Here is a 57,671-nt window from a genome sequence, read left to right as displayed (position 1 = left end):
ACTATAGCTCACAGCCAATAAAATAGAGCATAGAAATGCAGTTATTACTCTAATAAGTAAAATACTATTTTTTCCAAGTTGCATATTTTTCAAACTCGCTTCTTGTAATTGGTTGTCCAAGTGATACTGGGTCTACCTCTTTAGAGACCTCCTCAACCCTCACTGCCGGATATGTATTCCCACCTTGAGAAGTATGATATTGAAATTTTTTGCTTGCATACAGAGTACCTCTTAAAACAAAGAAGTTATCGTACTCGTTAGAGCTATCTTCTTTTCCTAATAATGCATCAGTTGGAATACCAGTAGCCCAAGTTATCCCCGTCCTCACAGTTGCTGGTATATTATGAAACAAACGAAACGTATCTATAGCAAACGGTATCTGACCCACTGCGTCAGTCCAATATGGCACCCCTTCAATCATAACAAGTAAATACCCAGCACCAGCTATTGGGTTCCCTTTCCAATCACCACTTTGCCCTTTTCGGTATGACAACGAAGGTCTAGCAACCAACGAAAACGAAACAATATCGCCCCACGTAAAATGTTTATATGCGTCCTTCACATCTTCGGACTCATTTACATAAATAAGTTCCCTATAACCATCAGCCAAAGGCTCGAACCATTGGTATTTAAACTGTTCGTAAAGCTCTTGGGCTGTCACTATCTTAAATGAATCCTGCTCTCCTCCTCGCAAAACAAATAAAACATCTGCATTTTTACGGGTTACTATTAAAATATTAGGAGCTTCGACTTCATGTTCTGCCTCATCCTTTTCTGGCGTTGTTTTCCCTTTTATCCCCAACTCTGTCTTTTCATCTTTAGTTACAATCAAGTATGACTCACCATCTACTTCCAGTTTTATTTCCTTCATTAAACCCTCACTTAACTAATAAAGACCCAATATTCAGACTCATTATCGGTCTTACCGATATAAGCATTATTCCCATTGCCAGAAATAATCTCTTTTCCATCCATATTCTCAATACGATAATTGACGGTTGATGAAAAACGAATTTTACGGTCAAAGTACTGAGTGATCATTTTCATCTGTTTTAATGATTCCATTGGCATATCCGCCTTGCCCATCTTCGCCGTGCGTTTCACCTTGCGCACATACTGCGCCGTGGTGCCGTATTCAATCTTACCCATCTCGATTTTCACGTAGCTGCCGCCGCCTATCAGCGTGATGCGCTTCTTACCGGCGAACGAGATATCGTCGGCGGAGCTTAGGGTAAGTTTCTTCTCCGCAAACAGCCGCAGGTTGCCGTTCTGCGCCTGCATCTCTATCGGCCCTTCACCCGCTTTCAGGCTCAGTTGGCCGCTGCGGGCAAACAGACCCATTTTCTCACCGGCCAGCGCCGTCATATTACCCATGACACCAACGCTGATATCGCCCCCGGCGTTGATGGCCACATTTTTACTGGCGGCAAGCTGTAAGTGCTCACCGCTGGTCACCGCTATCCCCTGCGGCGCAGCGAAATGCAGGGTGTCATTCAGCGGCTTCAGCCGCTGCTCAAACATTGCTATCTGGCTGTCGATATCCGCTTTCAGCGCCTCAGCCTGTTCGGCGGCAGCGTTGAGTTGCTGTATCTGGCGTAAGCAGATGTCGATTTCCTTCAGCGCGGTCGCCATGTCCAGCACCTCTCCCTGCGCCTTGGCCTGCCCGTCGGCGCTGATAAACACCCCCTTCGCCACACGTATCACACCGTACTCATCGGTACGCAGTTCAAAGCCCGTTCCACGCGGTTTATCCTGCGCATCCACCAGGTGGCCGCTGTTTAGCTGACTCTTGCCAAATTCCGTGGCGAGCTTGATATGCTCCTCATTGCGCTTGTCCTCCATCCGCAGTTTGCTGTTGGCAGGGGTGCGCAGGACGTTGCAGGTGTGGTTGTCGCGAGTGACGTGGTCCGGGTGTGCCGAGTCGTGCAGCGCATGGGCGATGTAGGGTAAATCAATATCGCCGTTATGATAGGCGATGGCCACTTCCGTGCCATCGATAAGCGGGGTGTGCCAGCCATAAGCCTCTCCGGCATAGGGCTTTGCCTGCCGTAACCACAGATAGGCATAGCCCTGTTCGCGGTCATCATGGTCAAAATCCAGCTTCACCCGATAACGCCCCTGCTCGTCCAGCCAGGCGTAGGTGTCGCGCTGCTCGCGGCTTTCGATGCGCGCAGGCAGCGTGCCGTGGATGTACGGGCGCGGGCATTCAGGGGGACGGTAACCAAAGCGCTCGGTATAGGGCATGCCCCACAGCGACACATGCAGGCGCGAATCGCGCGCGGCGCGGAAGGTGGCCTGTGTAATCAGCATCCCCTCTTTCAGGGCTGTAATGCGATTGCCCTGCGGCTCCAGCACCTGACCGGGTGCAAGATGGGCGGCGTTGCTGAACAGATGCAGGCGGCTGGCGTTATTCAGCTCACGTTCATGAGAAAGGCGGGCGTAGAACGCCCCGCTCTCGGTTTCCGGCTCCAGAGCACCGTCATCACCGGCTTCCCGGTACGGGGCCGCATAGCGGTAATGCTCACCGCTGGTCACCGCTTCGCTGCGTACGCGCACTTGCGCATCCAGCGGGGTGCTGGCGGTGCGGTAGTTGTAATCACGCGTTTTGACCCCGCCCGTGACCGCACGGTGCCAGGTGCGCACGCCCCACACTGACTCTTCTGCGCCATCGTACAGGCCGGCAGGTTCACGGTAGGGCAGTTGGACATCAAACTGATACTGGAGCGGGTGGTCGGCAAACAACAGCTTTTCCTGCTCCGTCGCTGCCTGCATCTCGGAGCGGTACCAGATACCCACCTCCGCGAGAATACGCTGGATAAACTGCAAATCCGTTTCACGCCACTGGGTAATCAGTTCACGCGACGGATAAGTGCATTCCAGTCGAAACTCAAAGTCCGGGCCTTCAAGGCCGTGCGCACGTAATACCTGCTCCACCACCTCCGGTACCGACTGGTTCTGGTAAATGGCACAGCGACGCGTGCGGGAAAGCAAGGCCAGACGGGACTCCAGCGCCACCCGGTAGTGGGACTGGTCGGCAGAAGTGGAAAGCCACTCGAACCCGGTGATGTAATCCATCACTTATTAGGCATTGACTTTTAAACAGGAATAACATGAAACGACAAAACCATGGCCATTACTCTCTGGTTTAGCAAAATAATCGAGCAGAAAACCAAAACCCAGGTTGTTACGGAAGTAATTTTCATTGAAACAACCACCAAACAAAAACATCACCAGGGCAAGATATGCCTTATGGTTACTTTTCTTTACTCCATTTTGTTTACCATACTCATCGGAAAGAAGAATCAGATCATTAACAGCAGTATATCCTAAGAAATCATAGCGCTGTGGGTAAATATAATTTAATAATTTATGTACATCCTCATGATAAGAGTCTTGACTGGTAAAAATGCTCTGCACATTAGTATGATTGAATCGTTCTAAACTTTGATCAAAAAGAACCCCCTTATCACCATAAACCTCATTAAGATAATTGCTAAGCTTAACGTACATAGCCATACTTTTTTCTAACTGAGTCGAAAGGCCATTTAATTGTTCTAACTTCAGCCATTGATGCTGAGGATCATCTCCAAACCCTAAACCCAGTATGATCATCAAATCAATATAAAGCTGTACCGGGCCTCTTTGTGTAAACCCGGATTTCTTCGCTAACGTAATAGACTGTTCAATATAAGAGCAAAACTTCTCTCTACTTTGTGAGGATACCAATGTTGGATACATTGCCTCGCAGTGTGCAAAAACCTCACTAACATAGTTTTTAAAAGACAATGAATTAAGTAATTCGACCTGCTTTTCTCCAAACTCCATCATAAATAGTGCCTTTTAAAAGGTAACGAATTTTCATAGAGGACCGGGTTAATGCTGTACCAATTTCTCTTTATTTCCTTCCCAGCCAGATAAGATAATCCCTGTAAGAATACTCATTATGAGACGAGTACCAAGTTCCTTCTTTATCAACCGTGACACCATCAGTTGAAAAAATAAATCTCCCATTATAAATCTTCCGTAACAACTCCACTTCATATTTTATGTTGTTATGGGTAAATTAAATAAGGAAATAGTCTTTAGTAGATTTTAATGTTTCTTTATCAAACTTCATCTGGAGGCATTCATAATAGAGTTTGCCTTTCATATACTGATTGAACCCCTGACCATTCATACGATTAAGGCCTGATAATTCTAGTAAAAAACCAACCGAATAACTTATCGTATCCTGTAAGGTCAGCGTTACTCCAAAGTCATTTAAATTATCAATAGGAGTATAATATAAATTTAAAATATAGAAGCCATCGAACTTAATATATTGCGATGATTTAAGCCACTCACTGGCATCAAACCACTTACGTTTAGTTGGCCACTCAAAGTCCGTCTCATGCTCTGGTGTTACAAGAATAGCCATTTGATATTGTTGCATATAGCTATAATATGTTCCACCACCAATAACCATCGTAATAAGTATGATGACTATGTAGTAACGTTTCTTTAAACGTAACAGCCTACCCAACTTAACACCCCCACGATAAATAATCGTCTGTAATTAAAAGTTAGAAAAGCCTCTACACCTCAGTACAAAATCACTTTTCCTTTATTGCTTTCCCTGCCAGATAATCTTTATAAGAATATCTATTGAGAGACGAATACCAAGCCCCTGCTTTATCAACCGTGGAACCATTAGTCAAAAACAAGAACTTTCCATTGTAAATTGTTCGCAATAGCTGCACCTCATATTTTACATCTTTATAGGAGAAGTAAATCAGAAAATAGTCCTCAGTAGGTATTAATGTCTCTTTATTGAATTTAGTTCTCAAATATTCATAAGATAGTTTTCCTTTCATATATTGATGAAACTCCTGAGCCTCCATACGATGCAGACCTGACAATTTTGGTGTAAAACTCACTGAATCATTTATCGCGTCCTGTAATGCTAGTGTTATTCCAAAACCATTGATATCATCGATAGGGATATATTTAAGATTTAATACATTAAAATCACTTACTTTAATATATTGAGGTGTTTTAAGCCATTTACTAGCATCAAACCACTTGCGCTTGCTTGGCCACTCTGGATCACTTTCACTATCCGGGGTTACAAAAACAGCCATTTGATATGGTTGCATAGACATATAATACCCTCCACTTAATAAAATAATTAAAAAAAACACAATGGCAATATAGTGCCATTTTTTATTTAACTTAATCACTTTGCCACTCCATAGGTTGGTATGATTGCAACCCTTTTTTCAACCCAGCAGGAGTATCCCCTGTGGTTGGAAATCGCCAGGCACCATTAGGGGCTATTGGACCACCAAGTTCTTGATTTTCTTCTCTAGTTTTAATATCCTTACTCCTCCTTACATTCTCTTCATAATTCTCAGGCTTCTGCGGCATTTTAATATCTTTATTTCCTTTAGCTACCTCCTCTCGATATTGCATCATTTCAGCTTCGTATCTTTTAATGGTTTTATCGTATCCCGTAGCCGCTTTTATTTCCTTATCCGTACCATAAATACCAACATAACTGGAACGCATTTCAAAGGCTTTCACCTTCACATCCCAGGTATTCGCCATCTTCTGGGCCGGGCTTTGCGCTTGCCCTGCGTCTTTGCCAGTCAGATCGCTGCTATCCACTGATATGCCAGCACGACAGGCATAGGTGACAATTTCTGCATCATAATCAAAAGTCGACTCATGCACTTTATCAATATCACTAATGTTAAACTCGCCAGCCTCTTCGTTATCGCCAGCATAGTGGTACGTGGCTATATTGATTATACCGTGGCAAAATATAATCAACTTTTTAATAAGTCGCTTCTTCTCCTTGCGTTTGTTAAGGAAGTCAATTAGTTCATTTTTGTTTCTGACATAAACAACACGAGAGTTCAAATTTTTAGCATATTTGTTAATGATTTCAATATCGTTTTGAGTGTAACCCCGCTGGAAAACCACCATGATCCGTTGTAACGCATAATCCCCCAGGCTTGGCGCAGGGAACTCTCTCAACTGCCGAATGCCACAGTTGATAAAGCGGTATTGATTACCTTTACTTTCTTCCGTAAGGCCATACCCACCTTGCCAGCGCCAGTCCCTTGGAGCAGTCCTGGCTGCGACCACGGTGATATAATCATAACCGTTGCAATAGGGCACCTCTTTTTTAGGAGAGCCTGGTGCTGTCACAAGGTGGACTTCTCTTTCTTCTCTTTCTTTTAATGAGCCAAATTTATTACCACGCCGCCGGTATCCTTCGGCTAACTTGCCGACCAGTGCAGTCACTTTCTCAGGCTTTGCGGTAGCAATGCGTTGTGTCTCACCCAGCGCATCCGTCTTGCCTTGAGTGTTTTGTTTTTCATCTTTAAAAATAAAATGCCAAGGTACAGCGCTTAATTTGACCTTACTTCCGTCAACGGGTATTAATTTAATCTGGTGTGTGAATTGCTGATTACATTTCACACCAGCCTCACGGATCTCCCCAGTACAGTTAGGCATCTTTGTCGGATCTAATGATTCGTATCCCGCCATTATCATTCCTTTATCTGCTAACAGAATTATTCCATAACACGTTTTACATTAAAGCCTTCGAGTCATGCTGGTAACTCTCCACTTTACCGTCATGAAGAAACATCCACTCTCTTGTATATTTCATTAACATCATCATTTGATCGGGTGATAAAAGCGCCGGGATCTCCTTCAACACACGGCAATCATAGAAACGAAAAATACCGGTCTGCTTGCCTGGAAGCGTAACCATCATGCAGGTGCCAAGGTGTCGGGCAAGCGATACAAAAGGGTGTTCACTGATAATCCAGGATACTGCAGGAAGTTTTTTCTCAAGTTCACCGAGCCTCAGGAACCAGGTCTCTGGTAACTCCACCATATCCAGCAACCAGGGGCCCGCAAAGGCGAGTTCTTTATCTTCAGGCAAACTGAATAATGAGCATATCCCTGTTTCTTCGTTTAATTCTTCATCGTTTTTACGGTCATACTGGATACCATCCACTAGGGCATACAACTTCACTCCCTTTGGCTCCATTCTCAGTTTTATCAGTTCCCGAAGAGCAAAATGCTGTTCTTCCATGATCAGTTTCCTCTCAGAACAATAGGTGTACCGTTGGTTGCGGCATCCATTAAACAGCGCAAGCAGAGGCCTTTGTTTCTGAAGGGGAGAGGTAACACTGCCGCCCCCATCTTCGCCGTGCGTTTCACCTTGCGCACATACTGCGCCGTGGTGCCGTATTCAATCTTCCCCATCTCGATTTTCACGTAGCTGCCGCCGCCTATCAGCGTGATGCGCTTCTTCCCAGCAAACGAGATATCATCGGCCGAGTTGAGCGTCAGCTTTTTCTCCGCAAACAGCCGCAGGTTGCCGTTCTGCGCCTGCATCTCTATCGGCCCTTCACCCGCTTTCAGGCTCAGTTGCCCACTGCGGGCAAACAGCCCCAGCTTCTCACCGGCCAGCGCCGTCATATTGCCCATGACGCCAACGCTGATATCGCCTCCGGCGTTGATGGCCACGTTTTTGCTGGCAGCCAGTTGCAGGTGTTCACCGCTGGTCACGGCTATCCCCTGCGGTGCCGAGAAATGCAGGGTGTCATTCAATGGTTTCAGCCGCTGCTCAAACATCGCCAACTGGCTGTCGATATCCGCTTTCAGCGCTTCGGCCTGTTCGGCGGCGGCGTTGAGCTGCTGTATCTGGCGTAAGCAGATGTCGATTTCCTTCAGCGCGGTTGCCATGTCCAGCACCTCGCCCTGTGCCTTGGCCTGCCCGTCGGCGCTGATAAACAGCCCCTTGGCAACGCGTATCACCCCGTACTCATCGGTGCGCAGTTCAAAGCCCGTTCCACGCGGTTTATCCTGTGCATCCACCAGGTGGCCGCTGTTTAGCTGGCTCTTGCCAAATTCCGTGGCGAGCTTGATATGCTCCTCATTGCGCTTATCCTCCATCCACAGTTTGCTGTTGGCTGGGGTGCGCAGGACGTTGCGGGTGTGGTTGTCGCGGGTGACGTGGTCTGGGTGTGCCGAGTCGTGCAGCGCATGGGCGATATAGGGTAAATCGATATCGCCGTTATGATAGGCGATGGCCACTTCCGTGCCATCGATAAGCGGGGTGTGCCAGCCGTAAACCTCTCCGGCATAGGGCTTTGCCTGCCGTAACCACAGGTAGGCATAACCCTGTTCGGTGCTGTTGCGGTCAAAATCCAGCCTGACCCGATAACGGCCCTGCTCGTCCAGCCAGGCGTAGGTATCGTGCTTCTCCCTGCTCTCGATGCGCGCAGGCAGGGTGCCGTGGATGTGTGGGCGCGGCAATTCAGAGGGGCGGTAGCCAAAGCGTTCTGTATAAGGCATGCCCCACAGCGACACATGCAGGCGGGAGTCGCGCGCGGCGCGGAAGGTGGCCTGTGTAATCAGCATGCCCTCTTTCAGCGCCTTAATGCTGTTGCCCTGCGGCTCCAGCACCTGACCGGGGGCCAGGTGGGCGGCGTTGCTGAACAGATGCAGGCGGCTGGCGTTATTCAGCTCACGTTCATGAGAAAGGCGGGCGTAGAACGCCCCGCTCTCGGTTTCCGGCTCCAGAGCACCGTCATCACCGGCTTCCCGGTACGGGGCCGCATAGCGGTAATGCTCACCGCTGGTCACCGCTTCGCTGCGTACGCGCACTTGCGCATCCAGCGGGGTGCTGGCGGTGCGGTAGTTGTAATCACGCGTTTTGACCCCGCCCGTGACCGCACGGTGCCAGGTGCGCACGCCCCACACTGACTCTTCTGCGCCATCGTACAGGCCGGCAGGTTCACGGTAGGGCAGTTGGACATCAAACTGATACTGGAGCGGGTGGTCGGCAAACAACAGCTTTTCCTGCTCCGTCGCTGCCTGCATCTCGGAGCGGTACCAGATACCCACCTCCGCGAGAATACGCTGGATAAACTGCAAATCCGTTTCACGCCACTGGGTGATCAGTTCACGCGGTGGATAGGTGCATTCCAGACGAAACTCAAAGTCCGGGCCTTCAAGGCCGTGGGCACGTAACACCTGCACCACCACCTCCGGCACCGACTGATTCTGGTAAATGGCGCAACGGCGAGTGCGGGAAAGCAAGGCCAGGCGCGACTCCAGCGCCACCCGATAGTGTGACTGGTCGGCAGAGGTGGAAAGCCACTCAAACCCGGTGATGATGCCGTGCACTAGCTTGCCGCTGCGCATCCGCAGGCTGGCGTACTTCATCAGCACCTGCTCAGGCGCAATATCGGCCTGCGGGGTGGTGAATTCAATCTGCCAGCTAAACGGCGTGCTCAGTGCCTCCCGGCCACGCAAGCGCAACACATCAGGCTGAACCGGGCTGTCGCTTATTTCAAGCATATAGCGTGACTGACTGTCGAAACCTTGCCATCCATTGTCCATTACCCTACTCCTTTACCGGCACCAGACTGAGGAAGCCATCCGCCAGTTCGATAGTCCGTGGTTTATCCGGATCAAGCTCGTCACGGCGCAACACCAAGCGCCAGCCGTTTTTCTTGAGATCCGGACGGTTGAACAACCCCACCACTGCCACATACTGGGCGTTCTCGTCCATCGGCATGTTCAACGTCACACTGCCCTGCGGCATCACCAACAGGGATTTGGACACCAACAGGTCATCCTTCAGGATCTTGTCGGCATTGCGCAACAGCATTGGATAACTCGCCTCATCCACCGCCTTGCAGTCCTTCAACTGATACACCCACACCATGGTGGCCAGCGGCGTTTGCGCCCCATCGGCGTTGATGGCCGTGCGTGGGGCAAAATCCAGATGCAGCGTTTTGATCTGCTTATAAAAAATGGCCTTCGTCGCATTGACGGTGCCGTCCTTGACGGTCTGGGTCAGACCACAGCCTGCCAGCAGGGTGCACGCCATCAGCGTCAACGCCCGCCACCCGATTTGTGTTGCCATTCAGGAGTTCCTTTCGATTGTTCGTTTATTCAAAGCGGTAATGGCCGTCTTCTGCCGGGGATAATGCGCTGCATTGCAGCCCTTCGTAGCAGCCCAGACTGACGGTCAGGGTTTCACGGTGATTGCTGAGCTTGCCGTCTTTCAACCCCAGCAGGCCGGTGCGCCCCAGTTGAACACGGCGGCTTTTTGTCAGCCGTGGCTCCGGCAACAGCCGTACCGGAATGGTCAGGCGCAGCCGCACATCGCTGCGATAACCCAGGTAGACGCGCATCAGCACCAGCAGATCGGTATGCAACTGCCCCCCTGGGAGCCAACCTGCCGCCTCGGTCGGGTTCTCGGTGAAGAGCGTGACCAACACGCGGCTATTAGCCTCTTTCCCGGTTTTGCCGAGCGACGCCCGTTGGGCCAGTGCGACCCGATTACCCTGCCCCAGACCACTGCGATTGGCTATCGCTATCTTTACCGGATCGTGCTCTGCAACCCTGGCGTCGGTCTCCGGGGCCAGCAGGCTGACCAGCGCGCGGATCCCTTCAGCATTACGGGTGGGTAAACGCATGGTGCCCAACAGCGCCAGAAAGCGCGATACCGGCGTGGCAACCTGCTCTGCCGTACCCGGGATCCCCAACCCCACCAGCCCCAACAGGCACTGCGAAGTGGCGTCGGTACCGCCCGCCTCGAACGTGGCCGGATAGGCATATTTGCGCCAGATGCGGTAATACTGGGTGGTGATCCGGTGGCTGAAGATATCCAGAAAGGCAGTGACGGCCTCGTGCCCTTCCTGCTGCTGGGCAATATCATCCAGATAGCTACTGGGCAGCGGGGAGTCAACGCCGTACATCCCAAGAAAGGTGGTCCGCACGGTGGGCGGCAACGCCGGATTATCGGGGTCCGTCTCCACTGCTTTTAATTCACGGACCGGAAACCCCATACCCCGCCAGGGGCGGAAACGCACCGGATCGCTACCGGGATGACTGGTTGCTCCCAGCTTGGGCCCCTCGGGGTTTTCCTGCTCCAGCAACTGGCAGAAACGGTAAAAATTGGCCCGCCAGATCTCCTTGTTGAGGTAGAGCGTCAGCCCGGTACGTGCTGACTGTGGTTCTCGCGCCATCTCAGTCGTTTCCCTGTAGGTTGCAGCACCAGCGTGAGCTGGTTGAAAAGATGAATATCCGCATACAGCGCAAAGAAACGGTGCAGCATTTCACCAAACAGATTCACATCGCCTTCGCCCGCAAAGTCATCACTGTTAAGCGTGATTTCGATGTCCACGCCCCGCAGCATAAAGCCCTTTTCAAAGCGGCGGATAAGGGTGTGTTTTACCGCCACAATCGCGGCCAGGCGACGGCGGTTCATCTCGTCATCGGTCCAGTCATACAGCGCCAGGGTACCCCGCAACACTTCGGGGTTATCCATCATGCTGAGGAAGTTCGATCCCAGATGGCTCATCACCCGCCAGTGAAAGCGATCGTTGGCCGGGGGATACAGTGGCAGTGTCGGCGCTGACAGGTTCAGTACCTTGACGGGAACCTTTCCGGCTTTAACCACCCGGCTTAACAGGGTGCTTTCCAGCGCCTTGCGCGGAAGCTGGCCGTTGGTGCCGGTGAGCTGTAGGGAGAGCGATTCCGGTTTTGCCGCCAACTGCTCCAGCTCGAAGGAGCGCCCGCCGAGGATCAGCCAGGTATCGTACAGGCCGGAAGGCCCGCGTTTAACCCGGGTGTGGTAGTAACGCTCCGGTGCATCGTGGCGCATCATGCCGCCCCGGTGACGGAAGCTGGTGAAGGGAACATAGGGGTGTTTGCCGTTTTTCACCGCGCCATGGATCTGATCCACGCTGTAGATTTCGGTATGGCCGTCCTGCAAACGCAGGGGGCGTAGCAGGTACTCATTTTCCAGCGGATCGGGCGTTAGCGGATCGGCCTCCAGCGGGAACAGGTTGATCACCGGTGCGCAATGCAGGCGGAAGTTTTCTGTTTCAAACGGCAGGTCAGACGACCAGGCCTCGCTGAGAACGATATCGATTTCAAACCAGCGGCTGTCGGGGTTAAGACCGAGGGTTTCCAGCCCGCGCAGCTCCACAAACATAAACTTCGGGCGGAAGCTGAAATATTCCAGCAGCAGTTGATAACCACTGAAAGCGCTATCACCTTTCGGCCACAGGCGATCCTTATCATCAAAGCCCATCGGTTTGCACCAACCGTCAAACTGCTGGCGATCCGCACGTGTTCCAGCATGGCGGGCATACATGGCATGCACGCGGCGGGTCATCGCCAGATGCAGCGCCGCGCTGACCGGGCTTTCCGCGTTGAGGTAGATAGCAACCTTGTCGATCCCGGCTTTAGACCAGTCTACCTTTTCACTGCATTCAAAACGCAGCCGAATAGCAGAACGCCCGTCGTTTTCGGTCTGTAGACGAGCATCGGCAAGGTGCAGTGGCTGCAATGTGAGTTCGCGCGTCGTGCGGTACTGGCATTGGGTTTGATGGGGCCCGACCGGATGGGACAGCACAGAGAACCCTTCCGGCAGAGACTCTGCCTGGCGCAGGTGCTGCCATTCAGGGGCAAACTCGACAATCGCCAGTGACGGGATAGTACGCATGTAATGCGGCCAGAGCAGGCTAACCAGCCCTTCGGTCAGTTCTGGCAGATCGTCATCAAGCTTTTCACGCAGGCGGCCCATCAGGAAGGCAAAGCCCTCGAACAGGCGCTCCACGTAAGGATCGCGGGCACCCGGTTTATCCAGATTGAGCATGGCAGCCCGATCGGGGTGGGCACGGGTAAATTCTTTACCGGCCTCGCGCAGGTAACGCATTTCGGCTTCATAGTAGCGCAGGGTCAAATCATCCATGCACAGGATCCCTAAACGTTGTCAAAAAAGGAGGAAATACAAACCGGTGCAAGGATGCACCGGCGGTTTATAGATTCATTTCAGGGCTCGGGTTGCTCGCTCGGTGCGCCAGGCTCAACGGCAAAAATCGTCTCTGGCAGGCGGAAACCCTGGAGCTTGCGTAGCACCAGCGGCCCGTCACCCAGTTCGCTGCGCAGGATGAACTTGAGCTGCTCGCCATCCGGGGTGACCCACACCAGTTGGCTGCGGCCACTGTCGAGCGGCGTGACCTGCGCTTTATCCAGCAGGCGGATCAGCCCCCAGTTCCCCTGCTGGTCGGCATACAGTTGCATATCGGCTTTCACACTGCGCCAACTCAGCTGTACCCCTGGGTAATAGCTCTCGCCCGGCCAGGTGAAACTCTGCCAGCTTTCCATCTGGTTGAAATAATCCAGATTCTGCTCGTCTATCGTCAGTTGCATCCGGGCAACATCGCGCGAAGGCCGGGCCATCAGTTCAAACCGCACACCGGCATCCCCCTGGGCAAAGACGATATCCGCAATCTCTGCCAGTTGGTTGATGGCACTGAGGAACGCCGGATCCACGGTCATTCCCTGACTGGCTGACGGATCCACCACCCAACGGTTACCTTCCTGCTGCAGAATACCGCCTAAGTTGGCTTTCAGGAACGCGGTGATACGGCCGGAATCGCCACGTAGGAACTGCGCCAGCAGCGGCAGAGAAGCATCGCTGCCGGTGGCTTTAAAAGGGTAACGCCCGGCAAAGGCGGTATTCCACTGCTCGACAATCGTACTCTGCCAGCGGGCATTCAGGCTGCGCGCGGCAGGGGCCAGCACCTGCCGCCAGGCCAGGTCCAGCGGCTGCACAAACAGCGACTGACCAAAACCGCTCCACTCCTGCCCGAGGCTGGCGGCCGCCAGCCTGCCATAGTCACGGGTATCGGTCAGATCGACAGCTTTACCCTGAAAAACGGTCTGGGCTAACATTTGTGACATCGCCTGCGGATCCGGTGCACTGGTCACCTGTTGCAGTTTGAGGCGCACCTGCGTAACGCGAGCCAGCCACGACTGGAAGCTCAGGTTACCGTTATTGCCGGTACCATCTTTGCCCTCCATCAGCCCCATCAGCGGCCCAAACACCGCGTCCAATGGCCCTTTCGGCCCCTGAGCCTGCGCAATAAACTGCTGGGGATCCTTTTCGCGGCCTATCAGCTTTTTCGCCGAATCCACCAACGAATCCGCCAGTGCCTCGCCCTTCTGACCCGTCTTGCCCTGCCAGGCCAGCGTATTCATCAGTGCCACCAGCGGCGACTGGCGCACATCGGCTAACAGGTTAAGCTGGGCGATGACTTCCGACAGGGAATTTACCTCCTGCCACTGGATGGTGTTCACCATATTCAGCCAGGCATTACCGAAGTCGGTAAAATAACGCTCGGTCAGGCGCGCTTTCAGGGCTTCCGACGAGACTTCGCTTCCCGCTGGATGCGTTTTGTCTGTCAGCACCCAGTCGATTTCATCACGGCGGGTTTTCACCACCTCATCAATGGCACGCTGAACCTGCTCTTCCCAGGCTTGGCGGGTGAACATCCCCGGTACCACCTCATCGGTATAAAACAGCGTGTCGGGATCCGTATCGCCAGTCATGTCCGCCAGCGTCAAGTCCGGCCAGTTGCTGGCGACGCGTTTCAGCATATCCTGATACAACCCAGACTCCGCATTGCGCTGGCCAATCTGCTTAAGCAGGATCTGGCGCACGGTGCCGACCAGGTTAACGTCAGGCTTGGTTTTCCACTGCGGATGATCGGGCAGATGCTGGGTATAAAATCCCAGCAGTTTCGGAGCCAGCTCCTGCCAAGTGCCCGTCGGTACCCCCTCACGCTGTGGCCACAAGGTCAGCACGTTTTTCGCCATCCACTCGGCATCCGCTTTTTCCGGGTGACCCAGCATCAGATAGCCTTTCAACAAGGTGTAGGTCTGCTGTGTGCCCTGGGCTCTGGCATCGCTGGCCGGAGGCAGTTGTACAAAAGCATTCAGTTGCGTTTTGAGATGCTCTGCTGTGGCATCACGCATCAGTTGCACGTTATTGCGGGCATACAACGGCCAGAGGGCCGCCAGGGTATCGTGGTCCTGATTAAGGCCAAAGCGGGTATACCAAGGCGCACCAGTAGTTTCGCGATGTTGCAGACGCGCGATGGCCTGCTGGAGCATAAGCTGGTTACGCAGGCGTTCAGCCAATGGCTGTTGGGTATCCGCCGCCAGGCGAGCCGTCTCCTGCGCCTGATAAATCTGCGCCCGGTTGACGCTGAGTGATAACGCTGTACCAGCCCCCCAAAGGACGATCAGGGCAAACAGCGCTAAACGGAGCACTTTTAGCCCGTCGACGGTGATTTTTTTCGCCCCAACCTCTCGGCTATCCTCCTCCAGCGCCTGCCAGGTAGGGTGGCCCAGGCGAACGTGCGGGGCCGTATCCGCGTCTGCCAGCTCAGGGCTCAGCATGATCCCCCGCAGCCGGTAAGGGTTGGCTCCCTGCATTAACCCGGTCAATAGCACCGACAAACGGGCTTTCAGTTCGCCCTGCAACTGGGAAGAAAGGCGTAAAAACCAGTCATGACGCGGATCACGCAGCACCTGCGCCATCCCAATCTGGCGCAAGCGCGGCACCAAGGTATCAAGAGATGACACCGCCTCTTCCGCTGTCGCCCCCAAGCCGAACAATGCGCCGGTAGCAGCACCTTCACGCTCCTCCTGGGGCCAGAGTGCTTTATCGGTCAGCCACAGCCAAACCGGTGCTTGCCAGCCCAGTATTCTGTCGGCTTTCTGACGATGGCGTAAATAGGCATCGCGTTCAGCAACAGAAGGAAGATAAGTGGTATTGAACACCTGAACGATGCCATCCAGCGGGCGACGTGGTCGCACCTGTTTCAGTTCCGCCAGGAAGGCTTCATTCGGTTGCATCTGCGCATCACCGGCGTGGATCAGCACCATACCGTCACCCTCCTGCCAGCGATCGCGGCAAAGACCCGGTACGGCGAGTTCAATATCGCTATCGTCGCCCTGCACCAGCAGGATACGCACCTTGCGCTTCCAACGACGACCGTAGCGCTGGGTGAGGTGTTCGATGAGTGATTCTGGGGCAAACTGAGCTTTTGTTACATCAGAATGAGAGTGGTCCGTTGTCTCTACGCTGTCTGCCTGTTGATTGGCATGCCATTTGACGTGCAGACCAGCTTTACCTGCACGTTCAAACATACGCTCCAAAGCCCAGGCAATACTTCCTACCGTTATAACGAGTAACGCGCAATACAGGGCAATTCCCATACCGTCGTAAGGCCCAAACCCCGTGCTTCTGGCAACTGCCTCCGGCCAGAACCAGAACATACCGGCGGTAGCCAGAACCAGGCAGATTAACAACAGAGCGATAGAGCCAATAATGGATGAGAGTTTCATGACTTATTTACACAATCCCTGATAATTATTCTGGCGTCACAGCACATAACTGGTGACAGGAAGGCGCGAATTCTACAGCAACCATTTGCGGTTCGTGATCGGCCTGGCACTGCCGGGCAGCCAGTATCATGGATTGCCATGGCGCAGCAGTACCCGCATAGCCGACTACGTTATCAATATTTACAGTGCGTTGCACCGTGAGCTCTGGGGCAAAAGCGGCACAGGCATTACTCCAAAGCTCATCACTGGCTAAATTCCCACCAGTGAGCCACCCGCGAAGCGGGGCTGTATTTTCCAGTTTCCCCCAGAGCATCGCACGACTCAGAGCATGGTTGAGTGTGTCCTGTTTACTGACCTGTGGGCGATGGATCCGAACGCAAGGTGTAGGCATTCCAGAAAAACGTTGGTTACTCAACAACATTATGGTAATAGCTTCGCCACTATCCTGCGGTGGAGTATCATAAATCTGAGCACTCACAATGAGTAATGCAGCAGGAATATCGTAGTGCCGGTCAAGCCAGTAATCCATAATACTGAAGCCCGATAGATTGCGTATTCTTCGCAGTGGGAAATTAATATTTGAAAATAACGTATCTGCTAAATCAGCGATATTATCGCTACCATCAAATGCCAGATAACAAGGCATATTTCTCGGAAGTACGGCAAGCATATCATTGGCATGACCACAGATATCAGTTGCATATCCGCCAAGAATCTCTTGTGATTTTCCCTGCTCCGGCAATGCAGAATGCCGTATAGAGCAGCCCCCGTTTCTTGCCATGACATGTTCAAGAATAAAAGATTTATTCATTGCAGTCTGATGGGTTTTCACCTCACCGGGTTCGCCTGTTTCTAGCGCATTAACCAGATACTCCCCCACTAGCCAGGCAAAACGCTGCCCTCTGGCTATTTCAGATACAATCAGCTGTTCTCGTTCTTTATTCCATGAGGCTGTACCAACGCACTCTAGCTTGTATGCCGCCCGGCGCAATGTAAAAAGGCAGCCCCAGATGAGGGCTGGCAGACATGTCGCTGCGAACCAGAACTTTAGCCCCGTACGTTCCCCCTGCCAAAACCAGAGCGTAGCACCCATACCGAGCAGAAATATCACAACACCAAACATAACCCAGCGAATAGTAACGGGTCTGCGGATATCCAGTGCTTTAGCCGGGATTACATCAAGATTAACAGGCATAATTAACCGACCAGTGCATCCGGCAGCGACGTCACAAGCGTACAACCACAACCACATTTATGGCCGTGGAAGGCGACAGGAATACCATTATCAAGATAATCTGGATTGCCTTCCACAATCATCGTCGGCCCATGACCGATTATGGGGCAAGATACTTTATCGCCTTTACGGGCAACACCAATACCGCCAAAAATCATGGTATCAGAACCGGCCTGAACCACTCCGCCATGAGTAGTTTTATCGCCGATGCGAATAATTCCTTGCATTATACCTCCTATTTTATAAGAATTTTAGACATTGCAAATACGTTTACGTCCCCACGTAGAACCATCAAAAAATTTATTCACCTCGTATATTTGATGCTTTATCTCACATTAATAATTGCATTTATGCAACGATATGGCTTCTTTTTTTCCATTATTAAAAACCACAAAGTCAGAATTATCTACAACATCAAACGAAGATCGTTCTTTGTCATAAAATCCATTCCAATTCATGATTGCATTACTATTAATAAACTTAATATTTGCTATTGGTTTGCTTTTATCTATTACACTTTCATCAAAGATAGACCCTGACAAGTCAAGTGTCCTAACAAAATATACATCGTAGCTTTCTTTATTTTTTTAATCCCCCCTTGCACAATGATATTGTTACTACTAACTTCAATCTCTACATGATTTATATTTTTTATCAGAATAGACCCTCCAAAACCACCGCAGTTTGGAGACCATATTCCATTTAATGCCTGCTTCGCATTTACTCCACCTGAAAAACAAGCCATGTATATAGAGATTAAAAATGGAATTGATTTATTCATAACCAAACTCCTTGAGGAAATGGCAATGACACAAATTTTTTATTTTAATGTACAACAGGGAGTTTTTAAGTCTGCTCATGGTCAGCATTAATATTCATTACTCCCGCTGTGAATCTACTCGGGTTCATAGCCTGGAAGTGCTGAAGGATAAGCATTTTACCAAAAGATTCTACATTAACTTCTACTGGATAGTTTAAAGCTTGTGGAATATTACGCTCTCTCACAGAGACTGCTAATGTTATAAAGGCTATTAAAAACAGATGATTTATTTTCTTTCGTTATTTTACCCCACCCCAAATTTGATCACATCATCATCTTTAACATGAGCTTTATTTACACCATTTCCGGAGTAATAAGCAACCCTGTCTTTACTGATTTTTATAGTTAGGGTCATCACCATGATCAACTTCGCACTCTCCTGTGAAAACTTTCACAAATGAATTCTCTTTAAAAAGATACGCATTATTCGAACATTTCTTATCCCCATAAGAGATATTCCCAACTTTTGATTTTGGAATATTCTCCCCATTCACCCAAATTAAATTACTATTTGGATAAAACTCAGAGAAAAATGGGTCTGGAGAGTGAGTTCCATTATCTACAGTCGCATAATAGTTAGTGTTTTCATTAAATAATGGTAGCTCTGAAACTATTTCACCATTTTCTTTATCTATGACCCATCCACAAACCCATCCAATACTTCCACATTCTTTGGGGAACTCGCCATTCTTGCTAATATAAATACGGTAGTGACCAGCAAAGTTTACTTTTTCAGCAAGCTCTTGTTGCATTTTACTTTTCCATGCACTTGATCTCTCCTGCTGTTTTTGTGTCAGCATTATTTTTTTGTAAAGACTCCATGGTTAATGGTGACTTTATTATCTTTAAATAGTGGAGCATCATTTTCATTTGCAAAAACAGAAAGTGAAAATGGAATATACACTAGCAGAAAAGATAATTTATTTACCTTCATTTTTTATTCCTCTAGAACACGAACCATATCGTCCGGCTATACTAATTACTCTCTGATATAATGAGTGCGGTAGCCTGTAGATGTTAGTTCTGCATTATCATCACTATATTTAATGTCTTTAGTTACATACTACATAATTCCCCTTTAAACTAAGATATTATTGGTCAGAATTGACTGATTTTATTTTCCAGCAAGCTTCATCGCTAAGATCAATAGTATAATCATTCAATTCATTATCTATACCAAGAGAAAGTCTAACCCTAGAATGAGCACCACGCTGAAAAACACGTTTTGCATTTATATGCTCCAGCCAGCTATCAAAAAAAACCTGAGCATAAGTGAAATAATCAAAATCAATTTCACCCTGCGATTGCGGATCTTGGAGATCTTTTAGCAAGGATGCAGAAACCCACTTTTTGAGTTTACTTTTATCACCCATATATCTTGGGGTTTAAGGGTATTCTCCATTTTTTATCTCATCAAGATACCAATGATAAAATTGAGTTACAGTCTCCTCAGGAGAAATACACTTACTTTCAGAAGCATTAGCACTAGAACTGTTCAATGAAAGCACAAAAAAATATCATTGATAATATAATGGTTATTGGGTAACGAAATTTCATATAGCCATCCTTAGCGTGATATATTGCCATCTGTAGCAGGAGGCAGAAGTTCAAGAGAGGTTTTATCATAGACCGCTTGAGTATCCAGTGACGCACCACTCATCGGCACCTGATAACGAGCAACTTTAACGATGTTGTATTGTGAGTTATAAAAAACCTGAACGATATCACTTGTGTATTTTTTTTAGTTTATTCCACCCCCCCTCCGCCCATGGAAATAATTCACTCTTAATTAATAACGAACCGTTTGACGCCTGTTTTATAAAGAATTGAGGTGGTGGTGTATCGCAATCAATGCCTATATTATCATTTTCTATCCATATTAAATTAAGTTCATTATTAGCCTTGGTGATTTTGTACTTTCCGTTACAAGTGAAAGGCGCATGCCAAGATGAAATACCAACGATTACTTCACTTTTTTCATTAACATTAAAAACCCATGTAATACTTGCTTTTTTACCATCGATAAGTTCCTCACCCTCCTCAGAATAAACTTACTTACCGGTCTTAATATCGGGAATATCTGACGCCAGTGATGTCACACTAAAGGAAATATAAAAAATCGTCAGAAAAAAAACAATAACCTTTGATATATTTGACATTATTGATATACCTTATCAGGACAGGTTGGAATAACTTCGTATCCTAAGCTTAAATATAGATGCATACTATCCTTGTACTGCAGAGAATAAACATGCACTCCTTCAGCACTAGTACAGAGATTAACATTTAGAATTTCATTTTTCGAGAGGAAGAGCCTGTCCATAATTCTGTGTAACTGCCCACCTATTAAAGGTGACCGTCTAAGCGGTCACCGAATTCGATAATAAAACGACTCATCGCCAACCGCCAGTTCTTGATAGGCATACTCCATTTTTTCGACGCAGCCTGAATGGCCAGATAAATCACTTTTCTCACCGAGTCATCTGTCGGGAACACTTTACGCTTTTTAATCGCCTGCCGGATCACGCTGTTCAGCGACTCGATAGCGTTGGTCGTGTAGATCGCCTTGCGGATATCCGCTGGATAGCCGAAGAACGTGTTGAGATTTTCCCAGTGAGTACGCCAGCTTTTGCTGATTTGCGGGTATTTCTCATCCCAGACGCCTGCGAACTTGTCCAGCGCCATCAGGGCCGCCTCCTCTGTCGGGGCCTGGTACACTGTTTTCAACCCGCTGGTGACCGCTTTGTAGTCTTTCCACGACACGTACTTCAGGCTGTTGCGTACCATGTGGATAATGCACAGCTGGATGTGGGTTTGCGGATAGACGCTGTTTATCGCATCGGGGAAGCCTTTCAGGCCATCGACGCAGGCAATCAGGATATCCTGAAGACCCCGATTTTTCAGCTCAGTCAATACGTTGAGCCAAAACTTCGCCCCTTCATTTTCTGCCAGCCACATGCCCAGAAGTTCTTTCTGACCCTCGGTGTTGATGCCCAGGGCAAGGAACACGGCCTTGTTGATGACGCTGCCATTTTGACGCACCTTCACCACGATACAGTCAAGGTAAACAATGGGATACAGTGAGTCCAGTGGCCGGTTTTGCCACTCGGTAACCTGCTCTTTAACGGCATCGGTGACTTTGGATATCAGCGTGGGTGACACGTCGGCATCGTACATCTCCTTGAACGTGGCGACGATTTCCCTCGTCGTCATCCCTTTGGCATATAAGGATAAAATCTGGCTGTCCATCTGCGTGATACGCGTCTGGTTTTTCTTTATCAACTGGGGTTCAAAGGAGCCTTCACGGTCACGGGGTGTATTCAGCTCGAACTCACCATCATCAGTGAGCAGCGTTTTAGACGAGTAACCGTTACGGGCATTCGAGCCTTTTTTAGGGGTGTTTTTTTCATGGCCGAGGTGGTCAGTCAGCTCGGCATTCAAGGCGGTTTCGACGGTGAGCTTGGTCAACAAACGAGAAAACGCATTGAGATCGGCTTCGGTTTTAATGCCTTTGGCCAGCTCAGCAGCGAGTGCCTTAAGTTTCTTTTCGTCCATAATTTGCCTGTCTCCATTGTCAGGAAGAACATATCAAAAACAGGCAATTACACAAATTAAATTACAGTCTCGAGAGGAACGATAGTTCCCTTGAAGCATTTTTTAAAGTGAATTTATAATTCACCTCTTTTTTTAATGGGTAAATCACTGCAATCCCATAGGAATTGTTTGCCTCCTCCCCTTCATTCATTGGGTATTTAAATGTATGAATTTCTTTCCCTAAAGCCACATCATTAACACTATCATTAGTTGTAGCTATCTTGAAATCCCTACCCAAAAATGAAGAACACCCTCCTGATTTATCTGACACCCCAATACATATTAGTACGCTTTTATCACGCAACGTATCCTTTGTAGTTGAAATGGAAATCACGCCAGCATTGACTGAAGCAATACCAATGGCTATTGTCGTGGGTGAAGCCTGCACAACTTCAACAAGCGAACACATCGTGACCAATGCAAAAAAAATTTTTTTTATCATATTTCACCTATAATTACTGCCCATCATCAGACCAGTGGGGAGGATCAGAAACAAGTTTATGGACGCCATAAGATGCCCCAACAGGATATAAACCTGCATTATTTGTAACTGTGACTCTATCCCCATTAGCTTTAAGAATTACTTTACCTATAACACCTGATATCGTCATATCAATAGCTCGTCGCTGGATATGACGTGATGTTAAAGAGGGTCTATACCCGTGATCATTGAAGATGCTTGATTTTGTTGATGAAGAGGATCATGCTTTCATCCCATGAAGATATTTATCACCGCTGAGCAAAAAATCGAACTCGAACGCCGGCATGATTCCAGCCGGGACAAACACGTTTGCGATCGTATTAAAGCCGTACTTCTCGCCTCCGAAGGTTGGAGTTCGGTCATGATTGCTCAGGCTCTGCGCCTGCATCAGACCACTGTTGACCACCATATCAGCGAATATCTGAATAAAGGGAAGTTGAAACCCGAAAATGGTGGCTCTGATGGCATGCTCAGCACAGAAAAAACCGAACAGCTTATCAGCCACTTAACTCAACATTTATTCCATCATACTGTCCAGATTGTGGCCTACGTGGCACAAAAATGGGGTGTCATATACAGCGTCCCAGGAATGAACAAATGGCTGCACCGGCATGGCTTCAGCTATAAGAAACCCTCAGGCGTACCCCATAAATTCAGTGAAGAGAAACAGCAACAGTTCATTGAATATTATGAAGAATTAAAAGTTGCCACGAGAGGTGAACCGATCCTTTTTCTGGATGCAGTGCATCCGACTCAGGCGACAAAACTGAGCTTCGGCTGGATAAAAAAAGGGGAAAAAAAGACTGTTGAAACAACAGGAAGCCGTACTCGGATGAACATTCTGGGCGCGCTGGATCTGAATGATGCTGCCCATCCAGTCATTCATGATTACGAAACGATTAATGAATACACTATCTGTCAATTTTTCAATGAGATAAGAACATGTTATCCCGACTATAAGCAGCCAATTCATATTATTCTGGATGGCGCGGGGTATAACAAAACAAACCTGGTCAAAGATTGGGCATTTGTCTGCAATATAAAATTGCATTCCCTGCCACCTTACAGCCCCAACTTGAATCCCATAGAACGGTTATGGAAGCTGATGCACGAATGTGCAAGGAACAACCGTTACTTTGCCAGTAAGCCTGATTTCCGAACGGCTATATTTAACTTTTTTACGACAACGCTCCCTGAGATGGCGGGTTCATTATCGTCCCGGCTGAATGACAATTTTCAGGTGCTAAAGCAAGCGTCTTCAAGTTAATCGGGTATATATACTATACTATATTGATTAACCATATCTCTTGCTGCTGATGTTGAATAAATCGAACCTTCAGAAGATTGGCGGCTCTGAGCGCTACAGTCGCTTCAGCATCGGGGTCGTGGCCGACCGCTTCACTACACCGATATGGCTATTACCAGTGTCCTGATGATGAAGCGCGTGTTCGCTGTAAGCTGTGCCTGAAGACCTTTCAGCTCCATTAGCGCTACAACGGTGCTAAACCGGATACCCATCAAATCCTTGTTGATATGGCGATGAACGGCTCTGGATGCCGCGATACGGCAAGCGCACTGCGGATAAGTCTCAACACCGTTCTCCGTCATCTAAAAAACTCGCACCGCATCAGGTAGCGCAACATGTTGAGCCAGAAGCAGAAGTCGTTATTTGCTGTGAAACCGATGAGCAGTGGTCGTATGTCCGCTGTAAAAGCAATCAGCGCGGGCTGTTTTATGCCTATGACCGTATCCGAAAACGCGTCATCGCTCACGTATTTGGTCCGCGCAATGCGCTGACACTCCAGAGTCTTCTGGCCTTGCTGAGCCCGTTTACCATCGCCTTCTACATGACCAATGCCCGGTCGATATACCGGACTTTATTGTCCTCAACCAGCCATGTTATCAGCAAGAAATATACCCAGCGGATAGAACGGCATAATCTGAACTTGCGGACCCATCTTAAGCGGCTTACCCGCAAGACCATTAGCTTCTCAAAGTCAGAAGAGATGCACAACAAGATCATCGACCGGTATCTGACAATCAATCATTACCACTAAATCTGCGTCACGACTTGCACACCCAATTAAATTGCATGATAAAGCCAAAGGAAATAATAATTTCTACTACTTAGAGTCATTACCATCTATCTCACACTTGCCAGAGAACAGCTTAATAAATTTATTTTCTTTGAAGTCATATGTAGAATAAGCACATTTTTTATCCTCAGATGATATATTACCTCGTTTCGATCTCGGTGTATTTTCCCCACCAATAACCAAAAGAGTTTTTCCTGGATAAAACTCAATATAAAAAGGATCTGGCGATGGAGTTCCATTATCAATAACTGAAAAATATGCATTATTCCCATTAAACAAGGGAAGTTCAGAGACTATATATCCAGTTTTTTTATCTATAACCCACCCGCACACCCAGCCGATATCTCCACATTCTTTAGGGAACTCCCCTTTTTCACTTATGTAAAGCCTATAATGTCCTGCAAAGTTGACACTTTTATTAAGCTCCACCAGCATAGTTCTTTGCCAATTGGCTGAGAAATTCCTTTGCGATTGAGTTAGGTTTATTTCCTTGACAAATGGACCAGCACTGACTTTCTCTGGATAATTTTTAAATTGAGGAACAGCGCTACCGTCTGCGTAAGCAGATAGTACAAAAAATACAGGAAAGAGAGAGAAAATTTTATTTGCCTTCATTTTTCGACTCCTCAAGAACTCGAACCATGTCATCCGGCTTGATGTGTGCTTTATTTACACCATCACCAGAGTAGTAAGAAACACCTTCAGCTTGTGCAAAGCGTTTTTTGTGAATTGGCCTATTGTACTTATCTTTTTTTACACTACCATCCAAATTATGCTCAAACTCTGTTTTCGACGGAGCAATTTCTTTGTTTTTACGTACTCCGGCAGAGGCAAATTCTTTAGCCCAAGCATAGATTGCATCTTCAACACTTCCACTCCCCTCAAGATAATTGATAATTGCCGGGCGTTTTATCTTGATAAGATACTCTTCAAAAATTTTATCCTGCATAGTTTCGTCATATACAGCATCAATATCTAAGCTAAGCTCTCTTACAGCCCCTGCCAACGCATCTGGAGTAATCTGAAATCTACCAGTTGCAAACAATCCATTTGACGATGGATCTGCTTGGGAAGCCATTACCTGTTTGATTGTCATATTTGTCAGATCCGTTTTGTAATGAGATGTATAAGTCACATGTACGTTATAAGCTGTATAATCATTTTTAGACTCTACATTCCCAAGGAAATCTGCAAATTTACTATGCGCCCAGCCTCTCTTTCTCGACTCGCGCAAGGCATCGAGAAACATTACCGGATGAAAATGCCACACCGGCTCGCCCTTATTAAAAGGTGATACCTTACTCATCCACTCACAATCATCAATCCATTGCTTCGCATAATCGGCACGCAGCCGGTCATAGTTCTGGAAGAAGACATTCCACCGATGATGGCTGCTACCACCAAACCATTCGCTGTCGTGTTTCACCACCAGACGCGCGGCGATATCTCTTAGCCCCAGTTCAGGATGATGCAGGGCGTTGTAAAGCTCCTTTCCTGAAAGTTCACCGTCGCCGTCAGCATCTATTTTTATGACCATATTCTTATAAAACGCCGAGACCTGCTTTTGCTGTATGCCACGCTCTTTACCAACTTGCTCTGAAAGCCAATCGTAAGCGCCTTTGACCCAGTCTTCACGCAGGGACTTTGATACATCCGGTGAAGGCTTTTCCTCCAGTGTGGAGAATCCCCGTTCAGTCAAATCATACTGATGCACTTGTTTCACATCATCCTGACTCATCCAGCTATGTGGTCTCACTTCGAACCATGTCTTACCTTCTTTATCCACCAGAGGATTGCACTTTTCCCAAGGAAGGAATTTGCCGCCGTCCTTTAAAACAATGCTCGACATCAGCTCAAATGTGCTCTCCTTTCCCTCCCCCGTCTTCTGGTACAACGATTTTCCTGACAGGATCTGGATATATTTCTGCCCTGTCGTGACATTAGCCGGGTTATTCAGAAAATTAGGCATGCGCGGATCCATACTGATGACTTCAATATGCGCATAGTGGCAACAGTCAACATTGCCTCTTCCCGCTGGCGCAATATCTTCCCCCAGAAAACCAATGGCTTCTCCGGCTTCCATTACCAGCGTTGTCGGCGGTTTCACTACCTCATCAAACTCACCATGAGCAACCGCCTTTTGCATCCATACGGGCATCTGCAAATACTGCTCACCATCCGGCTCCATATACTCGGGCATCACCGTAACCCAGAATGCCTCTCCCTCGGCGTACCCCTTACCATTTAGCTTTTTTGCAAGACCGAAGGGTTGAACCTGGTCACCATTACGAAACTGTTTTTCCTGCAACACAATGACTCGCTGGTCTTTCTTGAGCTGCCCAAATTTTGCAGGGGCAGCAGAGACTCCGTCAGATGAAACACTATTCTCAAACTTACCCGCTTTACGCTGTGAAACCGTTGTTTTCGCTTTAAAGCACTTCCCCTTTGGGAACACAGATAGCGGTGCCAGCCCCATATACAGCGAGTAAAATTCTAGCCAGCTTTTCTCTTTTTCCGGGTCTGGCTTAAATAACGATTTCACCAGTACAAACGTGCTGGAGTAGCGTAATGTCTTACCACTATAGTCAGCCGTTTTGTAATCCTGATTCAGACGCCAGGCAACCACCTCCCCATTAGCCATACACTGCAAGGGAACTGCTGTTTCTACGGTATCTGTAGTCAATATAGAACCAGGTGCCGATACCGTACTGATATGAATACCGCCATGCCACAGATGGTTAGTACCTGCAAGCCAGGAACCGTGTGGTTCACGGCCAATCAAGCCCATTATTTCTTCTAGAGTTGTGTAATCTTTCCCATCAGCTTTACGTGCTGGAAAACATATTCTCTTTGAATCTGTTGATCTTGTGCTTCCAGCACCTTCATTTTCACTCACATCTATATAACGATAAAGTGTATAAGCAGGCTTAGCGTTTCTGTATTGTTGACCAGGATAAAATCCTCTAAGCTGTACGAAGTCCGAAACCCAGTTGGTTCCATTAAATAGTGCAATATGTCCGTGTGGATGTCCCTCGATGGGTTGAATGACAACAACATCGCCAGTTTGTTGACCAGGTATAATAGCCGTATCTGTCAGACCAGTTCCTGAATAGACATATACAGGCTTAAAACCAACTGACTCAAAAGAAGGACCGTAATCACACGCTGATGCAGAATTTCCAATTCTTGGTGGTGGAATGCGAATTTTGACCCCACCTGCTTCCACTGCTCTTCTTACATAAGCAGCACATCTGCCAAGACTACCATCGGGCTCAGCATGGCTGTTTATATAACTGACTGACGCATCATTATCCCACATAATTCCAGTCTCTTATTCCGTTACATTGATGATTTTCCAGCTATCATTTTCTTGTTTTAGTGTGACCCTGAGTCTTTTTGTGGGGGTTGTACCGCCACCTAAAACTACGCCAATCAAAGACTCCTTGCCTTTTTGTGAAATGATGTTGGTTTTAACATTTGATTTCCAGGAAGGGTAGACGTCTTGTGATTTTATAAAGTAATTGATGTCAGACTCCACCCAAATACCATACCAATCACAAATGTAATTTCCTTTATATTTTTTACACTTATGTTTCTGAGAACATCTTTTCTCTAAATCAGCAACTGAAACTGAATCATCAGAGTCATAATTACACATCACCGAATCGTTGATGCTTTTCATTAATTTATCTGAAATATATCTTTTGATTAATGCGTCATTACCCACCGAGTCGTCATTTAAATATGCCTTATAAAAATTACTCACTGTGCTTTCAGGACCTATAAGCTCAGTAGCTAAAGATGAATGTGAAAACACAAAAACAAAAATAAAAAAAAACGTATTACGCAAAGTAAAACTGAATGACTTCATGCTATATTCCCACTCATTGAAGGATTTACCGGTGAATTTATTTACCTATGTAATATCAGTCACATTAAAATTTTCAGCCTCACTGGTCAAACTTGCCCCTGTAGTTTGCGAGCAACTCGCCCCATAATCTCTTCCAGAGTGGAGTATTCGCTGTCATTCTGTTTGCGTATAGAAACACTTGTTTTCATTACAACCATCCTTAGCGTGATATATTGCCATCTGTAGCAGGAGGTAGAAGTTCAAGAGAGGTTTTATCATAGACAGGCACTTGAGTATCCAGTGACGCACCACTCATCGGCACCTGATAACGCGCGGTTTTAATGATGTAATCCCCCGCCGAACCATGCTCTATCCCGCCCTGGCTCAGTTTCAGGTACGAGCCCCCACCGTTCAGCGTCAGGGTTTTCGGCGTGCTGATCACTATCTCATCGTCACTGCTGGTGATGGTCACCTGCTGCTGGGCAAACAGGGCCATCTGGTTGTGTTGCGCCTGGATCTCCACATCGCCCTGATTGGCTACCAGCTTTGCCCCGGCCTTATGCACAAACAGCCCCAGTGCCTTTTCAACCACCACTGACAGGTTCTTCATCGCGCCCATATCCAGGTGCTGACCGGCGTTAATCAGGGTATTACGAGTGCTGGTCAGTTGCAGGTGTTCACCCGAGGTCAGCGCTACGCCCTGCGGGGCACTGACCAGCAGCACCGCAGACTGAAGGTCTTTCAGTCGGTCTGTCACCAGGTTTAACTGGCTTTGAATATCCGACACCAGCGCCCCAGCCTGCTCGGCGGCACTGTTCAGCGCCTGCATTTCACTGTTGGCCTGGTTGATCTTGTTGATGGCAGGTGCCATCTCCAGCACCTGACCCTGTGCCTTGAGCTGCTCATCTGCCGTCAGGAACAACCCTTTGGCTGCACGCACCGCGCCGAACTCATCGGTACGCAACTCGAACCCGGTGCCGCGCTGTGCACGCTGTGCGTCGACCAAGTGCCCCAAGTTAAGCTGGCTCTTGCCAAATTCTGTGGCGAGCTTGATATGCTCCTCTCCGCGCTTATCCTCTAGCCGAAGCTTACTGTTCGCGGGAGTGCGCAGGACGTTGCGGGTGTGATTGTCACGGGTGACGTGGTCCGGGTGTTCCGAGTCGTGCAACGCGTAAGCGATGTACGGCAAATCGATATCACCATTGCTGAAGGCGATGGCGACCTCGGTGCCGTCGATCAGCGGTGCATGCCAGCCATAACTCTCACCGGCATAGGGTTTCGCCAGCCGTAGCCACAGGTAGGCATAGCCCTGTTCAGTGTTGCTGCGGTCAAAATCCAGCCTGACCCGATAGCGGCCATGCTCATCCAACCAGGCGTAGGTATCGTGCTTCTCCCGGCTCTCAATGCGCGCAGGCAGCGTGCCGGAAAGAATCGGGCGGTTATACAACGGCGGGCGGTAGCAGACGGTTTCGCTGTAGGGAATACCGTCAAACTCCATCTGGAACGGGCTTTGGCGTGAACCACGACAGCGCACGGTAGTGATGACGATACCGTCTTTCAGGCCGCTCTGCAGACCGTCGCTTTCCAGTACCTGGCCGGGATCCAGCAGCGGGCTGCTGGTGCGGCCACTGACGGTAAATTGCCGATTAAGAATACGCTCATGGCGCGTGCGGGCATAAAATGCACCACTTTCCGGGCTCTCCACCTCTCCTTCGGACAGGAACGGTTCCGCGTAGTGATACACCTCACCGGTGGTGATCCCCTCTGGGCTACTGATGCTCTGCGTGCTGTCCTGCGGGGTCAGTGCCTCACGGTAGTTATAATCCCGGGTAGCCACGCTGCCACTCACCACATGGTGGGCGGTCTGGATATCCCAAATACTCTCCCGGCCGCTGTCGCTCATCCCGGAAGGCGAGCGCAAGGGCAGCGTTACGCCGAACTGATAGTGCGCCTGAGTATCCTGGAATATCACCACATCCTGCTCAAGGCGGTTGTCCATTTCAAAACGCCAGAATATCCCGACTTCTGCCAGCAAACGCTGAATAAACTGCAAGTCGGTTTCCCGCCATTGGGTAATCAGTTCCCGCGCCGGGTATTCACGCGACAGGCGGAACTCAAAGTCCGGGCCTTCAAGCCCATGTTTGCGCAATACCTGCTCGACCACCTCCGTCACCGACTGGTTAAGGTAAATTTCGCAACCTTTGGTGTGCTGCAGCAGGGCAATGCGTGGCACCAAGGTCAGGGAATAACGCGTTTCATCCGCCGAGGTGGCAAGACGACGGAAAGACTGCACCACACCGTAGAGCGTGCGCACCGGTGCCGCAGGGGCACCGGTGAACATCGGGGTCTGATAGGTGAATGACGCCGGTTTCAGCAACAGCGTCTCACAGGCGATATCCGCTTCAGTACAGGTGAGTGAGACCTCATACTGCCAGGGCTGGCTTAAGGAAGCCTGCGCACGAAAGCTCAACACATCCAGAAAGTGCTCGCACTCATGCACATCCATGCGGTAACGGGACTGCCCCAGCAACTGCTGGATTTTTTGTCCCGCCAGATTAATCACGGAATCACTCATCATTTAGATCCTCAGGCAGACATCAGCTCTGTGACACGTTCATCCACTGAACGTACTCCACTATTTAATAACAGTAATTAATTGCTATTCCCGACAAGATAGTTAATTCGCTCATCCGTCATTTTTTTCTGGCACTGATAGGTATTTATTTTTTGTTGCACACTGACAGTGTCTAATTTCGCATCGGACAACTTCCCACACTTTATAGCCTTTTCACCCACCCAGGCTACCTGGCTCTTTTTCAAAGCATCACGTGAGGAATCAGGCAAATCCTTCCATACTCTATTTAACTCTCTATCTGAGTCTTCGTAGTTATATTTCGCTGAGCTTAACTTCCCTTGGGAGTTACTATCGATTATTTTATCTTTATCCGCAGACATCACTACTGCATTGTACATTGATGAGGATGCGTTAATTCCATCAAGATCACTAATAAGAATATCTTTTTTATTATCAGCAAGTTTGATGCTGTAGTTAGCATTACTCCAAACCACGCTCCCATTAACAAGCTTGCCACTATAGCCTTTTATTTCAGACAGTTTTGATGGGATATCGCCAACAACATCAATAACCTCTTGTGGTAATTTAACAGAAACAGTGGCACCACAGTATAATGTTTCACTTCTAGTGCTCAATGTTGACACATTGGCCACATTAACCTCTAATGCATTCAACTTACTCTGATAAACATCAAGCGGCTTGCTATAAAACGCCTTGCCGTTAGTAAGAAAATTACTTTGCAACAGGCCAGAAGCATCACTTTTAATAAAATCTGAAAATGCCTTAACCGCATCTTCCCTGCCACACTTGAAGTCATTGGAATCAAATAACCCAGCATTTGCATTAAAGGAAAGTGCTGCAATAGCGGTCGCTAACAAGTACTTCTTATGCATACTATTTATCTCTTTTATCTATGGAGTGAAAATTTATCAATTACTTTCTGCACAGCTCAAGCAAACTAACTTTTAATATTTTTTTGTAAAGGAAGCTTATTTTCAGCCATTAAATGCAACACCGTCATACTGCAAGTTTCCTATGCATTGGATTCCTTCGCTCTCCGGTGACTTACTTGAGTATTCATTCTGTACTCGGTTCATCAAACGCCAGCATAATGCCCGCGTCCTTATCCCAACTCAGCGTCAGCCGGGTGGGGTGGTGTTTTGCTGCTTTCTGGCTGAGGAGCTGTTGGCTCAATACCGGCAAGACATGCTGGTTCAGCAGGCTGTCGATATGGCGTGCCCCGCTGTCTGGCAGCAGGCAGGCGGCCACCAGGGCGTCGGTCAGACTGTCCTCCATCACACAACGCAGGCCGTAATGCTGCTGCAACCGTTGGGCCAGCTGCGCCAGTTTGATGGCGACGATACGCTTGAGCGCCTCCGCACCCAGTGGGCGGTAAATCAGGGTCTGGAAACGTGCCAGCAGCGCAGGCTGGAAATGGTCACGCAGCAGCGGGCGCAGCCGTTCATGTAATTCGCTCTCGGGCGCATCGGGGTGTTTATCCAGATACGTCGTCAGCGCATCGCTGCCGAGGTTCGAGGTCATCACTATCACGGTGTTGCGAAAATCAATCTCGCGCCCTTCGCCGTCACGCATAAAGCCCCGGTCAAACACCTGATAGAACAGGTTGAGCACGTCGCGGTGGGCCTTTTCCACTTCATCCAGCAACACCACGCTGTAGGGGCGTTGACGCACCGCTTCGGTCAGCATGCCACCCTGACCATAGCCGACGTAGCCCGGTGGTGAGCCTTTGAGCTGGCTGACGGTATGGGCCTCCTGGTATTCGGAGAGGTTGATAGTGACCAGCGATGCTTCACCGCCAAACAGGGTGTCCGCCAGCGCCAACGCGGTTTCGGTCTTGCCTACCCCGCTCGGGCCGACCAGCAGGAATACCCCTTGTGGGCCGTTGTCCGGCGTCAGCCCAGCGCGGGTGGCACGCAGCCGTTGTGCCAAGTCACCCAGCGCCACGTCCTGCCCGATAACCCGTTTCGCCAACTGGCGTTCAAGCTGCAATAACTCGCTCTGTTCGTCTTTCAACAGGCTGCCCAGCGGCACGCCGGTCCAGTCGGCAATCACCGTCGCCACCGTCCGCGCATCTACATCCAGCCACAGCAGCGGGTTACAGCGCTGGATATCGTGCAACTGCGCCCGGAGTGCGTCACACTCCTCACGGCGGTGGCCTTCCTGACGCGCGACCAGCAGTTGTTCGGTCAGCGCCCGCTCTTTCTCGTATTGCACCGCCAGCCGGACCTGATGCTGTTGCAATGCCCGCAGCCGGTCGCTGATGTCCGCCAGCCGGGCCGGGTCAACGGCGGGGTCCAGTACCTTGTCCTGCTCAAGCGCCTGCTGCTCGATGGCCAACGCCGCCAGCTCCGTACTAAGGTGCACGATTTGCTCAGGCTCACTGTCCAGCCCCATGCGCACCCGGGCACTGGCGGTATCCAGCAGGTCGACCGCTTTATCCGGCAACTGTCGGCCGGTCAGGTAACGGCGCGAGAGCGTCACGGCCGCTTTCACCGCTGAATCGCAGATATGCACCCCATGGTAGCTGGCATAACGCGCCTTCAGGCCCCGCAGCATCCGGCAGGCGTTTACATCATCCGGCTCTTCGACTTTAACCAGTTGGAAGCGCCGCTCCAGTGCCGCATCACGCTCAAAATACTGTTTGTACTCTGTCCAGGTGGTGGCCGCGATGGTACGTAACTCACCGCGCGCCAGCGCCGGTTTCAGCAGGTTGGCCGCATCGGCACCGCCCGCCTGATTACCCGCACCAATCAGGGTGTGCGCTTCGTCGATAAACAGCAGTATCGGCGTCGGTGACTGCTGCACCGCCGTAATCACGTTCTTGAGCCGTTGTTCAAATTCACCCCGCACGCCCGCCCCCGCCTGCAACAGGCCCAAATCCAGGGTGCGTATCGCGATGTTTTTCAAACTGGCCGGGACATCCCCCTCGGCCAGGCGCAGCGCCAACCCTTCCACCAGGGCCGTTTTGCCGACGCCGGGTTCACCCACAAGGATCGGGTTGTTCTTGCGACGGCGGGAAAGAATGTCCACCATCTGGCGGATTTCGTTGTCACGCCCCAATACCGGGTCAATCTCGCCCGCCCGCGCTTTGGCGGTCAGGTCCTGAGTAAATTTATCCAGCTCGGCCTGCAAGGCCTCATTCGGTTCGACGGCCGGGGGCAACGTGGCCTCCGCCGGGGCCTCAACCGGCCATTCAAGGCGCGGGGGCTTTTCCGGGCGCTCTTCCGATTGCGCATCCAGCAGCGGCAGCAGGTGGGCCAGCTGTGTGGCACTGAGGCTGAGCAATGGCCAGGGGGCGTTTTGGGTAACAAGATGCGGGGCGGCGACCAGGGCCATCAGCACATGCAGCGAACGCACCGCCTCCGTATTGACCTGTGCCGAGGCCTCCAGCCAGGCCTGTTGTATCAACTGCTGCAACGGGGCCGACAGCTGTGGTTTGCCCTGGATCTGATGGGGTAAACGCTCAAGGTGTGCCAGCAGCCCCTGCCACAGCGCATCCTGATCCCAGTCATAGCGCCGGGCGATCACCGACAGATCGCCATCCCCCTGCTCGACTAATTTGAGCAACCAGTGCTCCACGGTGATCTCCGCATGGCCACGGGTCTGGCAGAGCGTCGCCGCTGCCGCCAGCGCCTGGGCACAGTAAGGATTTAACCGATGTAATAAACGTGCTGCGTGAGTGCTCATGCCTCTTCCCTGTTCTCATTTCCTGCCCGCCATGATGCCGTGCGGGCACGCTACCGCCCATAGCCGTTAACCGAGGCCCATAAGGTCATTGGATGCATTGTGAATGCGTTTGGCTGAGTACCGGCACGGCGAGACTCAGCCAAACACACCAAGAGCAGGCGGTCTCCCGCCTGCTGTCAGGGCTTACGCGGTAGTACGTTCGTTCCAGGAATCGGAATGAATGATGTTGCCGTCTTTGTAGGTCCAGGTGATTTTCTCGTAGCGCAACTCGATCTGCTCCAGATGGTTGTGCTTCTCTTTGGCAGCGTCTTTGATGTCGTGCATCTTCGGCGCCACTTTCACCAGTTTGACGTTCTCCAGTGTGGTGTTGAAATACTCCACTTCCTGGCCAGCGTCATCGATGCGGTACCACTTGAACTCGGCCTTTTTCAGCGTCTGACCGGTGGTCACCGCCTTGTACAGGTACGGGCTGGAGGCGTCGATTTCCTTGGTAAACAGGAACGGCGTATGAATGCGGGTCCCCGTCAGTTTACCGGTGTTGTTATCGGTCGGGATGTACAGGCTGTGATCCTGTGCCACCACTTCGATGCTGCCTTCGCGGTCTTTGACGTCCACAGACCCTTTGATGTCTGCACCACCGTCGTCTTTCAACCAGAGATAGACTGGAATTGCCATGTTTACTTCTCCATTTCAGGGGTTACCGCATCATCCATTGCCGATGATGCGTTTTTTTTGCCAGGTACCTGACAGGCGTCTGCCTGCGGTACCAGACTGATCTCGACACGGCGGTTGGCTGCACGGCCCACCTCCGTCTCGTTGGTTGCCACAGGGCGGCTAGCGCCGTAACCCTGGACGGCAAAACAGGTGGGCGACACGTCGCTGGTGTGTAACATCCAGTCGCGTACCGCTTCCGCACGCTTGAGCGAGAGTTGCTGATTATTCTGCACATCACCGGTGCTGTCGGTATGCCCGGCCACCACAATCAACAGGCCAGGTTTGGCTTTGATATTGATTAACGCTTCGACCAGAACCTTGGTGGAATCTGGCTTGAGCGTCGCCTTGCCGGTGTCAAACAGCGACAGGCTGTCCAAGCGCACGGTTTGCGGGGTGTTTGGAGCCTGTATGACGGAAGGCACAGGCGCCTGTGCGGGCGGCACATAGGTGTCAATCGCCTGTTGCACCGCCAGCCACAGTCGCTGCCCTGGGTATAAACCCAGACCATATCGCAGGGGTTCACCCTGTCGTTGCCAGCGTTCAAGCCACAACGCATCCTGCTTAAGCACCACCAGAGCCTGCGCTTTCGGCACGGCGTGCGTCATCGGGATAGCCTGCCAACGCTGCAAATCTGCGCTGACCTGACCGATAAGCGCACGGTTGTTGGCCACAGAAAACCCCACCGCCATCATGGCGCACAACCCCAGCAGAACCACCACCCGGCGCGCGGTTTGCCCCCCCTGTGCGGGAACGGCAAAAGGAGACAGTAACGGCAGCAGCGGATCGACAAAACGCGAGGCCTGCTCCTCACGCTTCTGGGCATGAGGCACGCGCAGGCACGTCCGGCGAAATAGCCAACGTGACCACAGCGTGTGGTCTTCGCCGCGCGGCGCGCCAATGCGCAACGCCACGGCAAAAGCATGTACCGGTGGACAAAACCGGTCCGCTTTCTCCAGTTCATCCAGCAGAATGTCACGGATAAAGCTGAACGCCTGATTCAGAACCGGCATCCGAGTGAGGTGCTCGGCAGTCTGCAACCAGTCCTGTAACGAAAGCGGCACCGCATCTGTAGGGCAGATAAGCGCGCTGTCACCCCGCACCAACGTCCAGGGGGTTTCAGGGCCGGAAAACTGGCCGTTCAAGACCAGCGGCAGCGGGCATCCCGTCAGGGTACGTAGCTGTATGATCTGCTGGCGCAAGGCTTTCAGCGAAGCCCGCAATACCGCCTCATCCTGATGCGCGTCCGGCAGGCAGTGGTACATCACGGCAAGCTGCCCGAGCTGCTGCGGCTGTTGCAACTGGAATGTGCGGATCACGTCGGCCAACGCACCAACATCACCGACGCGCAGCCAGCAACCTTGTGCGGTTTCTCTCAGGGGCTGTTCGGCAAACAACGCCGCCACCCCATCACCACACACCAACACCACGGGCCCCTGCTGCGTCAGGGGCGGTAAATGGGCAGCAGCAGCCGTACCGGCAGTTGTAGACAGGTGCACCGCACGCTGCCAGCCCAGGCGGCAGGCTACGACGAGCAATATCAGCGTAGCCACACCTTTGACCCAGACCGCCAGCGGAAAGAACGACCACAATAGCCATAGCAGCGCAGTGGCACTGACGAGCATCGGAAACACCACGGACACAAGGACGGATTTACGCATTAACGTGGCAACTCCGGTAATTGCGCCGACAACAAGGCCTGAAGCCAGAGATGCCCCCCCCACCAGAGCGCCCCGGTCACCACCGCAGCAAACGCGACCCAGAACCAGACCGAGCGCAACAGGGTGTAACGCCGCCGGCCCGTTTTACGCACCACCAGTGAGAGATCGGCCACAGGGGGCGCGACCCGCTCGTTCAGCATCTTCAGCGTTTCGTCACGCTGTGTCTGGCTCACCGTTTTCACGCCGTACAGCCCCTGAAAGCCCAGAGAAAGTACCCGGTGATAGCAAGTCAACACCGCCATAACCGGCGCGGGCTGGCGCAGTACCTTGGCAAGCCGATCCCAAAGCGCCTCGCCGGCATGCAGGGAATCAAAATAACGTGCCTGTAACGGGGCCGTACGCCAGGCGATCTGCCCCTCATCGATTTCCCCATTGCTCGGCCTGCGGCTCATCACGGTTTCATCCAGCAGAGCACACTGGGCATAGGAGATGTGTTCGACGCTGTCGTCATCGTAACCCGCCCTGGCCAGCGCCTCCCGGACGTGTTCAACCTGCCTGCAGCAATTCTGGTACAGCGCCTTGCCGTCCGGCGTGGTGGCACCATTGCGCAGCAGGGTGACGGTCAGCCAGGTTTCCGCCATCAGTTGGTCAATATCGATATCCTGTTTCATGATCGCAACACCGCAAAGAGTTCAAGTTCGAGCGCACCCAGCAGCGAAGGCACATAGAACATGCACACCCCCTGCTCCAGCATATCGCGGGCTGCCACACTCTCCATGTCCAGCGCAAAGTACTGGTTCTCCAGACGTACCGGCAGCGCGGCAGGGATACGGTTAACGGCAATCAGCGGTATGCCATTGAGCGCCACGCTGTAAATTTCATTGACGTCATCAGGTGACCCCGCCTTGCAGAGTGAGGGGAAACGCTCGGCGATCTGCCAGGCCGGAATATCGGAACGCACGGAAAGATACAAATCAGCTTCTTCACGCAAACGCATATCGTGCAGAGAAGCCCTCCAGGTCTGCGCATCAGGACGTGACATCTCCAGAGCGATCACCCGTGATGGCAGGCTGGCTTCCAGTAATCCGGTGATCAAATCAAACAGCGGCGAGAAGGCATTGGCTGGTTCGGCATGGTCATACCCTGGGATAGCATCCAGGTCATGCTCGAGCGAGAAGGTCAACATGCTCCCCGCCAGGCGCGCCAGCTCTGCCCACACCTGCTCGGGATGACGGGCAGGAAAACGCTCGTACTCGGTCAGCACGCGGGCATGGGAATTGAGCGCGTTGAGCAACCAGAACAGGGAAACATCGGCCACCGCGAAGTCGGCCAACCGTTCGTTACTCTCACGACGCATCGACATCAAACGCTGGCGGCGGGAACGTAACTGGCGGTTCAGCAGAACCAGGCGCTCGCGCAGCGCAGCGCTGGCAGAGAAGAGCGCCATCGGTGGTATAAAGGCCGGATCCTGTCGCCATCCCCCTTGCCCGTCACGCACCAGACGGGCGATCGGACAGGTTTGCCACGAGGCGTTACTTTCATGCTGAAAACGGATCGACAGGTTGAAGTGAGCCACCGCCATCGACTCTTCTTCCGGGCCGAAGGCATCAGGCACGGTGATCCATTCTTCACGGTAGCGCAGTGGGCGTTCGGCAACCGCGCCCTCCTGCTGAACGTTACTCATCCCCGACTGCATCAGCGGCAGGGCAAGCACCAAGGTGACCACGTCATGCCCGGCGACGTCGGCCGCACTCAGTTCACGAGGCTCAGGAGGCAAGTCGCTCTCAAGCGTGTCAATCAGCGAGCCATCCGCCAGCCACAGCCGCAGATGACGGACCTGGATCACCCCCGAAGAGAGCAACGCGTCGTCAAACTCAACGTTCTCCACCCCCCACGGGAACGGGGAGGTCAGCGCCGCCACGCCGGAACTGCAAAAAGCGCCCCAGGCAGACTGCTGCTGAAACTGCTGAGGGGACAGCAAGGCCCCCTCATTCCATAACGGACGATAGATTTTCATTCCGTCTCCGTTTACGCCTTCGCTTTCGGCATCTGCGACACCAGGGACAGTGCCACATCCAAGCCTTCAACCTGGAAGTGCGGGATGGCATACAGCTTGACGCGGAAGAAGCCCGGGTTGTCTTCGATGTCTTCTACCGTCACCTTCGCATCACGCAGCGGGTGAGAGGCTTGCAGGTCATCGCCCGGATCGGTCATCTCGGTCACCAGGCCGCGCACCCAGGTGTTCAGCTCCAACTCCAGCAGGCGGCGATCTTTGGTGGTGCCGATGTTCTCGCGCTGAATAAGTTTCAGGTAATGTGCAATACGCGACAGCAGGAAGATGTACGGCAGACGTGAGTTGATGCGGCTGTTGGCCGTCGCATCTGCCGTGTCATACAGCGCCGGTTTCTGCGCCGAGTTGGCGGAGAAAAAGCAGGCATAGTCGCGGTTTTTGTAGTACGACAGCGGGATAAAGCCCAGGTTGGCAAACTCAAACTCGCGGGTCTCGGGGATCATCACCTCAGACGGGATCTTCACCTGATTGCCGGTGCCCAGATCGTACAGGTGGATCGGCAGGTCCTGCACCGCGCCACCGGCCTGCGGGCCACGGATCTGCACGCACCAGCCGTTGTCGATAAAGCTTTTCACCATGTTGGCGGCAAAGGCGAACGACGCGTTGGTCCACAGGTACTTATCGTGGTCCGGACCGGTGACTTCTTCCACATAGTTGAAGCTGCGCACCGGGACGGTATCCGGGCCATATGGCAAACGGCCCAGCACGCGTGGCATGGTCAGGCCGATATAGCGCGCATCGTCGGTGTCACGGAAGGATTTCCACTTGATGTATTCGGCACGATCAAAGTAGTTGCCAATGTCTTTGATGGCCGCCACGTCTTCCATGGAATTTTTGAGGAAAAACGCCGGGCCGACGGCACCGATAAACGGCATATGGGCAGCAGCGGCCACTTTGGAGAGGTTGCGCAGCAATGCCACATCTTGCGGGCTGGCATCAAACTCGTAGTTGGAAATCACCGCCCCGATCGGCTCACCGCCGGGGGTGTCGTATTCCTGAATATAAGTGTGATGGTACAGGCCGCTCTGGATGATTTCCGGGCTGTCTTCAAAATCCTGACGCAAATCGTCTTTGGAAACGTCGAGCAGTTCCAGCTTCACGTTCTGGCGAAAATCGGTTTTGTTCACCAGGGATTTCAGGCCACGCCACAGGGACTCGACTTTCTGGAACTCCGGGTGGTGCATCACCGCATCCAGCTGGCGGCTGATTTTTTCATCCAGCGCGGCAATGTGGCTGTCCAGCAGGTTCTTGTCGAGTTTCTCGACTTTTTGCGCCGACTGTTTGAGCAAGTCTAAAAAGACGCTGACGGCGGCGGTAACGCGCTCATCGGCCGAGACGTCCGCCAGGGCATCGCCGTCCTGAAAGGCCTCAATGCCGTTAAGCTGGGAAACCGGGTTAAGGTTGATTTTTTCAAACAATGACGCGTAAACGCTGTGCGGCGCCGGGGCGTTCTTTTCCAGCACGGTAGTGGTATGACTCTGACGTTGTGCCGTTCTTTCTTGTAATGTTTCTTCCTGTCCAGACATGGGTCTTTTCCTTATCCCGGGCGATTAACAGTTTTCGAGTGCCAGTATTTCCAGTTCCATCCGCAGCTCATCGCTCAGTGCCTCATCCTTCAGGATAATTTCGAGCTCGCGGCGGAAAGTGGCGTTGTCCAGCAGGTTGGATTTGAGGTCACGCAGCAGATTGCGCATCGCCAGCATGGCACGCAGTTGCGGGATTTGGCGCGCCACCTGCTCCGGTTCGAAGTCTTTCATGGCGCTGAAGCTGAGGTTGACGGCGGTGTCGCTCGGGTCATCGGACAGGGTATCGGGCACGGAGAGGGCGAGTTGGGGGTTGAATTCCGCGAGCACACTGTCGAAGTTGTTTTTATTGATGTTAACCTTCTCTCTCTCTGATAGCGGACGGTGCTCCTGCCCGTGGCTGTAATCACCCATCGCCAGCAATTTGAGCGGCAGCTCGACACTCTTTTGTGCGCCACCAGTGTGCAGGTCGAGTTTTATGTTAACGCGCGCCTTCGGCAATTCATTTTGGTAGGAATTGGACATGGTTATCCCTGTTCAATTAAGACAATAAAGAACGGTCTGCTCTGGGGAATCAATAAGAATGGCTAACCCTGCCAGACAACAACTTCCTTTTTGCATCATCAGATGCAGACGAAAAAGAGGGTCACAAGCCAGCACATTCCTTGCAGGATAATGGCAGAGCGCTGTGTAAATAAGCTTTATCTGAATAATTAAAAAGTCAGGATAAAACTCACCGACGGCAGTGTAGAAACCTTAATTAGATTAGTGAAATTCAGTAATGTAACAAAATGTTTCATTAAAATAATCCTCTGACCTCTCTCATTGCGATGATTATCAAGAATTTTCCAATAACAACATCGCCAGCGCTCATTTGGCAAGGTGTGGAGCGGAACAGTGAGTCGGCCAGCAACCGATTAACGTGGAGGAAACTCGGTTAAAAAAGGCATTTATTACCTGATATTTTTTATAAGGACGGTCGGGAACAGGGGATGTCATGATTTTAAAAAGCGTCGCTCTCGCACAAATACATTCATACAGCGAATGTATTCTGCTTTTTTAAGCTGAGCATAATTTATTTTTCACGTTAACCATTTGGTGGACGCTCTTCATTTAGCGCTACTCTTCAATCCAGAGCGGGGAAAACAGGCCGCATAAATTAACCTGGGGCGACAACTCCGCACCGTCCAAACGGTCGCAAACGTGCATTGGGCCAGCGGCGGTGTGTTCGCCGTAAATGAATACATGTTTCCATCAACGCCGGTAGGGTCGAAAAAGGCACGCAGAAGACGACAACAATGACAATGCGCACATCAGGCGCAGCGGTAGACCGGTATGGGGCGGAGGGTTGCGGTGAGACTGTCCCATACCTGTACCTCAGAGGTCGCAATACGCATCCCCTTTTTTCTGAGTACCGCCACATCGGCGGCGATCCGCTGCATACCGAACCAAAACAGACCATCCAGCGCCGTCACCGCCAATCCGTTCTCCAGCGCCCGCTTAAGCCGCTCACGCGGCATTTTTATTTCTCTGACAATCTCCCGGTAAGGCGCTGCGGTCTCACCTGACGATCCTTCCCGGCGAATGCGGGTTGACAGACGGTATTGAAATTCATCAGGTACCTTACTCAAATCAGACTTCACGCTGTAAACACAGCCAAAACGCCTGCCGTTAAACACGGCGCTTTTCTGACTGAGTGGCAGTTCATCACGCAGCCCAGCAATCAGTTGCGGGGCACGCACCAACAGCAAACGAAAAGGCAGTTCGAAGCTGGTGACATAATCCACATTCAGCAACGCGATACGCAGGCGCTCGGCACTTCCAGCCCGCACCTGACGGCATTCTTCGATCACTTCAGCCCACTGCTGCGCAATACGCGGCGTTTGGTTGATTTCCGCGAAGCTGTATTTTTCAATCTGATACTCAATACGCTCGGTCATGCCCGTTCTTCCCCCGTTATCCGCTTGTCGGTTACTTTATCAACGGGCAATGCTCAAAGGAAGCGGCTCCGTTAACGCAAACCAAGACCCGATGACAATTCCTTGCTGCAATCCCGTAACTTAACCTCGGTGGTGTAAAGAGGGGCAAGTTTCAACACTACATCGGCCTTGTCGCACAGCACGCAGAAGCAAGAATAGGCATAGGTCAGGGGTTTATGAAGATGAATACTTTTCGATAAAGTACTTTATAAAGGGGAAGTCACCAGTGATCTGGATGTTGATAACGAAGTTCGAATCAATGACTCGATACGTGCGCTGAAGATCAGCCGGATTTTTATCGTCTATCGACCGACAATGATCGCAATGGCAGATAGAGTACCCAGGGTGGGCCCGTGTTTTAGGAACCACCCTGAGTCACATTTAATACCCTCGTAGGAGAAAACAGTATCGAACCTATTCCATTTTCGATGCCAAACCACCCGGAGCCCTATTGGTGGCCCCTTGGGTTATCGAACATAAAAATACCGTTAAATAACAAAGGTTTTATTGGCTTACTTCGCATCCCACTTCGGGAATTCCATTTCGCTGTACTTCACCACGCGGGTGCCGCGCGTCAGCTTGTAACCGAACCAGATGATCAGGAACAGCGGAATACCGATATAGGTCGCAGTCACGCCGTACCAGTCAATTTTGTCTTCCAGGAACGCCTGATAGTTCTGCCCCAGCGTGATGATCAGGCACAAAACAAAAGCAAAGATCGGCCCCAGCGGGAAGAAACCGGAACGGTACGGCAGATCGTTAAGATCCAGCCCCCGCATCATATAACCACGGCGGAAACGATAGTGGCTGATGGCAATCCCCAGCCAGGCGATAAAGCCGGTCATCCCAGACGTGTTTAGCAGCCACAGATAAACCGACTGATTGCCAAACATCGAACTGAGGAAACACAGCCCCGCCACCACGGTAGTGGCATACAGCGCATTACGCGGCACGCCGCCTTTCGACAGCTTGGCGAAAATGCGCGGAGCCTTCCCTTCCGAAGCCAACGTAAACAGCATACGGGTTGAGGCATACATCCCAGAGTTACCGGCAGACAGCACCGCCGTCAGGATCACCGCGTTCATTACCGCCGCGGCAGACAGCAGGCCAGCATGCTGGAATACCAGGGTAAACGGGCTGACGGCGATATCTTTCACATCGTTGCGCAGCAGGCTCGGGTCGGTATAAGGAATGATCAGGCTGATAATCAGAATCGCGAAGATATAGAACAGCAGAATACGCCAGAACACCTGACGTACCGCACGCGGGATGTTCTTGCCCGGATCCTCAGATTCACCGGCCGCGATACCGATCAGTTCGGTGCCTTGGAAGGAGAAGCCGACAATCATCGCCACCCCGATCATCGCCGAGAAGCCGCCAGCAAAGGGCGCATCGCCGATAGTCCAGTTTTGCCAGCCCGCATTTTCACCGCCCTTCAGGATACCAAAAATCATCAGTACGCCGAGGCCGATAAAGATAATCACCGTGGTCACTTTGATCAGCGAGAACCAGTATTCCGCTTCACCGAAGCCTTTAACCGAGATGTAGTTCAGCAAAAACATCAGGCTAAGGAACAGAGCGCTCCAGATCCAACCCGGCGTGTCTGGGAACCAGTAGTTCATCACCAACTGTGCTGCTACCAAATCAACGGCGATGGTGACCGCCCAGTTGTACCAGTAGTTCCAACCCAGCGCGAAACCGAAACCTTCCTCAACGTATTTGGCACCGTAGGTCGAGAACGAACCGGAAACCGGCATAAACGCGGCCAATTCACCCAGGCTGGTCATCAGGAAGTAAACCATCAAACCGATCAGTGCGTAGGAAAGTAGCGCGCCGCCGGGGCCAGCCTGCGAAACTGTCGCGCCAGAGGCGACAAACAGGCCAGTACCAATAGAACCGCCGATGGCAATCATGGTTAAATGCCGCGCTTTCAGTTCGCGGCGCAATCCGGGTGCTTGCTGCCCCGATGTTTTTATATCCTGCTGAGCCATTCTTACCCTATCTGCCCGTCAAAAAATGAGGGCGGATTGTAACAAATACCCGCCCATGCACTAGTGACATTGCGCTGATATAAGATAGCTTCATAATCCGGCAACAATTATTAGCAACGGACCGACTACCTCATCAGGCCTCGACAGGCAGAACGCAGTAACTCAAGAAACGTTGCAGAGCGTTGGAGATGTGTTTCTGGCGGTGATGGATCAGATACAGCGTCCGTATCAACGGCGGCAGCGGGATTTTCAGCGCCACCAGCACGCCGCTGGTCAGTTGTTCCTCCACCACACGCCGAGACAGGCAACTGATACCGATGCCATGACGTACCGCATGCTTAATCGCTTCGGAATTGCCCAACTCCATCACCAGTTGGAAGTTTGGCAAATGCGCCAACAGCAGGTGATCCAGCACTTCTCGCGTACCCGAGCCGCGCTCACGCAGGATCCACGGCGCACTCGCCAGCGCGGCCATGGTCAAGGGTTGCCGGGCCAAAGGATTATCCGGCGCGGCAAACACCACCAACTCATCCTCGAGCCACGGCTGGGTAACCAATTCAGGCATATGGCATGGCCCTTCAATCAGGCCGAGATCGACACGGAAATCCGCCACCGCGCCAATCACATCCTGGCTGTTCCCCACATTCAGCTCCAATGGCGTGGTCGGGAAATCTTTGCGATAACGGGCAATCATCGCGGGCAACATATAGTTGCCGATGGTGCTGCTGGCCGCGATGCGCAACGCACCGTTGTCATGCAGGAATAACTGCTCTATTTCACTGGCCTGCTCCAGCAGTGCCAACGCTTTCGGGTACAACAAGCGGCCATGCTCGTTGATAACCAATCGTTTGCCTACCCGATCAAACAACAGCACATTCAGTTGCCCTTCCAAGTCCGCCAATGCCGCGCTGACCGCCGACTGTGACAAGGCCAAGACCACCGAGGCCTGCGTCGTTGAGCCGCTTTTCAGCACTTCGGTAAAGACTTCCAGTTGACGCAAGGTGATATGCATAGCAGTCTCGGTATAAAAGGGGCCAGCCGGGCGCAGATGCCGAACAAAGCCTTTGAAATTAAAAACAAAAAATCAGGGATGCGCGGTAATAAAACCAGCGGTCATGCCATTAAGATTATCACGTTTACAGAATTCGGCCTGGTGCCCGCAAATCATATCGTACGGCATCGACCACTTATTCAGATAGATTATAAGCATATAATCAATTTCTCTTTTAGGTCACGAAATTTTACTCTTGCTACCAAGAATTAAGAAGAGGATTGAACCATGGCGAGCGAGACCACCCACACTTACCCCGAGCAACATTTCCCACTGTTGGGGCTACCCCGGTTGCTACCTGGCTTGTTACTGACCGGTGGCTTAACCGCACTGGCGATTTGGGCCAGCAACATCCCCTGGATTGCCGGGTTGGGATTAGGAGCACTGACGCTGGCGATCCTGTTTGGTATCGTCGTCGGCAATACGCTGTATCCATGGTTGCAACCCCAATGCCATACCGGCGTTCAGCTTGCCAAGCAACGCCTGCTGCGCCTGGGGATTATCCTTTACGGCTTTCGTTTGACCTTCCAGCAGATTGCCGATGTCGGGGCCAGCGGCATCATCATCGATGCCCTCACCCTGACCAGCACCTTTCTGCTGGCTTGCTGGCTGGGTAAGAAAGTTTTCGGCCTCGACAACCAGACCACCCTGCTGATCGGCGCAGGCAGCAGTATCTGCGGCGCGGCAGCGGTGATGGCCACCGAACCGGTCATAAAAGCAGATTCCAGCAAAGTGGCAGTAGCCGTCTCTACCGTGGTGGTGTTCGGCACGCTGGCCATCTTTGCCTATCCTTGGCTGTATCACCTGAATGAACACTTCCAGTGGATGCCGTTTACCCAGGAAACCTTTGGTATCTATACCGGCTCGACGATCCATGAAGTGGCCCAGGTGGTTGCGGCAGGCCATGCCATCGGCCCGGATGCCGAAAACGCTGCGGTGATCGCCAAGATGATCCGCGTCATGATGCTAGCCCCCTTCCTGCTGCTGTTATCCGGCTATATCAGCCGCGGTGCTGCGGGTAACAAAAGCGAAAAATCGGCCATTACCATCCCCTGGTTTGCCGTGCTTTTTATTGCCGTTGCCGGGCTGAACTCGTTCAACCTGCTCCCGGCAGCACTGGTACAACACTTGATTACCGCCGACACCTGGATGCTGGCGATGGCCATGGCGGCGCTGGGCCTGACCACCCATATCAGCGCGGTACGTCAGGCAGGGGTGAAACCGATTCTGCTGGCCACGCTGCTGTTTATCTGGCTGGTGATCGGCGGTGCCGCGATTAACCAACTGGTTCAGGCTCTGCTGTAATCCCTTCCCCCTCGGGCCCGATATTACGGGCCCGCTTCTTTTGCCCCGCCATTCAATCCTGCCGGTATCAATGCCATAATGACGGCGATAACACAGGAGAATGAAAATGAAGTTTGTCGGTGCTCATGTCAGCGCTTCAGGCGGCGTGGATCAGGCGGTGATCCGCGCGCACGAATTAGAGGCGACCGCATTCGCCCTGTTCACCAAAAATCAGCGTCAATGGAAAGCAGCCCCGCTGCCTGCCGACGTAATTGATAAGTTTAAACGTGCCTGCGCACAATACGGCTTTGGTCCTGGGCAGATCCTGCCACACGACAGCTATCTGATTAACCTTGGCCACCCGGTCACGGATGCGCTGGAAAAATCCCGCGAGGCGTTTCTTGATGAAATGCAGCGTTGTGAACAATTGGGGCTGACGCTGCTGAACTTCCATCCGGGCAGCCATTTGATGCAGATTGATGAGGATAAATGCCTGGCGCGGATCGCAGAATCCATCAACCTGGTGCTGGATAAAACCCAAGGTGTGACAGCAGTGATCGAAAACACCGCCGGTCAGGGCAGCAATCTGGGGTTCAAATTTGAACATTTGGCAGCCATCATCGACGGCGTGGAAGACAAAAGCCGCGTCGGTGTATGTATAGATACCTGCCACACCTTCGCCGCTGGTTATGATTTACGTACGGAAGAGGACTGCGAGAAAACGTTCCAAGAGTTGGGTAACGTAGTGGGCTTCAATTACCTGCGCGGTATGCACCTTAATGATGCCAAAAGCGAGTTTGGCAGCCGCGTTGACCGCCACCACAGCCTCGGTGAAGGTAATATCGGCAAGACGGTGTTCAGCTACATCATGCGCGACGCGCGCTTTGATAATATCCCGCTGATTCTGGAAACGGTGAACCCGGATATCTGGGCCGAAGAAATTGCCTGGCTGAAAGCTCAGCAGTGATCTTCTTCCCATAATGCAAAAACCGGCACCTGAGCGTAATGCTTGTCAGTTAAGGCTAACCAGTTCCCTCTCCCTCGGGGAGAGGGTTAGGGTGAGGGGAATATCACTGAACTAAAGCCCCTCACCCCGGCCCTCTCCCACAGGGAGAGGGAGGCCACACCTTTAGCACCTGCTGCATAATTATGCAGCTTTGCGCTTAACTGACCGGCATTACACCTGAGCGCCGGTTTTTTATTGCTTACAACGCGTTAAGCCACATTCGCCGCCGCAACGTCACTGCGTTTCAGCACCGCGTAACCGACACCCGCCAACAGCGTACCGGCGATAATCGCCACCAGATACAGCAATACCGGAGTGATAGCACCTGGGATCAGCAGCACGAACAGACCACCGTGCGGTGCCATCAGTTTAGCGCCGAAAGCCATCGACAGCGCACCGGTCAACGCACCACCGGCGATACAGCACGGCAGTACGCGCATCGGGTCACGGGCGGCAAACGGAATCGCCCCTTCACTGATAAAACACAGCCCCAGCACCAGTGCCGCTTTGCCGCCTTCCTGTTCGGATTTCTCGAACTTGTTGCGCGCCACAATCGTTGCCAAGCCCATTGCCAGCGGTGGCACCATCCCTGCCGCCATAATCGCTGCCATCGGCGCATACACCGAGGAACTCAACAGCGCCACGCCGAAGGCATAAGCGGCTTTGTTCACCGGGCCACCCATGTCGGTACACATCATCGCACCCAGGATCGCCCCCAACAGCACCGCGTTAGCCGTGCCCATCGATTGCAGCCAGTGGGTCAGACCTTCCATGATTTTCGCCACCGGTGTACCGACCACGTAAATCATTATCAGACCGGTAGTCAGACTTGCCAGCAATGGGATAATCAGGATCGGCTTCAGCGCTTCCATACTCTTTGGAAGATGCAGTTTGCCACTGATCGCTTTGGCGACATAGCCCGCCAGGAAACCGGCAATAATCCCGCCGAGGAAGCCAGCACCGGTGCTCACCGCCAGCATACCGCCGATCAGGCCCGGCGTCAGGCCAGGACGGTCGGCAATGGAGAACGCAATATACCCGGCCAGGACCGGCACCATCAGCGCAAAGGCTGAACCCCCACCGATCTGCATCAGCGCAGCGGCCAGAGTGCCTTTTTCTTCAAATGCCTTGATACCAAATACGAACGACAACGCAATACACAGACCGCCCGCTACCACCATCGGCAGCATGTAGGACACCCCGGTCAGCAAGTGACGGTACGGCCCAGCACTCTCTTTTTTCTTGCCTGCGGTTGGTACACTGCCGCTTTTCTGTGGCTGGAAAATTTCGGCTTCTGCCTGCGCTTTATCCAGCTCCTGCGCGGTTTTCTTCAGAGCCAGCCCGGTAGAAGTGCGATACATCGGCTTACCGGCAAACTTGTCCAGATCCACTTCGATATCCGCCGCGACAATCACCAGATCGGCCGCCGCCACTTCTTCTGGGGTGATCGCATTACCTGCCCCCACGGAACCACGGGTTTCCACCTTCACCCACCAGCCACGTTTTTTAGCTTCGCTCTCAATGGCCTCGGCCGCCATAAAGGTATGTGCCACGCCGGTCGGGCAAGCGGTCACCGCAACAATGCGTTTTGGGCCAGCCGCTTTCACAGGTGCTGTTGCCAGAGCCTGATAAGGCTTGGCCTCGGTTTTGGCCTGCGCCAAAAAGGCATCGGGATCACGCACCGCGTGTTCCACATCACCCACGTAAACCACTTTGCCATTCAGTTCTGCATCCGTAGGCGCGGTTTGACCCGCCACGACCACCAGTTCAGCCTCGTTCAGCACATCCACCAGCACCAGACCGGTTTTGGCCGCAGCGCCTTCGAGCATACGTTTCGCCAGGTGACCACGAGCCTGCCCGAGCGAACTGTCTATCATCAGCAGCGTTTTCATTCTGCTTCCTCCTGTCAGTTAAAAGGTTTCAGATCGACACGCGCCATCATCGCGGCCAACTGCGGGCGATCGGTCACGCCGACGTTACTCTGGCTCACCGCCAGGGCAGCCACGGCGGTGGCCAAACGTAAAGTATGTTCACTGGATTCACGCATCAGCAGGCCGTAGATCAAACCGCCGACCATCGAATCACCGGCACCCACCGTGCTGACCACTTCACAGGAAGGAGGCTTGGCGATCCAGGCACCGGAGGCATTCACCCACAGTGCGCCTTCCGCTCCCAGCGAAATCACCACGTGAGCGATCCCCTGATCGCGCAACGCGTGAGCCGCTGCCACCACATCGTCCAAGGTTGGCAATGGATGACCGGCCCAGATTTCCAGTTCACGGCGGTTCGGTTTCACCAGCCAAGGCGCGGCTTTCAAACCCGCCACCAGCGCCTCACGGCTGCTATCGAAAATAATGCATGGGCACTGCGCACGCAGGCGAACCATCCACTCGGTAAAAGCTTCGGGCGGCACGCCTTCCGGTAAACTGCCGCTCACCGCCACCATATCGAACTGGCCGAGCCAACTCAGAGAATCGCTCACGAAGCGTTCCCAATCCGCTGGCGTGACTTCAAACCCGGAGAAGTTAAAATCGGTCACTTCGCCGTCTTTTTCCGTCAGTTTCACGTTGATACGGGTACGCCCGGATACCACCTGGAAGCGGTTGGCAATGCCCAGATCGCTGAATAGCTGTTGGAAACCATCCTGATTATCTTTCCCCAGGAAACCGCCAACGGTCACATCAATACCTAAATCTTTCAGCACCTTGGCAACGTTGATGCCTTTACCGGCGGCGTGCAGCCCGGCGGTTTTTACCCGATTAACCTCACCCCGTTCGATCTCCGGGCAGAAACCCACCAGATCGTAAGCCGGGTTAAGGGTAATGGTTGCTACTCTTCTGCTCATGCTGCACCCTCACCAAGACCTTCGCTGATGGCTTCGCCGATAGCTTTCAGCGCCGCTTCAGCATCATCACCGCTGGCGGTAAAGCGCAACTGATGACCTTTCTTCACACCCAGCGCCACTACCTTCATCAGGCTGCGGCCGTTAGCCGGTTTACCGCTGCCGTTAAGATTGGTGACGGTAATTTCGCTGGAAAATTGTTTGATCACGTTGACCAACGCGGTGCCCGGGCGGGCATGCAGGCCGTGTTCGTTACGAACGATATATTCTGCGCTCAGCACCGCACTCTCTTCGGCCACCTCACTGGTCAGCAATGCCAGCACGGCAACGGCATCGGCATTCAGCAAGCGTTCAGCTTTATTGCTCAACAGCAGATCGCTGAGGTAGTTCAGCAGCGTCAGCGGTTGCTGATCGGCAATCGCCACGGTCAGCAGCAGTGCAACCTGCTCGCCCTCTTCGTCAAACGCCTGCGCGGGGCGGCTGATGGTTGCCGCACTGAACAGGTTGCCTTCAGCGCTGTCGCTCAACCAGATACCCTGCCCCAGGTTCAGCGGTTTGCGGGTGATCACATCGCTGACAAACCGGGCGTCGACCGCACCGATCTTTTGCAGGCGACCCGCGTTCAAGGCCTGTAGCGTCATCAAGGAGTCAGCCGCCACGTCCAGCGCGATCAGTGAAGCATCGAACTGAAACTCTGCCGTTTGTTTCTCGCCCATCAGCAGGCTGCGCAGCTCTTCTGCTGAAGTGGTGTTTGCCAACTGTGCCGCTACGCTGTCATCACTGAGCACGTGCGTTAGCTGGCGCAGCAGCGCCAGGTGTTCATCTGAACGGGCGGCGATGCCGATCACCACATAGGCGGTCTGGCCTTCGCCCCATTCAATCCCCTGCGGGAACTGGAATACCTGCACGCCGGTATTCAGCACCAGATCGCGGGTGTCGGTAGTGCCATGCGGAATGGCGATACCGTTGCCCAGATAAGTAGAAGTTTGCAGCTCGCGCTGCAACATGCCGTCAACATAGGCGGCACTGACGCATCCGGCGGAGGTGAGCGCTGCCGCGACCTGCCGGATGGCTTCCTGTTTACCGCTGGCGGCGGCGCCCAGGTGAATGTCTTGCTGTGACAACTGGAACATAGTTCTCCTCTCCTGCTGAATTGAATCGTTTCAGCCATATAGGGAAAAAGGAGCGTTACCAGAACCGAACTTGTCTATCTGATAACGCTGAAACGTTTCAATTAGTGTGGAATCAGGTTCTGCTGAAAGCAAGTTTTCTTAATTTCGATATGATAGTTTTTTGACCTCACGCACATTTTTGCCTGCAAACACCCTGTTCACAGAGCAAAATGGCATACTGTGCTGAAACACTGCTGAAGGAGAAATACATGACGGTAGCAACCGGCGTTGGCGTGATCATCGTTAACCCGCAGGGCCAGATTCTATTAGGTAAACGCTGCGGTTCTCACGCCCCTTTCTGGTCGATTCCCGGTGGTCATCTGGACGCGGGTGAAACCTTTGAACAGTGCGCCCAGCGCGAAATTGCTGAAGAAGCCGGGCTGCTGATTGATGTTCCGCAGTTCATTGGCATCAGCAATAATCTGCAAACCTGGCGGACTGAAGGCAAACATACGGTATCCATCTGTATGCTGGTTCAGCATCCTGGCGGCAAAGCCGAACTCAAAGAGCCGGAAAAATGTGCCGAATGGCGCTGGTACTCTCCTGACGCTCTGCCGGAACCGCATTTTGAAGCCAGCCGCGCTGCGATCGCCCTATGGCTGAGTGGTAAAACCTATCTCGCCACAATCTGAAGCCTGTTCTCCGCAGAAAAGACTTTTTACCCCGTTGTTGATTGAAACCGTTTTTTGTTTTTTTTAAAAACGCGTACTCTACGCGCGACTTGTTTCTCTATTGGCTATTTGCTCACCACTATGCGTACTTCAACTGCAATAACTCGACGCTTGCCCGACTTCACTTCGCTGGCATTTATCGTCGTGGCGTTTCTCACCGGTATTGCCGGTGCCTTGCAAACCCCCACGCTGAGCCTGTTTCTTTCCACCGAAGTGAACGTGCGCCCGAGTATGGTCGGTTTGTTCTTTACCGGCAGCGCGGTGATCGGCATTTTGGTCAGCCAGTTTCTTGCCCGCCGCTCAGATAGAAAAGGCGATCGCAAATCACTGATCTTTCTCTGCTGCATGTTGGGTGCATTGGCCTGCGCGCTGTTTGCCTGGAACCGTAACTATTATCTGTTGCTGTTTGTCGGCGTGCTGCTGAGCAGCTTCGGCTCCACCGCCAACCCGCAAATGTTTGCGCTGGCACGCGAACACGCCGAACGCACCGGGCGCGAAGCGGTGATGTTCAGCTCGATCCTGCGCGCACAGGTGTCCTTGGCCTGGGTGATCGGCCCGCCGATTGCCTTTGCTCTGGCATTGGGTTTTGGCTTTCAGGTGATGTATCTGGCGGCGGCAGCCACTTTCATTCTCTGTGGCGCTTTGGTGTGGAAAACGCTGCCCTCGATGCCAAAAACGCCATCAACCAAAGACGCCACGCTGGAAGCGCCACGCCAGAACCGCCGCGACACGCTGCTGCTGTTTGCTGCCTGTACATTGATGTGGACCGCCAACGGCATGTATCTGATCAATATGCCGCTATATATGGTGCAAGAGCTGCATTTGCCAGAAAAACTGGCCGGGATCTTGATGGGCACGGCGGCCGGGCTGGAGATCCCCACCATGCTGCTGGCCGGGATGGTTGCCAAGCGCTTCGGTAAACGCTTCCTGATGCGCAGCGCGGTGATCGCCGGTGTGCTGTTTTACGCCGGGCTGCTGTTTATTACCGGCACCTGGCAGTTAATCGCCCTGCAACTGCTGAATGCGCTGTTTATCGGCGTGCTGGCGGGTATCGGCATGCTCTACTTTCAGGATTTGATGCCTGGACAGGCCGGGGCGGCAACCACCCTGTTTACCAACACCACGCGCGTTGGCTGGATCATTGCCGGTTCGATCGCCGGTTCCGTCGCTGAAATCTGGAGCTACCATGCGGTGTTTTATTCCGCGCTGGCGATGGTGATAGGTGCGGTGCTGTGCCTGTGGCGGCTCAAGGACGCCTGAGCTTAAGGTGCGGTATCCACTTCCAGCTTTGCCAGATAGATTAATGCCTCGTCGCGGCGATCGTGACACATCTCATGGCTGGCCTGCAGGCTGCCGCAGACGCGGGGCCGCAATGGCGAACGAAACAGGCCACAGCGCAGTTGCTGATCCAGATGAATACAGCGGGTATTCGCCGGTTTACCATTGGGCATGCCGGGGATCGGGCTGGAAATTGACGGTGCAATGCAGCAAGCGCCACAATCAGGGCGGCAATCCATCGGCGCTTCTCCTGGCGAGCTGGCAGAATTGAAGCCGGACAATAGCAGCACGCCGTAATTGCCGCCAGCAGAATCCTATTTCGACCAGAATCTTTATCTACCCCGCCTTTTCAACGGTAATGCTTTCTTTGCATAGAAACGCCAACACCTCACCTATTGCGCATGAAAATAGCAAATTAGATTCTTTACATGCACACACTGCGCAATGTACTATTTAGCTAGTACACAAAAACTCAAGGCCCATCTGGCCATTCAGGAGCAATAATGTCCACGGACACCCCCCAGAAACTTTCCCGCCCTTCCGTACTCGGTGGCGCGATGATCATTGCCGGTACTGCCGTCGGGGCCGGTATGTTCTCTATCCCCATTGTCACTTCTGGCGTGTGGTTTGGCGGCTCCGTCGCATTGCTGATTTATACCTGGGCCTGCATGCTGATTTCTGGCCTGATGATCCTCGAAGCAACGCTCAACTATCCGGCCGGTGCCAGCTTTCATACCATCGTCAAAGATCTGCTCGGTAAAGGCTGGAATACCATCAACGGCTTGTCCATCACCTTTGTGCTGTACATTCTAACCTATGCCTACATCTCGGCCGGTGGCTCAATCATCGCCCACACGCTGGAAGGTATTGTCGGCACCAACCAGGCGGTGGCCGGGCTGGTGTTTGCCCTGGTGGTGGCGTTTATCGTCTGGCTGTCGACCCGGGCGGTGGATCGCCTGAGCACCATTCTGATTGGCGGTATGGTGATCACTTTCGTGATGTCGGTTGGCGATATGTTTACCCACGTCCAGCCTGCGGTGCTGTTCAACCGTGGTGACAGCAGCGCCAGTTATCTGCCCTATGCCTTGGCGGCCTTACCTTATCTGCTGACCTCATTCGGTTACCACGGCAACGTGCCGGGGCTGGTGAAGTATTATCACCAAGACAGCCGCGCCGTGGTGCACAGCCTGGTTTATGGCACCCTGCTGGCGTTGGGGATCTACATCCTGTGGCAGTATGTGATTCAGGGCAATATCACGCGTGATGCGTTCAAACAGGTGATCGCCGAGGGTGGCAATATCGGCAGCCTGCTCAAGCAAATGGGCAACGTTTCCAGCAGCCAGGTGGTTGGCCAACTGCTCAGTGCCTTCTCTTATATGGCGCTGGCCAGCTCTTTCCTTGGGGTTTCGCTGGGCCTGTTCGATTATCTGGCTGATTTCTTCAAGTTCAGCGATAACACCGCGGGCCGCACTAAATCGGCACTGGTAACGTTCGTTCCGCCTACCTTGGCAGCGTTGCTGTTCCCGAACGGCTTCCTGTATGCCATCGGTTTTGCGGGCCTGGCGGCCACCATCTGGGCGGTGATCGTCCCTGCCATGATGGCCCGTGCCAGCCGCCGCCGCTTCCCGCAGGCTGCGTATCGCGCTCCCGGCGGCCATGGCATGATCCTGTTTATTATCCTGTTTGGCGTGATCAACGCCGTCGCTCACTTACTCACCCTGCTGAATATGCTGCCGGTGTTTAAATAAAACTGCTTAAAGAGGGTGGCGATTGCCGCCCTCTTTGCACTCTGCAATCCCCCTACTTTGCTCACTCTTTTTGCGCGGGGCTCTTGCCTGAAAAGCGCGGTACGAGTAACTTGTCGCAACTTCTCAAAACTCCTTATCGACAGGTTATTCCAATGGCAAGAGCTAACGAAATCAAGCGTGGCATGGCGATCAACTACAACGGCAAACTGCTGCTGGTGAAGGACATTGATGTCCAAAGCCCAACCGCACGCGGTGCCAACACCCTTTACAAAATGCGTTTCTCTGACGTGCGCACCGGGCTCAAGGTAGAAGAGCGCTTTAAGGGTGACGATATTCTGGACACCATTACCCTGTCGCGCCGCAAGGTGAACTTCTCCTATATCGACGGCGAAGAATACGTGTTCATGGATGATGAAGATTACACCCCGTATATCTTCACAAAGGATCAGATCGAAGACGAACTGCTGTTTATTCCTGAGGCGGGTTTGCCGGGGATGCAGGTATTAACGCTGGAAGGCCAGGTGTTGGCGCTGGAATTGCCGCAAACCGTGGATATGGAAATTGTCGAAACCGCACCGGGCATCAAAGGGGCTTCGGCCAGCGCCCGTAACAAACCGGCCACCATGGCAACCGGTTTGACCATTCTGGTGCCGGAATACCTGAGCCCAGGCGACAAAATCCGCATTCATATTGCCGAACGCCGTTATATGGGCCGTGCCGACTAACTGTGATTCAGGGCGCTGCGGTGCGCCCTGCCTTTCAATAACTCAGAGTAATTCCGGGAAGAAGCGCCGCTTCAGCGCCAACTCCACACCACGAATTTCCGCCAGACCTTTCAAACGGCCAATAGCCGAATAGCCGGGGTTGGTTTTCTTTTTCAGATCGTCCAGCATCTGGTGACCATGATCCGGCCGCATCGGGATTGGCCGCCGATCGCCTGCCTGCAAGCGGCGCTGCTCTTCGCTCAGAATGGCTTCAATCACCGATACCATATCCACATCCCCTTGCAGATGCGCCCCTTCATGGAAGGTTTTCGGGTTCTGCTCGCGGCAGGTGGCGCGCAAATGGGTGAAGTGAATGCGATCGCCAAAGGTTTCGATCATCCGTACCAGATCGTTATCCGCCCGCACGCCGTAGGAACCGGTGCACATGGTAAAACCGTTGTGAATGCTATCAACGGTCTCTTTCAGCCATTGCATATCTTCAATGGTAGAAACAATGCGCGGCAGGCCGAGGATCGGGCGCGGCGGATCGTCCGGGTGTACCGCAAGACGCACTCCCACTTTTTCCGCCACCGGTACAATGGCGCGCAAAAACACCGCCATGTTTTCACGCAGTTGCGCTTTGTCGATATGGTCATATTCGGCCAACCGCGCGCGGAACTGATCGAGCGTATAACCCTCTTCTGCCCCCGGCAGCCCGGCGATGATATTACCGGTCAGCTTGGCAATCTCCGCCGCGCTCATCGCGTTGAAATAAGCCCGCGCCTCGGTTTGCTCTTCGGCGCTGTAATCTTTTTCGGCACCTTTACGTTGCAGGATATGCAGATCAAAAGCGGCAAAGGCGATCTGGTCAAAACGCAGCGCTTTTGAACCGTCTGGCAACAGGTATTCCAGATCGGTGCGCGTCCAGTCGAGGATCGGCATAAAGTTATAGCATACGGTGTCGATACCGCAGGCCGCCAGATTACGCAGCGACTGCTGATAATTGGCGATATGACGTTGATAATTGCCGCTGTGGGTTTTGATCTCCTCGTGCACCGGGATGCTTTCTACCACCGACCACACCAGCCCTTTTTCAGCCAGCAGAGCCTGACGCGTTTTTATTTCCTCAACCGGCCACACTTCACCGTTAGGGATATAATGCAGCGCCGTCACCACACCGGTTGCCCCCGCCTGACGTACATCATCCAGCGAGACCGGATCGTTAGGCCCATACCAACGCCATGTTTGTTCCATAGATTTATCCTTGTGAATAGTCGCTCAGTCATCTGAGGTTTGTTGTCAGTGGTGAGGTAGATCGCAAAATCAAATCAATCTTGTTATACCACATTGAGATAGATATCATTCATCTTTAACCTTACTCTTTAGCAGCATGCTGT

Annotated in this window: 46 protein-coding genes and 1 pseudogene; 8 read left to right on the top strand and 39 right to left on the bottom strand. The window is 52.1% G+C overall.

Annotated features, from left to right (window positions below; genetic code table 11):
* Nucleotides 1-64 precede the first annotated feature (64 nt).
* The 19 genes from ACX9GT_RS09165 to ACX9GT_RS09075 form a co-directional block, all read right to left on the bottom strand.
* Nucleotides 65-871, bottom strand: coding sequence for a hypothetical protein (locus ACX9GT_RS09165; protein WP_473190788.1), 807 nt, complete (start codon nucleotides 869-871; stop codon nucleotides 65-67).
* Between the two features lie 11 nt (nucleotides 872-882).
* Nucleotides 883-3,075 (bottom strand): type VI secretion system Vgr family protein, encoded by a 2,193-nt coding sequence (locus ACX9GT_RS09160; protein ID WP_473191543.1) that lies wholly within the window; start codon nucleotides 3,073-3,075, stop codon nucleotides 883-885.
* A 6-nt stretch (nucleotides 3,076-3,081) separates the two neighbouring features.
* Entirely contained in the window at nucleotides 3,082-3,828 is a 747-nt protein-coding gene (locus tag ACX9GT_RS09155) for a hypothetical protein (protein ID WP_473190787.1), read from the bottom strand.
* Nucleotides 3,829-4,063: 235 nt separating this feature from the next.
* Nucleotides 4,064-4,432 carry a hypothetical protein gene (locus ACX9GT_RS09150; protein ID WP_473190786.1) on the bottom strand — a complete coding sequence of 123 codons (369 nt, stop codon included), beginning with the start codon at nucleotides 4,430-4,432 and terminating at the stop codon, nucleotides 4,064-4,066.
* A gap of 160 nt (nucleotides 4,433-4,592) precedes the next feature.
* Entirely contained in the window at nucleotides 4,593-5,219 is a 627-nt protein-coding gene (locus ACX9GT_RS09145; protein ID WP_473190785.1) for a hypothetical protein, read from the bottom strand.
* Nucleotides 5,212-6,534, bottom strand: coding sequence for a hypothetical protein (locus ACX9GT_RS09140; RefSeq protein WP_473190784.1), 1,323 nt, complete (start codon nucleotides 6,532-6,534; stop codon nucleotides 5,212-5,214). Before ACX9GT_RS09140 ends, ACX9GT_RS09145 begins: the two co-directional genes overlap by 8 nt.
* Before the next feature lie 43 nt (nucleotides 6,535-6,577).
* Nucleotides 6,578-7,090: a DUF4123 domain-containing protein gene (locus tag ACX9GT_RS09135; RefSeq protein WP_473190783.1), complete on the bottom strand. Its 513-nt coding sequence runs from the start codon at nucleotides 7,088-7,090 to the stop codon at nucleotides 6,578-6,580.
* Nucleotides 7,091-7,092: 2 nt separating this feature from the next.
* The gene (locus ACX9GT_RS09130; protein ID WP_473190782.1) at nucleotides 7,093-9,408 is read right to left on the bottom strand and encodes a type VI secretion system Vgr family protein; all 2,316 of its coding nucleotides are present in this window, start codon (nucleotides 9,406-9,408) and stop codon (nucleotides 7,093-7,095) included.
* 4 nt (nucleotides 9,409-9,412) lie between these two features.
* The gene (tssJ, locus tag ACX9GT_RS09125; RefSeq protein ID WP_473190781.1) at nucleotides 9,413-9,937 is read right to left on the bottom strand and encodes a type VI secretion system lipoprotein TssJ; all 525 of its coding nucleotides are present in this window, start codon (nucleotides 9,935-9,937) and stop codon (nucleotides 9,413-9,415) included.
* Between the two features lie 25 nt (nucleotides 9,938-9,962).
* Nucleotides 9,963-11,045, bottom strand: a complete 1,083-nt coding sequence (gene tssG / locus ACX9GT_RS09120) for a type VI secretion system baseplate subunit TssG (RefSeq protein ID WP_473190780.1) — start codon at nucleotides 11,043-11,045, stop codon at nucleotides 9,963-9,965.
* Complete coding sequence (tssF, locus tag ACX9GT_RS09115; RefSeq protein WP_473190779.1) at nucleotides 11,009-12,778, bottom strand: type VI secretion system baseplate subunit TssF; 1,770 nt, start codon at nucleotides 12,776-12,778, stop codon at nucleotides 11,009-11,011. Before tssF ends, tssG begins: the two co-directional genes overlap by 37 nt.
* 80 nt (nucleotides 12,779-12,858) lie before the next feature.
* Nucleotides 12,859-16,224 carry an ImcF-related family protein gene (locus ACX9GT_RS09110; protein WP_473190778.1) on the bottom strand — a complete coding sequence of 1,122 codons (3,366 nt, stop codon included), beginning with the start codon at nucleotides 16,222-16,224 and terminating at the stop codon, nucleotides 12,859-12,861.
* A gap of 25 nt (nucleotides 16,225-16,249) precedes the next feature.
* Entirely contained in the window at nucleotides 16,250-17,419 is a 1,170-nt protein-coding gene (locus tag ACX9GT_RS09105) for a hypothetical protein (protein ID WP_473190777.1), read from the bottom strand.
* A 2-nt stretch (nucleotides 17,420-17,421) separates the two neighbouring features.
* Complete coding sequence (locus ACX9GT_RS09100; RefSeq protein WP_473190776.1) at nucleotides 17,422-17,685, bottom strand: PAAR domain-containing protein; 264 nt, start codon at nucleotides 17,683-17,685, stop codon at nucleotides 17,422-17,424.
* A 284-nt stretch (nucleotides 17,686-17,969) separates the two neighbouring features.
* Entirely contained in the window at nucleotides 17,970-18,239 is a 270-nt protein-coding gene (locus tag ACX9GT_RS09095) for a hypothetical protein (RefSeq protein ID WP_473190775.1), read from the bottom strand.
* 368 nt (nucleotides 18,240-18,607) lie between these two features.
* A complete protein-coding gene (locus tag ACX9GT_RS09090) occupies nucleotides 18,608-19,030 on the bottom strand; it encodes a hypothetical protein (protein WP_473190774.1) in 423 nt (140 codons plus the stop codon).
* 339 nt (nucleotides 19,031-19,369) lie between these two features.
* A complete protein-coding gene (locus ACX9GT_RS09085; protein ID WP_473190773.1) occupies nucleotides 19,370-19,651 on the bottom strand; it encodes a DUF3828 domain-containing protein in 282 nt (93 codons plus the stop codon).
* Nucleotides 19,652-20,624: 973 nt separating this feature from the next.
* Nucleotides 20,625-21,833, bottom strand: coding sequence for an IS256 family transposase (locus ACX9GT_RS09080; protein ID WP_473190772.1), 1,209 nt, complete (start codon nucleotides 21,831-21,833; stop codon nucleotides 20,625-20,627).
* 61 nt (nucleotides 21,834-21,894) lie between these two features.
* Nucleotides 21,895-22,314 (bottom strand): hypothetical protein, encoded by a 420-nt coding sequence (locus tag ACX9GT_RS09075; protein ID WP_473190771.1) that lies wholly within the window; start codon nucleotides 22,312-22,314, stop codon nucleotides 21,895-21,897.
* A 274-nt stretch (nucleotides 22,315-22,588) separates the two neighbouring features.
* On the opposite strand from ACX9GT_RS09075, the gene ACX9GT_RS09070 reads away from it, so the two are divergent.
* Both ACX9GT_RS09070 and ACX9GT_RS09065 read left to right on the top strand, forming a co-directional pair.
* Nucleotides 22,589-23,620 (top strand): IS630 family transposase, encoded by a 1,032-nt coding sequence (locus ACX9GT_RS09070; protein ID WP_473187389.1) that lies wholly within the window; start codon nucleotides 22,589-22,591, stop codon nucleotides 23,618-23,620.
* A 182-nt stretch (nucleotides 23,621-23,802) separates the two neighbouring features.
* Nucleotides 23,803-24,410 (top strand): annotated as a pseudogene (locus ACX9GT_RS09065) (IS1 family transposase); the annotation flags it as partial.
* Between the two features lie 66 nt (nucleotides 24,411-24,476).
* Here ACX9GT_RS09065 and ACX9GT_RS09060 read toward each other — a convergent pair.
* From ACX9GT_RS09060 to yieE, 15 genes are all read right to left on the bottom strand, one after another.
* Nucleotides 24,477-25,064, bottom strand: coding sequence for a hypothetical protein (locus ACX9GT_RS09060; protein WP_473190770.1), 588 nt, complete (start codon nucleotides 25,062-25,064; stop codon nucleotides 24,477-24,479).
* Nucleotides 25,051-27,768 (bottom strand): hypothetical protein, encoded by a 2,718-nt coding sequence (locus tag ACX9GT_RS09055; RefSeq protein WP_473190769.1) that lies wholly within the window; start codon nucleotides 27,766-27,768, stop codon nucleotides 25,051-25,053. Before ACX9GT_RS09055 ends, ACX9GT_RS09060 begins: the two co-directional genes overlap by 14 nt.
* Before the next feature lie 12 nt (nucleotides 27,769-27,780).
* Nucleotides 27,781-28,320, bottom strand: coding sequence for a DUF3828 domain-containing protein (locus ACX9GT_RS09050; RefSeq protein ID WP_473190768.1), 540 nt, complete (start codon nucleotides 28,318-28,320; stop codon nucleotides 27,781-27,783).
* 199 nt (nucleotides 28,321-28,519) lie between these two features.
* The gene (locus ACX9GT_RS09045) at nucleotides 28,520-30,874 is read right to left on the bottom strand and encodes a type VI secretion system Vgr family protein (protein WP_473191542.1); all 2,355 of its coding nucleotides are present in this window, start codon (nucleotides 30,872-30,874) and stop codon (nucleotides 28,520-28,522) included.
* Nucleotides 30,875-30,951: 77 nt separating this feature from the next.
* On the bottom strand, nucleotides 30,952-31,767 hold the full coding sequence (locus tag ACX9GT_RS09040) for a lysozyme inhibitor LprI family protein (protein WP_473190767.1): 816 nt from the start codon (nucleotides 31,765-31,767) through the stop codon (nucleotides 30,952-30,954).
* Nucleotides 31,768-31,951: 184 nt separating this feature from the next.
* A complete protein-coding gene (tssH, locus tag ACX9GT_RS09035; RefSeq protein ID WP_473190766.1) occupies nucleotides 31,952-34,582 on the bottom strand; it encodes a type VI secretion system ATPase TssH in 2,631 nt (876 codons plus the stop codon).
* Between the two features lie 183 nt (nucleotides 34,583-34,765).
* Nucleotides 34,766-35,257, bottom strand: a complete 492-nt coding sequence (locus ACX9GT_RS09030) for an Hcp family type VI secretion system effector (protein WP_473190765.1) — start codon at nucleotides 35,255-35,257, stop codon at nucleotides 34,766-34,768.
* Between the two features lie 2 nt (nucleotides 35,258-35,259).
* On the bottom strand, nucleotides 35,260-36,954 hold the full coding sequence (locus ACX9GT_RS09025; RefSeq protein WP_473190764.1) for an OmpA family protein: 1,695 nt from the start codon (nucleotides 36,952-36,954) through the stop codon (nucleotides 35,260-35,262).
* A complete protein-coding gene (gene tssL, locus ACX9GT_RS09020) occupies nucleotides 36,954-37,625 on the bottom strand; it encodes a type VI secretion system protein TssL, short form (RefSeq protein WP_473190763.1) in 672 nt (223 codons plus the stop codon). Before tssL ends, ACX9GT_RS09025 begins: the two co-directional genes overlap by 1 nt.
* A complete protein-coding gene (gene tssK / locus ACX9GT_RS09015; RefSeq protein WP_473190762.1) occupies nucleotides 37,622-38,971 on the bottom strand; it encodes a type VI secretion system baseplate subunit TssK in 1,350 nt (449 codons plus the stop codon). Before tssK ends, tssL begins: the two co-directional genes overlap by 4 nt.
* 11 nt (nucleotides 38,972-38,982) lie before the next feature.
* A complete protein-coding gene (tssC, locus tag ACX9GT_RS09010; protein WP_473190761.1) occupies nucleotides 38,983-40,551 on the bottom strand; it encodes a type VI secretion system contractile sheath large subunit in 1,569 nt (522 codons plus the stop codon).
* Between the two features lie 24 nt (nucleotides 40,552-40,575).
* Nucleotides 40,576-41,073 carry a type VI secretion system contractile sheath small subunit gene (gene tssB / locus ACX9GT_RS09005; RefSeq protein ID WP_473190760.1) on the bottom strand — a complete coding sequence of 166 codons (498 nt, stop codon included), beginning with the start codon at nucleotides 41,071-41,073 and terminating at the stop codon, nucleotides 40,576-40,578.
* A 788-nt stretch (nucleotides 41,074-41,861) separates the two neighbouring features.
* Nucleotides 41,862-42,488, bottom strand: coding sequence for an ECs1377 family protein (locus tag ACX9GT_RS09000; protein WP_473190759.1), 627 nt, complete (start codon nucleotides 42,486-42,488; stop codon nucleotides 41,862-41,864).
* Between the two features lie 551 nt (nucleotides 42,489-43,039).
* Nucleotides 43,040-44,518, bottom strand: a complete 1,479-nt coding sequence (locus ACX9GT_RS08995; RefSeq protein ID WP_473190758.1) for an amino acid permease — start codon at nucleotides 44,516-44,518, stop codon at nucleotides 43,040-43,042.
* 133 nt (nucleotides 44,519-44,651) lie between these two features.
* Nucleotides 44,652-45,530 (bottom strand): DNA-binding transcriptional regulator YeiE, encoded by an 879-nt coding sequence (gene yieE / locus ACX9GT_RS08990; protein ID WP_473190757.1) that lies wholly within the window; start codon nucleotides 45,528-45,530, stop codon nucleotides 44,652-44,654.
* Nucleotides 45,531-45,797: 267 nt separating this feature from the next.
* On the opposite strand from yieE, the gene ACX9GT_RS08985 reads away from it, so the two are divergent.
* Nucleotides 45,798-46,874 (top strand): YeiH family putative sulfate export transporter, encoded by a 1,077-nt coding sequence (locus ACX9GT_RS08985; protein WP_473190756.1) that lies wholly within the window; start codon nucleotides 45,798-45,800, stop codon nucleotides 46,872-46,874.
* A 106-nt stretch (nucleotides 46,875-46,980) separates the two neighbouring features.
* Entirely contained in the window at nucleotides 46,981-47,820 is an 840-nt protein-coding gene (gene nfo, locus ACX9GT_RS08980; RefSeq protein ID WP_473190755.1) for a deoxyribonuclease IV, read from the top strand.
* Nucleotides 47,821-48,068: 248 nt separating this feature from the next.
* Here the strand turns inward: nfo and fruA are convergent, their stop codons facing one another.
* The 3 genes from fruA to fruB are packed head-to-tail and all read right to left on the bottom strand — an operon-like array spanning nucleotide 48,069 to nucleotide 51,834.
* The gene (gene fruA, locus ACX9GT_RS08975) at nucleotides 48,069-49,751 is read right to left on the bottom strand and encodes a PTS fructose transporter subunit IIBC (protein ID WP_473190754.1); all 1,683 of its coding nucleotides are present in this window, start codon (nucleotides 49,749-49,751) and stop codon (nucleotides 48,069-48,071) included.
* 14 nt (nucleotides 49,752-49,765) lie between these two features.
* Nucleotides 49,766-50,704, bottom strand: a complete 939-nt coding sequence (gene fruK, locus ACX9GT_RS08970) for a 1-phosphofructokinase (RefSeq protein WP_473190753.1) — start codon at nucleotides 50,702-50,704, stop codon at nucleotides 49,766-49,768.
* Nucleotides 50,701-51,834 (bottom strand): fused PTS fructose transporter subunit IIA/HPr protein, encoded by a 1,134-nt coding sequence (gene fruB / locus ACX9GT_RS08965; protein WP_473190752.1) that lies wholly within the window; start codon nucleotides 51,832-51,834, stop codon nucleotides 50,701-50,703. The genes fruK and fruB overlap by 4 nt, the downstream gene beginning before the upstream one ends.
* A 248-nt stretch (nucleotides 51,835-52,082) precedes the next feature.
* Here fruB and ACX9GT_RS08960 point away from each other — a divergent pair, with 248 nt between their 5' ends.
* Both ACX9GT_RS08960 and ACX9GT_RS08955 read left to right on the top strand, forming a co-directional pair.
* On the top strand, nucleotides 52,083-52,505 hold the full coding sequence (locus ACX9GT_RS08960; protein ID WP_473190751.1) for a nucleotide triphosphate diphosphatase NUDT15: 423 nt from the start codon (nucleotides 52,083-52,085) through the stop codon (nucleotides 52,503-52,505).
* A gap of 120 nt (nucleotides 52,506-52,625) precedes the next feature.
* Nucleotides 52,626-53,804 carry a sugar efflux transporter gene (locus ACX9GT_RS08955; RefSeq protein WP_473190750.1) on the top strand — a complete coding sequence of 393 codons (1,179 nt, stop codon included), beginning with the start codon at nucleotides 52,626-52,628 and terminating at the stop codon, nucleotides 53,802-53,804.
* 2 nt (nucleotides 53,805-53,806) lie between these two features.
* Here ACX9GT_RS08955 and ACX9GT_RS08950 read toward each other — a convergent pair whose 3' ends face one another.
* Nucleotides 53,807-54,061, bottom strand: coding sequence for a YkgJ family cysteine cluster protein (locus ACX9GT_RS08950; RefSeq protein ID WP_473190749.1), 255 nt, complete (start codon nucleotides 54,059-54,061; stop codon nucleotides 53,807-53,809).
* A 264-nt stretch (nucleotides 54,062-54,325) separates the two neighbouring features.
* Between ACX9GT_RS08950 and mtr the strand changes: the two genes are divergently transcribed.
* Nucleotides 54,326-55,570, top strand: a complete 1,245-nt coding sequence (mtr, locus tag ACX9GT_RS08945; RefSeq protein ID WP_473190748.1) for a tryptophan permease — start codon at nucleotides 54,326-54,328, stop codon at nucleotides 55,568-55,570.
* 152 nt (nucleotides 55,571-55,722) lie between these two features.
* The gene (yeiP, locus tag ACX9GT_RS08940; protein ID WP_473190747.1) at nucleotides 55,723-56,295 is read left to right on the top strand and encodes an elongation factor P-like protein YeiP; all 573 of its coding nucleotides are present in this window, start codon (nucleotides 55,723-55,725) and stop codon (nucleotides 56,293-56,295) included.
* A 42-nt stretch (nucleotides 56,296-56,337) separates the two neighbouring features.
* On the opposite strand, the gene uxuA is transcribed toward yeiP, so the two are convergent.
* Entirely contained in the window at nucleotides 56,338-57,528 is a 1,191-nt protein-coding gene (uxuA, locus tag ACX9GT_RS08935; protein WP_473190746.1) for a mannonate dehydratase, read from the bottom strand.
* Nucleotides 57,529-57,671 lie beyond the last annotated feature (143 nt).

It is taken from the genome of Serratia sp. YWN4, assembly GCF_055790845.1.
This window is presented reverse-complemented; position numbering and strand designations above follow the sequence as displayed.

Bases quoted from the DNA above. Each gene is read 5' to 3' on its own strand.
- ACX9GT_RS09165 (WP_473190788.1), bottom strand. From the start codon at position 871: ATGAAGGAAATAAAACTGGAAGTAGATGGTGAGTCATACTTGATTGTA.
- ACX9GT_RS09160 (WP_473191543.1), bottom strand. From the start codon at position 3,075: ATGGATTACATCACCGGGTTCGAGTGGCTTTCCACTTCTGCCGACCAG.
- ACX9GT_RS09155 (WP_473190787.1), bottom strand. From the start codon at position 3,828: ATGATGGAGTTTGGAGAAAAGCAGGTCGAATTACTTAATTCATTGTCT.
- ACX9GT_RS09150 (WP_473190786.1), bottom strand. From the start codon at position 4,432: ATGCAACAATATCAAATGGCTATTCTTGTAACACCAGAGCATGAGACG.
- ACX9GT_RS09140 (WP_473190784.1), bottom strand. From the start codon at position 6,534: ATGGCGGGATACGAATCATTAGATCCGACAAAGATGCCTAACTGTACT.
- ACX9GT_RS09135 (WP_473190783.1), bottom strand. From the start codon at position 7,090: ATGGAAGAACAGCATTTTGCTCTTCGGGAACTGATAAAACTGAGAATG.
- ACX9GT_RS09130 (WP_473190782.1), bottom strand. From the start codon at position 9,408: ATGGACAATGGATGGCAAGGTTTCGACAGTCAGTCACGCTATATGCTT.
- tssJ (WP_473190781.1), bottom strand. From the start codon at position 9,937: ATGGCAACACAAATCGGGTGGCGGGCGTTGACGCTGATGGCGTGCACC.
- tssG (WP_473190780.1), bottom strand. From the start codon at position 11,045: ATGGCGCGAGAACCACAGTCAGCACGTACCGGGCTGACGCTCTACCTC.
- tssF (WP_473190779.1), bottom strand. From the start codon at position 12,778: ATGGATGATTTGACCCTGCGCTACTATGAAGCCGAAATGCGTTACCTG.
- ACX9GT_RS09110 (WP_473190778.1), bottom strand. From the start codon at position 16,224: ATGAAACTCTCATCCATTATTGGCTCTATCGCTCTGTTGTTAATCTGC.
- ACX9GT_RS09105 (WP_473190777.1), bottom strand. From the start codon at position 17,419: ATGCCTGTTAATCTTGATGTAATCCCGGCTAAAGCACTGGATATCCGC.
- ACX9GT_RS09100 (WP_473190776.1), bottom strand. From the start codon at position 17,685: ATGCAAGGAATTATTCGCATCGGCGATAAAACTACTCATGGCGGAGTG.
- ACX9GT_RS09095 (WP_473190775.1), bottom strand. From the start codon at position 18,239: ATGAATAAATCAATTCCATTTTTAATCTCTATATACATGGCTTGTTTT.
- ACX9GT_RS09090 (WP_473190774.1), bottom strand. From the start codon at position 19,030: ATGCAACAAGAGCTTGCTGAAAAAGTAAACTTTGCTGGTCACTACCGT.
- ACX9GT_RS09085 (WP_473190773.1), bottom strand. From the start codon at position 19,651: ATGGGTGATAAAAGTAAACTCAAAAAGTGGGTTTCTGCATCCTTGCTA.
- ACX9GT_RS09080 (WP_473190772.1), bottom strand. From the start codon at position 21,833: ATGGACGAAAAGAAACTTAAGGCACTCGCTGCTGAGCTGGCCAAAGGC.
- ACX9GT_RS09075 (WP_473190771.1), bottom strand. From the start codon at position 22,314: ATGATAAAAAAAATTTTTTTTGCATTGGTCACGATGTGTTCGCTTGTT.
- ACX9GT_RS09070 (WP_473187389.1), top strand. From the start codon at position 22,589: ATGAAGATATTTATCACCGCTGAGCAAAAAATCGAACTCGAACGCCGG.
- ACX9GT_RS09060 (WP_473190770.1), bottom strand. From the start codon at position 25,064: ATGAAGGCAAATAAAATTTTCTCTCTCTTTCCTGTATTTTTTGTACTA.
- ACX9GT_RS09055 (WP_473190769.1), bottom strand. From the start codon at position 27,768: ATGTGGGATAATGATGCGTCAGTCAGTTATATAAACAGCCATGCTGAG.
- ACX9GT_RS09050 (WP_473190768.1), bottom strand. From the start codon at position 28,320: ATGAAGTCATTCAGTTTTACTTTGCGTAATACGTTTTTTTTTATTTTT.
- ACX9GT_RS09045 (WP_473191542.1), bottom strand. From the start codon at position 30,874: ATGAGTGATTCCGTGATTAATCTGGCGGGACAAAAAATCCAGCAGTTG.
- ACX9GT_RS09040 (WP_473190767.1), bottom strand. From the start codon at position 31,767: ATGCATAAGAAGTACTTGTTAGCGACCGCTATTGCAGCACTTTCCTTT.
- tssH (WP_473190766.1), bottom strand. From the start codon at position 34,582: ATGAGCACTCACGCAGCACGTTTATTACATCGGTTAAATCCTTACTGT.
- ACX9GT_RS09030 (WP_473190765.1), bottom strand. From the start codon at position 35,257: ATGGCAATTCCAGTCTATCTCTGGTTGAAAGACGACGGTGGTGCAGAC.
- ACX9GT_RS09025 (WP_473190764.1), bottom strand. From the start codon at position 36,954: ATGCGTAAATCCGTCCTTGTGTCCGTGGTGTTTCCGATGCTCGTCAGT.
- tssL (WP_473190763.1), bottom strand. From the start codon at position 37,625: ATGAAACAGGATATCGATATTGACCAACTGATGGCGGAAACCTGGCTG.
- tssK (WP_473190762.1), bottom strand. From the start codon at position 38,971: ATGAAAATCTATCGTCCGTTATGGAATGAGGGGGCCTTGCTGTCCCCT.
- tssC (WP_473190761.1), bottom strand. From the start codon at position 40,551: ATGTCTGGACAGGAAGAAACATTACAAGAAAGAACGGCACAACGTCAG.
- tssB (WP_473190760.1), bottom strand. From the start codon at position 41,073: ATGTCCAATTCCTACCAAAATGAATTGCCGAAGGCGCGCGTTAACATA.
- ACX9GT_RS09000 (WP_473190759.1), bottom strand. From the start codon at position 42,488: ATGACCGAGCGTATTGAGTATCAGATTGAAAAATACAGCTTCGCGGAA.
- ACX9GT_RS08995 (WP_473190758.1), bottom strand. From the start codon at position 44,518: ATGGCTCAGCAGGATATAAAAACATCGGGGCAGCAAGCACCCGGATTG.
- yieE (WP_473190757.1), bottom strand. From the start codon at position 45,530: ATGCATATCACCTTGCGTCAACTGGAAGTCTTTACCGAAGTGCTGAAA.
- ACX9GT_RS08985 (WP_473190756.1), top strand. From the start codon at position 45,798: ATGGCGAGCGAGACCACCCACACTTACCCCGAGCAACATTTCCCACTG.
- nfo (WP_473190755.1), top strand. From the start codon at position 46,981: ATGAAGTTTGTCGGTGCTCATGTCAGCGCTTCAGGCGGCGTGGATCAG.
- fruA (WP_473190754.1), bottom strand. From the start codon at position 49,751: ATGAAAACGCTGCTGATGATAGACAGTTCGCTCGGGCAGGCTCGTGGT.
- fruK (WP_473190753.1), bottom strand. From the start codon at position 50,704: ATGAGCAGAAGAGTAGCAACCATTACCCTTAACCCGGCTTACGATCTG.
- fruB (WP_473190752.1), bottom strand. From the start codon at position 51,834: ATGTTCCAGTTGTCACAGCAAGACATTCACCTGGGCGCCGCCGCCAGC.
- ACX9GT_RS08960 (WP_473190751.1), top strand. From the start codon at position 52,083: ATGACGGTAGCAACCGGCGTTGGCGTGATCATCGTTAACCCGCAGGGC.
- ACX9GT_RS08955 (WP_473190750.1), top strand. From the start codon at position 52,626: ATGCGTACTTCAACTGCAATAACTCGACGCTTGCCCGACTTCACTTCG.
- ACX9GT_RS08950 (WP_473190749.1), bottom strand. From the start codon at position 54,061: ATGGATTGCCGCCCTGATTGTGGCGCTTGCTGCATTGCACCGTCAATT.
- mtr (WP_473190748.1), top strand. From the start codon at position 54,326: ATGTCCACGGACACCCCCCAGAAACTTTCCCGCCCTTCCGTACTCGGT.
- yeiP (WP_473190747.1), top strand. From the start codon at position 55,723: ATGGCAAGAGCTAACGAAATCAAGCGTGGCATGGCGATCAACTACAAC.
- uxuA (WP_473190746.1), bottom strand. From the start codon at position 57,528: ATGGAACAAACATGGCGTTGGTATGGGCCTAACGATCCGGTCTCGCTG.